58 protein-coding genes, 35 tRNA genes, 1 rRNA gene and 2 riboswitches (1 of these 96 running past the window's edge) are annotated in these 57,515 nt (G+C 31.2%); of the genes, 16 read left to right on the top strand and 78 right to left on the bottom strand.

The features are described from left to right. A protein-coding gene (locus tag BDW25_RS09885; RefSeq protein ID WP_049418251.1) for an MDR family MFS transporter crosses the window boundary here: on the bottom strand, window positions 1–480 show its 5' portion. The gene continues 705 nt to the left of window position 1, outside the view; 480 of the gene's 1,185 nt are visible here — the first part of the coding sequence; its start codon is at window positions 478–480; its stop codon lies off the left edge, out of view. 111 nt (window positions 481–591) lie between these two features. On the opposite strand from BDW25_RS09885, the gene mnmL reads away from it, so the two are divergent. Beyond that, the gene (mnmL, locus tag BDW25_RS09880; RefSeq protein ID WP_017176354.1) at window positions 592–1,551 is read left to right on the top strand and encodes a tRNA modification radical SAM protein MnmL/YtqA; all 960 of its coding nucleotides are present in this window, start codon (window positions 592–594) and stop codon (window positions 1,549–1,551) included. Next, window positions 1,548–2,108, top strand: coding sequence for a tRNA 5-(aminomethyl)-2-thiouridylate-methyltransferase MnmM (gene mnmM / locus BDW25_RS09875; protein WP_064207022.1), 561 nt, complete (start codon window positions 1,548–1,550; stop codon window positions 2,106–2,108). Before mnmL ends, mnmM begins: the two co-directional genes overlap by 4 nt. A gap of 59 nt (window positions 2,109–2,167) precedes the next feature. Here the strand turns inward: mnmM and BDW25_RS09870 are convergent, their stop codons facing one another. Both BDW25_RS09870 and BDW25_RS09865 read right to left on the bottom strand, forming a co-directional pair. Continuing rightward, complete coding sequence (locus BDW25_RS09870; protein ID WP_002449620.1) at window positions 2,168–2,569, bottom strand: transcriptional regulator, SarA/Rot family; 402 nt, start codon at window positions 2,567–2,569, stop codon at window positions 2,168–2,170. 320 nt (window positions 2,570–2,889) lie between these two features. After that, a complete protein-coding gene (locus BDW25_RS09865; protein WP_002449637.1) occupies window positions 2,890–3,717 on the bottom strand; it encodes an alpha/beta fold hydrolase in 828 nt (275 codons plus the stop codon). A 208-nt stretch (window positions 3,718–3,925) separates the two neighbouring features. On the opposite strand from BDW25_RS09865, the gene BDW25_RS09860 reads away from it, so the two are divergent. Further along, window positions 3,926–4,927 (top strand): proline dehydrogenase family protein, encoded by a 1,002-nt coding sequence (locus BDW25_RS09860; RefSeq protein WP_002455178.1) that lies wholly within the window; start codon window positions 3,926–3,928, stop codon window positions 4,925–4,927. A 51-nt stretch (window positions 4,928–4,978) separates the two neighbouring features. On the opposite strand, the gene ribH is transcribed toward BDW25_RS09860, so the two are convergent. From ribH to BDW25_RS09825, 7 genes are all read right to left on the bottom strand, one after another. Continuing rightward, the gene (gene ribH, locus BDW25_RS09855) at window positions 4,979–5,437 is read right to left on the bottom strand and encodes a 6,7-dimethyl-8-ribityllumazine synthase (RefSeq protein WP_002455177.1); all 459 of its coding nucleotides are present in this window, start codon (window positions 5,435–5,437) and stop codon (window positions 4,979–4,981) included. A gap of 12 nt (window positions 5,438–5,449) precedes the next feature. After that, on the bottom strand, window positions 5,450–6,634 hold the full coding sequence (gene ribB, locus BDW25_RS09850) for a 3,4-dihydroxy-2-butanone-4-phosphate synthase (protein ID WP_049430763.1): 1,185 nt from the start codon (window positions 6,632–6,634) through the stop codon (window positions 5,450–5,452). 11 nt (window positions 6,635–6,645) lie between these two features. After that, a complete protein-coding gene (gene ribE, locus BDW25_RS09845; protein WP_002455175.1) occupies window positions 6,646–7,278 on the bottom strand; it encodes a riboflavin synthase in 633 nt (210 codons plus the stop codon). 6 nt (window positions 7,279–7,284) lie between these two features. Then, on the bottom strand, window positions 7,285–8,328 hold the full coding sequence (gene ribD / locus BDW25_RS09840; protein ID WP_077700114.1) for a bifunctional diaminohydroxyphosphoribosylaminopyrimidine deaminase/5-amino-6-(5-phosphoribosylamino)uracil reductase RibD: 1,044 nt from the start codon (window positions 8,326–8,328) through the stop codon (window positions 7,285–7,287). Window positions 8,329–8,451: 123 nt separating this feature from the next. Next, a riboswitch (FMN riboswitch) is annotated at window positions 8,452–8,587 on the bottom strand. 150 nt (window positions 8,588–8,737) lie between these two features. Next, window positions 8,738–10,225, bottom strand: coding sequence for an FAD/NAD(P)-binding protein (locus BDW25_RS09835; RefSeq protein ID WP_133945487.1), 1,488 nt, complete (start codon window positions 10,223–10,225; stop codon window positions 8,738–8,740). Window positions 10,226–10,522: 297 nt separating this feature from the next. Then, window positions 10,523–11,371: a peptidoglycan release complex glucosaminidase SagB gene (sagB, locus tag BDW25_RS09830; RefSeq protein ID WP_037554400.1), complete on the bottom strand. Its 849-nt coding sequence runs from the start codon at window positions 11,369–11,371 to the stop codon at window positions 10,523–10,525. A gap of 246 nt (window positions 11,372–11,617) precedes the next feature. Continuing rightward, on the bottom strand, window positions 11,618–11,842 hold the full coding sequence (locus BDW25_RS09825; protein ID WP_002449634.1) for a hypothetical protein: 225 nt from the start codon (window positions 11,840–11,842) through the stop codon (window positions 11,618–11,620). A 208-nt stretch (window positions 11,843–12,050) separates the two neighbouring features. Here BDW25_RS09825 and BDW25_RS09820 point away from each other — a divergent pair, with 208 nt between their 5' ends. Continuing rightward, window positions 12,051–12,536 (top strand): sigma-70 family RNA polymerase sigma factor, encoded by a 486-nt coding sequence (locus BDW25_RS09820; RefSeq protein WP_255296323.1) that lies wholly within the window; start codon window positions 12,051–12,053, stop codon window positions 12,534–12,536. After that, window positions 12,523–12,969 (top strand): competence protein ComK, encoded by a 447-nt coding sequence (locus BDW25_RS09815; protein ID WP_002449640.1) that lies wholly within the window; start codon window positions 12,523–12,525, stop codon window positions 12,967–12,969. Before BDW25_RS09820 ends, BDW25_RS09815 begins: the two co-directional genes overlap by 14 nt. Here BDW25_RS09815 and BDW25_RS09810 read toward each other — a convergent pair. Beyond that, window positions 12,944–13,408, bottom strand: a complete 465-nt coding sequence (locus tag BDW25_RS09810) for a hypothetical protein (protein WP_133945485.1) — start codon at window positions 13,406–13,408, stop codon at window positions 12,944–12,946. The genes BDW25_RS09815 and BDW25_RS09810 overlap by 26 nt on opposite strands. Window positions 13,409–13,606: 198 nt before the next feature. Continuing rightward, a complete protein-coding gene (locus tag BDW25_RS09805) occupies window positions 13,607–14,320 on the bottom strand; it encodes a transaldolase (protein WP_002455171.1) in 714 nt (237 codons plus the stop codon). Window positions 14,321–14,565: 245 nt separating this feature from the next. Between BDW25_RS09805 and BDW25_RS09800 the strand changes: the two genes are divergently transcribed. Genes BDW25_RS09800 through BDW25_RS09790 form a run of 3 tightly spaced genes read left to right on the top strand, consistent with a single transcriptional unit; the run spans window position 14,566 to window position 15,629 of the window. Continuing rightward, complete coding sequence (locus tag BDW25_RS09800; protein WP_133945483.1) at window positions 14,566–14,874, top strand: hypothetical protein; 309 nt, start codon at window positions 14,566–14,568, stop codon at window positions 14,872–14,874. Window positions 14,875–14,913: 39 nt separating this feature from the next. Then, a complete protein-coding gene (crcB, locus tag BDW25_RS09795; protein WP_049430783.1) occupies window positions 14,914–15,279 on the top strand; it encodes a fluoride efflux transporter CrcB in 366 nt (121 codons plus the stop codon). Further along, window positions 15,276–15,629, top strand: coding sequence for a fluoride efflux transporter FluC (locus BDW25_RS09790; RefSeq protein WP_002455169.1), 354 nt, complete (start codon window positions 15,276–15,278; stop codon window positions 15,627–15,629). The genes crcB and BDW25_RS09790 overlap by 4 nt, the downstream gene beginning before the upstream one ends. A 60-nt stretch (window positions 15,630–15,689) precedes the next feature. On the opposite strand, the gene BDW25_RS09785 is transcribed toward BDW25_RS09790, so the two are convergent. The 3 genes from BDW25_RS09785 to metK all read right to left on the bottom strand — a co-directional run bounded on the left by BDW25_RS09785 (window position 15,690) and on the right by metK (window position 18,845). Then, window positions 15,690–16,523 carry an aldo/keto reductase gene (locus tag BDW25_RS09785; protein WP_002455168.1) on the bottom strand — a complete coding sequence of 278 codons (834 nt, stop codon included), beginning with the start codon at window positions 16,521–16,523 and terminating at the stop codon, window positions 15,690–15,692. Window positions 16,524–16,638: 115 nt separating this feature from the next. After that, window positions 16,639–17,550, bottom strand: a complete 912-nt coding sequence (locus BDW25_RS09780) for an NERD domain-containing protein (RefSeq protein ID WP_064207015.1) — start codon at window positions 17,548–17,550, stop codon at window positions 16,639–16,641. Between the two features lie 98 nt (window positions 17,551–17,648). Beyond that, the gene (gene metK, locus BDW25_RS09775; RefSeq protein WP_002449627.1) at window positions 17,649–18,845 is read right to left on the bottom strand and encodes a methionine adenosyltransferase; all 1,197 of its coding nucleotides are present in this window, start codon (window positions 18,843–18,845) and stop codon (window positions 17,649–17,651) included. Window positions 18,846–18,959: 114 nt separating this feature from the next. Continuing rightward, a riboswitch (SAM riboswitch) is annotated at window positions 18,960–19,072 on the bottom strand. A 158-nt stretch (window positions 19,073–19,230) separates the two neighbouring features. Between metK and pckA the strand changes: the two genes are divergently transcribed. Further along, window positions 19,231–20,823: a phosphoenolpyruvate carboxykinase (ATP) gene (gene pckA / locus BDW25_RS09770; RefSeq protein ID WP_071860065.1), complete on the top strand. Its 1,593-nt coding sequence runs from the start codon at window positions 19,231–19,233 to the stop codon at window positions 20,821–20,823. 46 nt (window positions 20,824–20,869) lie between these two features. Here the strand turns inward: pckA and BDW25_RS09765 are convergent, their stop codons facing one another. Together BDW25_RS09765 and ytkD are read right to left on the bottom strand one after the other, a co-directional pair. Then, the gene (locus BDW25_RS09765; RefSeq protein ID WP_002455164.1) at window positions 20,870–21,643 is read right to left on the bottom strand and encodes an alpha/beta hydrolase family protein; all 774 of its coding nucleotides are present in this window, start codon (window positions 21,641–21,643) and stop codon (window positions 20,870–20,872) included. Continuing rightward, complete coding sequence (gene ytkD / locus BDW25_RS09760; RefSeq protein ID WP_002449666.1) at window positions 21,624–22,097, bottom strand: RNA deprotection pyrophosphohydrolase; 474 nt, start codon at window positions 22,095–22,097, stop codon at window positions 21,624–21,626. Before ytkD ends, BDW25_RS09765 begins: the two co-directional genes overlap by 20 nt. A gap of 67 nt (window positions 22,098–22,164) precedes the next feature. Here ytkD and yidD point away from each other — a divergent pair, with 67 nt between their 5' ends. Continuing rightward, window positions 22,165–22,410, top strand: a complete 246-nt coding sequence (gene yidD / locus BDW25_RS09755; RefSeq protein WP_002449651.1) for a membrane protein insertion efficiency factor YidD — start codon at window positions 22,165–22,167, stop codon at window positions 22,408–22,410. Here yidD and menC read toward each other — a convergent pair. From menC to hemE, 14 genes are all read right to left on the bottom strand, one after another. Next, window positions 22,401–23,408 (bottom strand): o-succinylbenzoate synthase, encoded by a 1,008-nt coding sequence (menC, locus tag BDW25_RS09750; RefSeq protein ID WP_064207013.1) that lies wholly within the window; start codon window positions 23,406–23,408, stop codon window positions 22,401–22,403. The genes yidD and menC overlap by 10 nt on opposite strands. Next, window positions 23,409–24,803: an o-succinylbenzoate--CoA ligase gene (menE, locus tag BDW25_RS09745; RefSeq protein WP_049430795.1), complete on the bottom strand. Its 1,395-nt coding sequence runs from the start codon at window positions 24,801–24,803 to the stop codon at window positions 23,409–23,411. A gap of 299 nt (window positions 24,804–25,102) precedes the next feature. Beyond that, window positions 25,103–25,193, bottom strand: a tRNA-Ser gene (locus BDW25_RS09740). A gap of 50 nt (window positions 25,194–25,243) precedes the next feature. Continuing rightward, a tRNA-Glu gene (locus BDW25_RS09735) sits at window positions 25,244–25,315 on the bottom strand. Window position 25,316: 1 nt separating this feature from the next. After that, window positions 25,317–25,391 (bottom strand) — tRNA-Asn (locus BDW25_RS09730). A 12-nt stretch (window positions 25,392–25,403) separates the two neighbouring features. Then, window positions 25,404–25,477: transfer RNA gene (locus tag BDW25_RS09725), tRNA-Gly, on the bottom strand. A gap of 13 nt (window positions 25,478–25,490) precedes the next feature. Next, window positions 25,491–25,566 (bottom strand) — tRNA-His (locus BDW25_RS09720). 11 nt (window positions 25,567–25,577) lie between these two features. Continuing rightward, window positions 25,578–25,650 (bottom strand) — tRNA-Phe (locus tag BDW25_RS09715). 24 nt (window positions 25,651–25,674) lie between these two features. Next, window positions 25,675–25,747, bottom strand: a tRNA-Asp gene (locus BDW25_RS09710). A gap of 14 nt (window positions 25,748–25,761) precedes the next feature. After that, window positions 25,762–25,835: transfer RNA gene (locus BDW25_RS09705), tRNA-Met, on the bottom strand. Window positions 25,836–26,159: 324 nt separating this feature from the next. Next, complete coding sequence (locus tag BDW25_RS09700; protein WP_002455161.1) at window positions 26,160–26,720, bottom strand: RBBP9/YdeN family alpha/beta hydrolase; 561 nt, start codon at window positions 26,718–26,720, stop codon at window positions 26,160–26,162. Between the two features lie 103 nt (window positions 26,721–26,823). Continuing rightward, on the bottom strand, window positions 26,824–28,218 hold the full coding sequence (gene hemY / locus BDW25_RS09695) for a protoporphyrinogen oxidase (protein ID WP_133945480.1): 1,395 nt from the start codon (window positions 28,216–28,218) through the stop codon (window positions 26,824–26,826). 17 nt (window positions 28,219–28,235) lie between these two features. Further along, a complete protein-coding gene (gene hemH / locus BDW25_RS09690) occupies window positions 28,236–29,159 on the bottom strand; it encodes a ferrochelatase (RefSeq protein WP_002449636.1) in 924 nt (307 codons plus the stop codon). Window positions 29,160–29,204: 45 nt separating this feature from the next. Continuing rightward, window positions 29,205–30,242, bottom strand: a complete 1,038-nt coding sequence (gene hemE, locus BDW25_RS09685; protein ID WP_002449650.1) for a uroporphyrinogen decarboxylase — start codon at window positions 30,240–30,242, stop codon at window positions 29,205–29,207. Window positions 30,243–30,489: 247 nt separating this feature from the next. On the opposite strand from hemE, the gene BDW25_RS09680 reads away from it, so the two are divergent. Then, window positions 30,490–30,990 (top strand): hypothetical protein, encoded by a 501-nt coding sequence (locus BDW25_RS09680; RefSeq protein WP_002449647.1) that lies wholly within the window; start codon window positions 30,490–30,492, stop codon window positions 30,988–30,990. Window positions 30,991–31,045: 55 nt separating this feature from the next. Here the strand turns inward: BDW25_RS09680 and ecsB are convergent, their stop codons facing one another. Both ecsB and ecsA read right to left on the bottom strand, forming a co-directional pair. Then, entirely contained in the window at window positions 31,046–32,269 is a 1,224-nt protein-coding gene (ecsB, locus tag BDW25_RS09675; protein WP_049437167.1) for an ABC transporter permease EcsB, read from the bottom strand. Then, complete coding sequence (gene ecsA / locus BDW25_RS09670) at window positions 32,266–33,003, bottom strand: ABC transporter ATP-binding protein EcsA (RefSeq protein ID WP_002455156.1); 738 nt, start codon at window positions 33,001–33,003, stop codon at window positions 32,266–32,268. The genes ecsB and ecsA overlap by 4 nt, the downstream gene beginning before the upstream one ends. Before the next feature lie 134 nt (window positions 33,004–33,137). On the opposite strand from ecsA, the gene BDW25_RS09665 reads away from it, so the two are divergent. From BDW25_RS09665 to prsA, 4 genes are all read left to right on the top strand, one after another. After that, window positions 33,138–33,563 (top strand): HIT family protein, encoded by a 426-nt coding sequence (locus BDW25_RS09665; RefSeq protein WP_002449628.1) that lies wholly within the window; start codon window positions 33,138–33,140, stop codon window positions 33,561–33,563. A gap of 152 nt (window positions 33,564–33,715) precedes the next feature. Then, entirely contained in the window at window positions 33,716–34,099 is a 384-nt protein-coding gene (locus BDW25_RS09660; RefSeq protein WP_002449632.1) for a YtxH domain-containing protein, read from the top strand. A gap of 199 nt (window positions 34,100–34,298) precedes the next feature. After that, window positions 34,299–34,856 carry a DUF3267 domain-containing protein gene (locus BDW25_RS09655; RefSeq protein ID WP_002449649.1) on the top strand — a complete coding sequence of 186 codons (558 nt, stop codon included), beginning with the start codon at window positions 34,299–34,301 and terminating at the stop codon, window positions 34,854–34,856. Window positions 34,857–35,079: 223 nt separating this feature from the next. After that, on the top strand, window positions 35,080–36,039 hold the full coding sequence (gene prsA / locus BDW25_RS09650) for a peptidylprolyl isomerase PrsA (RefSeq protein ID WP_002449639.1): 960 nt from the start codon (window positions 35,080–35,082) through the stop codon (window positions 36,037–36,039). Window positions 36,040–36,097: 58 nt separating this feature from the next. Here prsA and yhaM read toward each other — a convergent pair whose 3' ends face one another. The 8 genes from yhaM to BDW25_RS09610 all read right to left on the bottom strand — a co-directional run bounded on the left by yhaM (window position 36,098) and on the right by BDW25_RS09610 (window position 45,537). After that, the gene (gene yhaM / locus BDW25_RS09645; RefSeq protein ID WP_017176389.1) at window positions 36,098–37,039 is read right to left on the bottom strand and encodes a 3'-5' exoribonuclease YhaM; all 942 of its coding nucleotides are present in this window, start codon (window positions 37,037–37,039) and stop codon (window positions 36,098–36,100) included. Then, window positions 37,036–39,972, bottom strand: a complete 2,937-nt coding sequence (locus tag BDW25_RS09640) for an AAA family ATPase (protein WP_049418307.1) — start codon at window positions 39,970–39,972, stop codon at window positions 37,036–37,038. The genes yhaM and BDW25_RS09640 overlap by 4 nt, the downstream gene beginning before the upstream one ends. Further along, window positions 39,962–41,158, bottom strand: a complete 1,197-nt coding sequence (locus BDW25_RS09635) for a metallophosphoesterase family protein (protein WP_002455151.1) — start codon at window positions 41,156–41,158, stop codon at window positions 39,962–39,964. Before BDW25_RS09635 ends, BDW25_RS09640 begins: the two co-directional genes overlap by 11 nt. A 150-nt stretch (window positions 41,159–41,308) precedes the next feature. After that, window positions 41,309–41,653 carry a YlbF/YmcA family competence regulator gene (locus BDW25_RS09630; protein ID WP_002449654.1) on the bottom strand — a complete coding sequence of 115 codons (345 nt, stop codon included), beginning with the start codon at window positions 41,651–41,653 and terminating at the stop codon, window positions 41,309–41,311. 71 nt (window positions 41,654–41,724) lie between these two features. Beyond that, window positions 41,725–42,855 (bottom strand): DUF445 domain-containing protein, encoded by a 1,131-nt coding sequence (locus tag BDW25_RS09625; protein WP_002455150.1) that lies wholly within the window; start codon window positions 42,853–42,855, stop codon window positions 41,725–41,727. A gap of 220 nt (window positions 42,856–43,075) precedes the next feature. Then, the gene (gene xdrA, locus BDW25_RS09620) at window positions 43,076–43,540 is read right to left on the bottom strand and encodes an XRE family transcriptional regulator XdrA (RefSeq protein ID WP_002449642.1); all 465 of its coding nucleotides are present in this window, start codon (window positions 43,538–43,540) and stop codon (window positions 43,076–43,078) included. A 249-nt stretch (window positions 43,541–43,789) separates the two neighbouring features. Then, window positions 43,790–44,413 carry a response regulator gene (locus BDW25_RS09615; protein WP_002449659.1) on the bottom strand — a complete coding sequence of 208 codons (624 nt, stop codon included), beginning with the start codon at window positions 44,411–44,413 and terminating at the stop codon, window positions 43,790–43,792. A gap of 14 nt (window positions 44,414–44,427) precedes the next feature. After that, entirely contained in the window at window positions 44,428–45,537 is a 1,110-nt protein-coding gene (locus BDW25_RS09610; RefSeq protein WP_002488425.1) for a GAF domain-containing sensor histidine kinase, read from the bottom strand. A gap of 137 nt (window positions 45,538–45,674) precedes the next feature. Here BDW25_RS09610 and BDW25_RS09605 point away from each other — a divergent pair, with 137 nt between their 5' ends. After that, window positions 45,675–46,499: an RluA family pseudouridine synthase gene (locus BDW25_RS09605; protein ID WP_049334940.1), complete on the top strand. Its 825-nt coding sequence runs from the start codon at window positions 45,675–45,677 to the stop codon at window positions 46,497–46,499. 78 nt (window positions 46,500–46,577) lie between these two features. Here the strand turns inward: BDW25_RS09605 and fumC are convergent, their stop codons facing one another. The 37 genes from fumC to rrf form a co-directional block, all read right to left on the bottom strand. Continuing rightward, the gene (gene fumC / locus BDW25_RS09600; protein WP_133945478.1) at window positions 46,578–47,963 is read right to left on the bottom strand and encodes a class II fumarate hydratase; all 1,386 of its coding nucleotides are present in this window, start codon (window positions 47,961–47,963) and stop codon (window positions 46,578–46,580) included. Window positions 47,964–48,102: 139 nt separating this feature from the next. Further along, entirely contained in the window at window positions 48,103–48,495 is a 393-nt protein-coding gene (locus BDW25_RS09595) for a hypothetical protein (RefSeq protein ID WP_133945476.1), read from the bottom strand. 110 nt (window positions 48,496–48,605) lie between these two features. After that, entirely contained in the window at window positions 48,606–48,779 is a 174-nt protein-coding gene (locus BDW25_RS09590) for an SAS053 family DNA gyrase inhibitor (RefSeq protein ID WP_254388735.1), read from the bottom strand. Between the two features lie 22 nt (window positions 48,780–48,801). Further along, window positions 48,802–49,401, bottom strand: a complete 600-nt coding sequence (locus BDW25_RS09585; protein ID WP_002455147.1) for a 6-phosphogluconolactonase — start codon at window positions 49,399–49,401, stop codon at window positions 48,802–48,804. Between the two features lie 159 nt (window positions 49,402–49,560). Continuing rightward, window positions 49,561–50,031, bottom strand: coding sequence for a tRNA (uridine(34)/cytosine(34)/5-carboxymethylaminomethyluridine(34)-2'-O)-methyltransferase TrmL (gene trmL / locus BDW25_RS09580; protein ID WP_002449676.1), 471 nt, complete (start codon window positions 50,029–50,031; stop codon window positions 49,561–49,563). A 1-nt stretch (window position 50,032) separates the two neighbouring features. Then, window positions 50,033–51,154, bottom strand: a complete 1,122-nt coding sequence (gene queG, locus BDW25_RS09575) for a tRNA epoxyqueuosine(34) reductase QueG (protein WP_049334938.1) — start codon at window positions 51,152–51,154, stop codon at window positions 50,033–50,035. A 261-nt stretch (window positions 51,155–51,415) separates the two neighbouring features. After that, on the bottom strand, window positions 51,416–52,138 hold the full coding sequence (locus BDW25_RS09570; protein ID WP_065581340.1) for an amino acid ABC transporter ATP-binding protein: 723 nt from the start codon (window positions 52,136–52,138) through the stop codon (window positions 51,416–51,418). Next, window positions 52,131–53,585, bottom strand: a complete 1,455-nt coding sequence (locus BDW25_RS09565; RefSeq protein ID WP_133945474.1) for an ABC transporter substrate-binding protein/permease — start codon at window positions 53,583–53,585, stop codon at window positions 52,131–52,133. The genes BDW25_RS09570 and BDW25_RS09565 overlap by 8 nt, the downstream gene beginning before the upstream one ends. A 120-nt stretch (window positions 53,586–53,705) precedes the next feature. Then, on the bottom strand, window positions 53,706–54,764 hold the full coding sequence (locus tag BDW25_RS09560) for a PTS sugar transporter subunit IIC (protein WP_050215204.1): 1,059 nt from the start codon (window positions 54,762–54,764) through the stop codon (window positions 53,706–53,708). Between the two features lie 139 nt (window positions 54,765–54,903). Beyond that, window positions 54,904–54,987: transfer RNA gene (locus BDW25_RS09555), tRNA-Leu, on the bottom strand. A 41-nt stretch (window positions 54,988–55,028) separates the two neighbouring features. Continuing rightward, window positions 55,029–55,103, bottom strand: a tRNA-Gly gene (locus tag BDW25_RS10925). A 14-nt stretch (window positions 55,104–55,117) separates the two neighbouring features. Then, window positions 55,118–55,192 (bottom strand) — tRNA-Gly (locus tag BDW25_RS10920). Window positions 55,193–55,206: 14 nt separating this feature from the next. Then, window positions 55,207–55,280, bottom strand: a tRNA-Gly gene (locus BDW25_RS09550). Between the two features lie 8 nt (window positions 55,281–55,288). Then, a tRNA-Cys gene (locus BDW25_RS09545) sits at window positions 55,289–55,362 on the bottom strand. A gap of 9 nt (window positions 55,363–55,371) precedes the next feature. Continuing rightward, a tRNA-Gln gene (locus BDW25_RS09540) sits at window positions 55,372–55,443 on the bottom strand. Between the two features lie 12 nt (window positions 55,444–55,455). Next, window positions 55,456–55,528: transfer RNA gene (locus tag BDW25_RS09535), tRNA-His, on the bottom strand. Window positions 55,529–55,530: 2 nt separating this feature from the next. Then, a tRNA-Trp gene (locus BDW25_RS09530) sits at window positions 55,531–55,604 on the bottom strand. A gap of 8 nt (window positions 55,605–55,612) precedes the next feature. After that, window positions 55,613–55,696 (bottom strand) — tRNA-Tyr (locus BDW25_RS09525). Window positions 55,697–55,703: 7 nt separating this feature from the next. Further along, a tRNA-Thr gene (locus BDW25_RS09520) sits at window positions 55,704–55,779 on the bottom strand. A gap of 6 nt (window positions 55,780–55,785) precedes the next feature. After that, window positions 55,786–55,858, bottom strand: a tRNA-Phe gene (locus BDW25_RS09515). Window positions 55,859–55,879: 21 nt separating this feature from the next. After that, window positions 55,880–55,955, bottom strand: a tRNA-Asp gene (locus tag BDW25_RS09510). A gap of 8 nt (window positions 55,956–55,963) precedes the next feature. Then, window positions 55,964–56,037 (bottom strand) — tRNA-Met (locus BDW25_RS09505). Between the two features lie 10 nt (window positions 56,038–56,047). Further along, window positions 56,048–56,140 (bottom strand) — tRNA-Ser (locus tag BDW25_RS09500). Window positions 56,141–56,175: 35 nt separating this feature from the next. Then, window positions 56,176–56,251, bottom strand: a tRNA-Asp gene (locus BDW25_RS09495). A gap of 5 nt (window positions 56,252–56,256) precedes the next feature. After that, window positions 56,257–56,346: transfer RNA gene (locus tag BDW25_RS09490), tRNA-Ser, on the bottom strand. A gap of 9 nt (window positions 56,347–56,355) precedes the next feature. Beyond that, window positions 56,356–56,429, bottom strand: a tRNA-Ile gene (locus tag BDW25_RS09485). Window positions 56,430–56,457: 28 nt separating this feature from the next. Further along, window positions 56,458–56,531 (bottom strand) — tRNA-Met (locus BDW25_RS09480). 26 nt (window positions 56,532–56,557) lie between these two features. After that, a tRNA-Ala gene (locus BDW25_RS09475) sits at window positions 56,558–56,633 on the bottom strand. Between the two features lie 23 nt (window positions 56,634–56,656). After that, window positions 56,657–56,730, bottom strand: a tRNA-Pro gene (locus BDW25_RS09470). A gap of 8 nt (window positions 56,731–56,738) precedes the next feature. After that, window positions 56,739–56,812: transfer RNA gene (locus BDW25_RS09465), tRNA-Arg, on the bottom strand. 13 nt (window positions 56,813–56,825) lie between these two features. Further along, window positions 56,826–56,911 (bottom strand) — tRNA-Leu (locus BDW25_RS09460). Window positions 56,912–56,918: 7 nt separating this feature from the next. Then, a tRNA-Gly gene (locus BDW25_RS09455) sits at window positions 56,919–56,993 on the bottom strand. Between the two features lie 3 nt (window positions 56,994–56,996). After that, a tRNA-Leu gene (locus tag BDW25_RS09450) sits at window positions 56,997–57,078 on the bottom strand. A 9-nt stretch (window positions 57,079–57,087) separates the two neighbouring features. Further along, window positions 57,088–57,160 (bottom strand) — tRNA-Lys (locus tag BDW25_RS09445). Window positions 57,161–57,165: 5 nt separating this feature from the next. After that, a tRNA-Thr gene (locus BDW25_RS09440) sits at window positions 57,166–57,241 on the bottom strand. 12 nt (window positions 57,242–57,253) lie between these two features. Further along, window positions 57,254–57,329: transfer RNA gene (locus BDW25_RS09435), tRNA-Val, on the bottom strand. A gap of 9 nt (window positions 57,330–57,338) precedes the next feature. After that, window positions 57,339–57,453, bottom strand: a 5S ribosomal RNA gene (gene rrf, locus BDW25_RS09430). Window positions 57,454–57,515 lie beyond the last annotated feature (62 nt).

The raw sequence follows: 57,515 nt of genomic DNA, 5'->3' as shown, positions 1-57,515 counted from the left end.
GATAAAATTAAAGCTAAATTCAGCAACGAAACCTCCCATTGCAGCTCCAGCAGCAACACCTATGTTTTGAGCTAAGTAGATAGCATTAAAAGTTGTTCTGCCACCATTAGGCCAAACGGCACCAGCCATTGCGTAGATTGCTGGAACAATCATTCCTCCACCAAAACCAAGTAGCACTAACCAAACTGCATACCACGGCCATCCATGAAAGAAATTAAGTAATGTTGTACTAAGCAAACAAGTAATAGTACCTATCATGATTGTACGGTAACCACCTAACTTATCGAACAACGTTCCACCTAGTAAGTTACCAACTACCATTCCAAAAGAATTAATCATTAGAACAATCCCAGAAACTGTCAAGCTTTTTCCTAATTCTTCTTTCATATAAATCGTATTTAAAGGCCATAAAAAGCTAGAACCAGTTATATTTAATGCCATTCCTATAACTAGCCACCATACTGATCTAGGTATATTCATAATTTTTAAGTCCTCTCTTTATATTTTTATCGAACTATAATAAACACTATAACATTAAAATATGTTAAAATCTTTACTTAGAACTAAGTTAGATAGAAAGGATAATGTGTTATGGGTAAGTATTTCCCGTATGCCTTTGAAAATAAACGATATCATACATGGAATTACCATTTAAAAAATAAATTCGGACAGAAAATTTTTAAAGTTGCTCTAGATGGCGGATTTGACTGTCCAAATAGAGACGGTACTGTCGCACATGGCGGTTGTACGTTTTGTTCAGCAGCTGGTAGTGGTGACTTTGCAGGAAATAGAGCCGATCCAATTGAAGTACAATTCCAACAAATTAAAGAACGAATGCATGAAAAATGGAGTGAAGGTAAATATATTGCTTACTTCCAAGCATTTACAAATACCCATGCACCTGTAGAAGTTTTAAAAGAAAAATATGAACCTGTGTTAAAAGAAGAAGGAGTTATTGGTTTATCTATCGCTACACGTCCAGATTGTCTGCCAGATGATGTGGTTGAATATTTAGCTGAACTAAATCAACGTACTTATTTATGGGTGGAACTTGGTCTTCAAACAGTTCATCAGAAAACCTCTGATTTAATTAATCGTGCGCACGATATGCAAACGTATTACGAAGGTGTAGCTAAATTGCGTAAACATAATATTAACGTATGTACACACATTATTAATGGCTTACCAGGTGAAGATTATCATATGATGATGGAAACAGCACGAGAAGTGGCACAAATGGATGTGCAAGGTATTAAAATCCATTTATTACATTTACTTAAAGGTACACCAATGGTCAAACAATACGAAAAAGGTATGCTTGAATTTATGACTCAAGAAGATTATACAAACTTAGTGTGTGATCAACTTGAAATCCTTCCGCCAGACATGATTATTCATCGTATTACTGGAGATGGACCGATTGATTTAATGGTAGGACCAATGTGGAGTGTTAACAAGTGGGAAGTTCTCAATGAAATAGATGATGAATTAGCACGTCGTGAATCTTATCAAGGTAAGTTTTACACATCTAATACTAAGGTGAATTCATGAAATTAGAACGTATTCTTCCTTTTGCTAAAACACTTATTAATCAACATATTCAAGATGATAGCATTGTTATTGATGCTACGTGTGGTAATGGAAATGACACCCTATTTTTAGCAGAACAGGTTCCAAATGGCAAAGTGTTTGGTTTCGATATACAAAAAGAAGCTATTGAACATACAAAAGAAAAAATAGCATCCTTTAAACATGTTACGTTGATACATGATGGACATGAAAATATCTTAAATGATATACCAAGTGATGTCATCGGAAACGTGAATGCAGCTATTTTCAATTTGGGATATCTGCCTAAAGGTGATAAAACTATTGTTACTAAACCTGAAACAACTATTCAAGCTATTGAAAGTATTTTTAAACTATTAAGTACAGAAGGTATTATTGTACTAGTAATTTATCATGGACATAAGGAAGGACAAATCGAAAGAGATGAATTATTAAAATATCTCGAAAACTTTGATCAAAGTAAAGCACACATATTAAAATATCAATTTATCAATCAAGTTAATCATGCACCTTTTATATGTGCGATTGAAAAACGCTAAATTTTAAAACCCATAAATTAAAACATCAAATCGTAGTTTTAATTTATGGGTTTTTTATATTAAACGCTCATCAATGAATTCAAACTATTTTCTAAAGATTCATATTTTCTTTTAATAATAGTAGTAATAAAATCTAATAATTCATTTCTATATTTATTTTTTTCTTCATTAAAATGGATAATAACCGTACGTTCGTCGTCAATGGGACGCTCTTTGTAAACCCAATCAGATTGAACTAAATTATTATACGTTCTTGTTCGTTTATATGACTTGATATTAACATATTGATCCATCTCTTTTAATGTCATAGGCCCCTTTTCCCATAACGTTAATAAAATAAGTACTTCTTCTTTATTTAAATGATACTTCTCATAAATAATTCTAAATATAGAATCTATATCCTTCAATAATTTCTCTAATTTCAATACCATGGATACCGTTTCTTTTTTTTGTAATTTCATAATTCATTCCCCTTGATCTCTCATATTATGTATAATAATTATAATTCAATTTATTATTAAGTTTATACGATTTGGCGTTTTTAAAAATTCAATACAATTTATTTTTCAATAATATATCAACTATATTTTTTAATTCAACATTTATATTATAAATCTAATACTAAATTCATCCAATTTATAAAAAGTAATTGGTAGTTATAATTCTACTTATATTGTAATTTTAACTCATTTATAATATTATCACCATATTTTTGATATAGAATAGGCTCGTAGATCCCTGTCTTCTACGAGCTATTTTTATAGGTTTTTAAAAAATTATCTTATATTTCCTCAATGTCTTCTTCTTGTACAATAAATCCCATTGTATTTACACTATTATTCAAGAAAGTTAATATATATCTCATGACTTGATCTCGTTCAGGTTCATTGTGAATCTCATGATAAAACCCTTTCCACGCTTTAAAATAAAATTCATCTGCAAGAAATTGTTGTTTTAAAATATCTATTGAAGACGTTTCTAAGATTTTATCTTCAGTACCATACATTAATAAAGTGGGTAACGGTTTGATATCTTTAATATGTTGTGATGTGTCTCTCATTGTTTCATTAATAATGTTAAACCATTTGTAAGATACTTTCTTTAACATCAATCCGTCATGATTTGTCTCATCAATCACTTCTGAATTACGAGTTAAATCTTCATAATCTATTCCTAATTTAAATTGTGTATCTTTTGAGCTCTTTCCAATATTAGATATAAACATATTTTTTCGTGTTTTATAATTTTTCTTTAATTCAAGCATTGGAGAGAGTAGTAATATGCCTTCAATAGGTAGTTCAGTCTTTTCAAGTAAATTGAGAATAATTAAACCACCTAATCCAACACCCATAACAAATGTTGGTAATTTGTATTCGTTTGCAATTTTTATCCATTCAACTAACTGTTCATGATAAATTTCAAATCGTTGCAGTTGACCTCTGTTAGCTCGTGAAGTTTGACCTTGTCCAGGTAAATCACCCATAATTACGTGATAACCATTACGTCTCAACATCGTAATCACATACGCATATCTACCAGTGTGTTCTAACATATTATGTACTATGATGATTACGCCTTTAGCGTCATGTTCTGTTTCCCACTTCCACATATTTTTGAATCCTCTCTAATTGAATGTTTATCAAATGTATTATATCAAATTATACCTTTAATTGTTGTTAAACAGTATTTAGATTTTCTTAATTTATGACTAATGAATTTAAACGGATGTTATCTTCGGTATGTAAACGCTTTCTTAAGCAATATATTCATGCTAAACTTGTTATAGAGATAGATAAGAGTGGGATGGAGGAATAGATATGTCTTTATTCAGAGATTTTTTCATAACATTATCAAATAGTACATATTTAAATGAAATGGCTAAAAAAATCGGACCGACTATGGGTGCTAATAGAGTTGTTGCGGGTAATACTATAGAACAACTCATTGATACGATTGAATGTTTAAACGCTAAACATATTGATGTTACTGTAGATAATCTTGGAGAATTTGTTAATAATAAAGCAGTAGCGACTCAAGCTAAAAATGAGATTCTTGAGATAATGGAAGCTATTAATAAATATCAAGTGAGTGCACATATGTCGGTGAAAGTGAGTTCATTAGGCGGTGAATTTGATACCGAGTTAGCCTACCAAAATTTAAGAGAAATTTTATTAAAGGCTAATACCTATGATGATATGCATATTAATATTGATATGGAAAAATATAATAGCTTATCACAAACATTACAAATTTTAGACAGATTAAAAGGGGAATTTAGAAATGTCGGTACAGTTATTCAAGGATACCTTTTTGAGGCAGAAAAATTAATTGATAAGTACCCAGAATTACGATTAAGACTGGTCAAAGGTGCTTATAAAGAAAATGATACGATTGCTTATCAAAGTAAAAAAGATATTGACAAAAATTATATAAATATTATTGAAAAACGTTTACTTAACGCCAAAAACTTTACGTCAATTGCCACACATGATGATAAAATCATTAACCATGTTAAACAATTTGTAAAAGATCATCATATTGAAAAAAACACTTTTGAATTTCAAATGTTGTATGGTTTTCGTAATGAATTAGCAGAAGAGATTGCTAGACAAGGATATCACTTTACCGTTTATGTTCCATATGGCAATGACTGGTTTGCTTATTTCATGCGTCGCCTGGCTGAGAGACCTCAAAACCTTTCCCTTGCCTATCAAGAATTTATTTCAACAGAAGCACTTAAAAAAATTGGCTTAGTTAGTGGACTAGCTTTAGGAACACTTACATTAGTATCTGGTGTTGTGAAATTACTACAACGTTGAAATACAGAGCGTCTCGATAATCCATAAAATTATCGAGACGCTCTACATTAATTAAAACTGTTTAAGTAAATTTGCCATTTCAATTGCACTTACTGCCGCTTCTGCACCTTTATTACCTGCTTTCGTACCCGCTCTTTCAACTGCTTGTTCAATACTTTCAGTTGTTAAAACACCGAAAATGACTGGTGTATTCGTAACATCATTTGCTTTTGATACGCCTTTAGCAACTTCATTACAAACATAGTCATAATGAGATGTTGCACCTCTAATGACACAGCCTAAAGTAATCACTGCATCATAATCATTTTTTTGCGCTAATTTTTTAGCAACAAGTGGAATTTCAAATGCACCTGGTACATATGCAACATCAATGTTATCTTCATCTACACCATGTCTTACTAATGTATCTTTCGCTCCATCTAATAAACGGTTGGTAATAAAATCATTAAATCTACTCACTACTATTGCAACTTTTAAATTTGTACCGACTAATTTACCTTCAAAATTCATTCTAGATTCCTCCTAAATAAGATGTCCCATTTTCGATTTTTTTGTTTCCATATAATGATGATTATGTTCCGTTTCTGGCACAATAATTTCTGTACGCTCTGCAACTTTTATACCATAATCTTCCAAGCCTTCAAATTTCTTAGGATTATTACTTAATAAATTAACTTGTTGAACGTTAAAATATTTAAGAATTTGAGCAGCTATATGATAATCTCTTAAGTCTTCATCAAAACCTAATGCTAAGTTTGCAGTAACCGTATCATGTCCTTGCTCAATTAATTCATAAGCTTTTAGTTTATTCATTAAACCAATGCCTCTACCTTCTTGTGGTAAATAAATAATTAATCCGCCATGATCATTTATATATTTCATTGATGCTTCTAATTGAGCGCCACAATCACATCGTTGACTGTGGAAAATATCACCTGTTAAACAAGCAGAATGTAGTCTTACATTTTCAGTTGTACGTGGTTCTCCTTTGCCAAGTACAACAATATCTTCATGTGTATATTGAGATTGGAAACCGTACATTTTAAAATTACCAATATCCGTTGGCATTTTTACAGTTGCTTTAAGTTCAATACCTTCGCTTTCTTGTTTACGACGATAATTAACTAAACTTTCAATTGTAATCATTTTTAATTGATGTCGCTCTTTAAATTGTTGTAATTCATTACCTTTTGCCATCGTACCATCGTCATTCATTATCTCACATATAACTCCAGCAGGTGCAGCACCTGTTAATTTAGCTAAATCTACAGCAGCCTCCGTATGTCCTGGTCTAACTAATACACCTTTTTCCTTAGACACTAAAGGAAATAAATGTCCGGGTTTATGGAAACTTTCTGGTTTAGAATCAGGATTAATTAACGCTTTCGCTGTTGCTGTACGGTCAAATGCACTAATTCCTGTAGTAGTAGAGATATGATCGATACTTACAGTGAAATTTGTACCGTAGTCATCTGTATTACCATCAACCATAGTTTTAAGATTTAGACGTTCAGCAATCTGCGAACTTATAGGAGCGCAAATTAATCCACGCGCTTCTTTGGCCATATAATTAATGGTATCGTCTTTCATCCATTGAGTGACCGCAATTAAGTCACCTTCATTTTCACGATTTTCATCATCTACTACAATAATACTATCGCCATTTCTTAATGCTTCTAACGCTTCTTCAATGCTATCGAATTTCATTTAAGCCCCTCCTAAAAACCATATGCTTTTAATTTATCAACTGACAAATCAGATTTATTTTTACCAACTATACTTTCAACATATTTAAATAATACATCTGTTTCAAGATGCACTTCATCGCCCATCTTTTTGTTAGAAAGAATCGTTGAACGTCTTGTTTCAGGAATAAGATGGATATCAAAACTATGTTGATGCAAGTCAAAAATTGTTAAACTTACGCCATCAACAGTAATAGAACCTTGCTTAACCATTTGTTTGATAACCGAGTCAGATGCCTTAATAGATACAATGCGTGAATTAGGCGTTTCTCTGATATTTATAATTGTTCCTTTTGCATCTACATGACCTAATACAAAATGTCCTCCGAAACGTCCACTACCTGACATTGCTCGTTCAAGATTGACTTCATCATTTTCTTTAATATTAGCTAAATATGTTTTATTTTCAGTACCTTTAATCACTTGGACAGAAAATTGATTTTGTTTAAAATCAATGACTGTTAAACACGCACCATTTACGCTTATAGAATCACCAATATGCATATCTTCTATGATTTTTTGACATGAAATATCTAATGTCCTTACGGATTGTTGAGTGCGAATACTTTTTACAGTACCTATTTCTTCAACGATACCTGTAAACATTTATCTTCACTTCTTTCGCAGTGTCATTTTAATATTTTGTTGAATAGACTCGGTAGAAATCACTTCAAATTGTGGCGCATCAGCTAAATCAATGACATTATCAGTTTGATAAAATTGATTTTTTCCAATACCGCCTATTATTTTCGGGGCATAATAAATAATAAGATGGTCTAAATAATTAGATTGGAGAAATTCTGAAGTTATTTGAGGTCCAGCTTCTACTAATAATCTGCCGACACCTCTTTGATATATATCAGATAAAATAGATTTTAAATTACATGTTTCTAAATATATTATTTTTATATGATGACTTGGACTTTTTAGTTCATGATTTTCAGTATAAATCCAAATTTCACTTAATTGATCGTGAAATATCTGTTTTGAATAATCAATTTGGCCTCGCTTAGATAGTATGATTCTTATTGGATGTTTACCCTCTTGAATACGTGTTGTATATTGTGGATTATCCGCTTCAATCGTTCCATTACCAGTTAATACTGCGTCATGAGTATGTCTTAAACGATATACATCTTGTTTTACAGCTTTATTCGTAATCCACTGACTTTGTCCACTATCAGTCGCTTGTTTACCATCTAACGAAGTCGAGACTTTTACTGTAATTTCAGGGATTTTCTGTTGTTTTGCTTTGAAGAAATCCTCATACAAAGCAAAGGCTTCTTCTGAATATTGATACTCAACTTCAATACCTGCTTTTTCAAGAATGATATCTCCCTCAGAAGATAACGTCGTATCTTTTACAGCATAAATCACTTTACTAAGCCCATGTTCAATAATTTTATTCACACAAGGTGGTGTTGATCCATAATGTGTACAAGGTTCAAGAGAAATATAAATTGTGCCGCCTTTTGCTTTATCTTGTGCCATATCTAAAGCCTGAACTTCCGCATGTTTCTCTCCTTGCTTTAAATGTGCACCTAGTCCCACAATACGCCCATCCTTCACAACAACTGAGCCAACAGGAGGATTAACTCCAGTTTGTCCTTCCACCATTTGTGCTAATTGAATTGCATATTTCATAAATTCACTCAATTTATCACCTCTAAAAAAACCCCATACCTGTTTCACAGGCATAGGGCATGTATATATACTTAAATAAGCGTACTACAATTTTTATATTGTGCATGCTTATACATCATTCAGTAATGATGTGATTGATTCTTCCTCCCATCCAGACTTTTACTGTCGGCTCTAGAGTCTCACTAGATCAGCCACTTAATAAATTAAGATTAAGTGGGTCGCAGGCTTAATCACTGCCGGTTGGGAATTACACCCTGCCCCGAAAGAATACGTATGAAATTGTGATTAAATTTGAGTCATTGTAGTTTAGTGCTACATATATCATCTTACATTTATTTTTGGAAAATTACAAATAAAGAATTTCAATTTGATTTTTAAATTTAACTCTTAAAGAGACATTTATTCATTATTGTGTAAAGCATTATGCTTTATGATCAAATTCTTTTCGAATTTCATATAAGTAATCCACTGCACTTACCGCTTGATTAACAATCATTTTTACTCCATTACGCAATTTATTTACTCCATTAGTGATTTGTCCAATAGCAATCATATTATTTAAAGTACCATATCTTGGACTAATCACCTGATTTGTTTCTGGGATAATTTGTATTCCACCCATAGGATGAGCTTGAATAATTTGTCGATTTTGAAGATTTAAGATAAATTGATCATCTTCATCTAAATCTTTTAAATGTGTTTTAGAACCTGTTGCATTAATAATAATATGATGTGGATACCATTGTTCATCATGTTTGAATTTTAAATTAAATATTCCATTTTTATGTACCACATCTTCTATATCCTTTCTAATCACTAATGAACCATCTTTTATTAATTGCTTGATGAGTTTTGCAGTTCTTGGAGGCATAGGATTTGAGTTAAGTTGAATAATTTTAGTGAAACGTTTATCGAATTCAATTTGATCTTGACGACTAAAACTATTCCAAATCCAATTTAAATTTTCTTTGACATTCTCTATTAATGTTTGGAATATACCTATCTCATTAGGATGTTCTAAATCATAATTTAAATCTTTAATCGTGTCCCCTGTTCGGCGATGAACCAATTTCTGTAAATCAATACCATTTAATTCACACTCTTCTTTAAATAAATCGAATGCTTTCTCTAATGGTACATTTCCAAAGTACTTATCTTTAATATCATTAAATTTAGATTTCGTTAAATATTGAAACTCAATTTTTTTCATGTTTCCTCTTACGCTAGGTAATTGAGCAGAACGACTCGTCATTGTGATAGGTAGTTTAGGGTGATGAAACGCTACATAACGCACTACATCTAAACTAGCTAATCCTGTTCCAATAATAGCAATATCATCAGATTCTTGTACATCATCTAAAGTATTATATGTAGGGTAAGGAGTTTGAATATAACCTTTTATGCCTTTTAAATGATAAGGGTCGTGATATGATAAAGTACCTATAGTTAAAAATATGTAATCATATACTTGACAATGCTTCATATCTTTAGACGTACAGACATAATATTTCAATGTGGTTTCATCTATATTTGAATTAATGAAGACTTCTTGTACTGGTTGTTTAATAACTGTAAGGTTATCATATAATGTCTCATAATTTGATAAGTATGATTTCATATAATGGCCAAAAACAAATCTTGGTAAATACTTTGGATTTTTAAACGTAAAATCAGATTGTGTTTGATACCATTTCCAAAACTCTTCATCATCATCTAGATTTAAACTCATATTTTTAGTGGGTAAGTTAATTAATAATTGACTACTATCATTTTGAAAAGGAACACCTTGCCCCATATTAAATTCATTATCGTAGACATCGACTTTTAATTGCTTAAAGTCTTTATGTTTAACGAGTTGTCTAAGTACACTCACACCTGCTGTACCCATACCTATAATTGCTACTCGCATATTTAACATCATCCTTTTATATATTTGTATTATGTTGAATATTATCATATTATACCAATACGATTCTCGACTTCAAAACGTTTCACTATTAACACGATTATCCATTTCAAAGCATAAATAACCATGTGTAACTATGTTAAAATTTAAATATTGAGGTGACTAAACAATGAAATTTTTATTAAAAACATTAATTGTTTTTATCATTGGATTTACTTGGGCTTCAAGAAAAAACAAAGCAGAATAAATAAAAAAACCAACATCATCTAATTAAAAAGATAATGTTGGTTTTTATTTTGATTATTGATGTTTTTGATCATCTTTATAAACATACAACTTGAAGTATTTACCTTCAGTTTTCATTTCTTTATAGAAATCAGCAATAATTTCCGCATTACTTTCAGCCCATTTAATATCAGTCGCATATTGATGTTCACCAGGATTCATAGGATTCCATCTCATGCTATATAATGTGTTTTGATCATCGTGAGATAGGAAGTGTTTATGAATAAAATCTGCGCCACCTTTAATTGCTTTCTCTGGTGTATCCCAACCATGTTTTTTCGCATATTCAGCACCTGTTTTGATTGGATCTTCATCTAAAGCTCCAACACCATAAAAATTATAATATTTTTTACCATCAATATTTACACCATTCGCCAGTTCACTTTTTACTGAACCTGTTTCTAATAATGCGTGAGAAATTAAATAGACTTCATTGACACGTTTTTCTTTTGCAGCATTTACAAAAGCATCAGTATGTTTCAATAGTGTAGGTCGATCGAACAACATACGTTTGATACGATTTTTATCAATACCTTGATATTTAGATAAATCTAAAAATTGATATCTTTGTTTATCATCATCGATAAATTTACTGCTGTCCATTGCAACTTTAATTTCACTTGCTGATGCATCTCTCCATGCATTATTATTTTTATTCGATACTTGTTGACTTGTATAGTTATCTATTTGTTTTGCAGCAGCTTTATCAAGCGTGACGTTCACATGCTGAACTTTCTCTACTTCATTTACTTTTTTGAAAAATATCTGATCAGAAATCATTGAGAAAAAAATGAAGCCAGCTGCTACTAAAATAATAAGTAACCCTATTAGGCCTATAATAGAACCTTTTCTGTGCTTTGTCATATTCACACCTCTTAGGTTAATGTTGTAATTTCATTTATAGAAAAGTCTTCCATGATAATAAATTTTAACATTTTTAATTCTCTTAAACAATTTTATAATTATAATGTTACATATTCATAAAATAAAAGTAACAAAATTGAAATTTAACAAAAAAATAAAAGTAATGAAATACTCAACATTTCATTACTCAATGATTTTTATCTATTAAATAAATATAGTTATTTGTAGTAAGGTTAACATATTTAATTATTCGTTATTTCTTTTATAATCCATCATAATAAAACTGACAGCTTGCGATCTATTTTTATAATAATATTGATTTAAATCAATCGTCCCTTCAATATCACCATCACGATACATCATTTCATTTGTAAAATTATTTATCATTACAAATTCAGAACGATCTCTAATAACGTCTAAATCATCATGTCTTGCAAAAAAGTGCTCAAGATTTAAATGTGCGTAATCCAACTTCATACCTCCTATATTTTATTGTACAAATGTCGAATATTAATCTTACAAACTTGTTAAAGCTATATATCATCCAATCCAACGATTCTATGTTTACTATTTAACACCTATTTATTAAATTAAGCAAATGAAAATTCACGATACCTCATGTAGAATTTATACATCCGGAAATATTGTTTATGTACATAACTAAGGAGAAAGAATAAATATTTCAGATTTTAGTTCATTACACATAAAATATCATAAGATGATTCATCATTTGTTAAGACAATACCGTATCACTTATAATTATGATGAATTTTATCAACTATTATTAATAAAATTGTGGGAAATCTCCAAAATTTATAACCCATCTTCCTCTGTATCTTTGTCCTCTTTTATCTATCAGCGATTAAAGTTTTATCTTATTGATCTTTTTAGAAAGGAGCAATTGAAGATTGATTGCCTAGATATTGCAGCGTTACCTCATTCTTTAACTTATACATTGAAAGATGAATCTTTTTTTAATGATTTCAAATATATTTTAAATTCAAATGAATATCAATGGCTGATATATTATCTTCATGGATACAAACAATATGAAATCGCTAAAAAGATGAATGTCTCAGACACTACAATTAAAAAATATAAATCTTCTGCCCGTATCAAACTTCAGCAATATTATTTAGAAGGTGATTGGCATGTTACCTCATAATACTTTCGATTTGTTATACATTCAAACTTTAGAAGGTTCAACAATTCAGACTAAATGTTGTTTTAAAACATATGAAATGATTCTACCATTTCATATTAAAAAGATAGTCATATACTATCTAGAACAATTTAATAAATCATATACGCAACAACTTAAATTAGCTAAACGCTTATTATCTATCAATAAACTAGTTCCTATTTATATTTCTAAAGACATCATTTTATTTCCAATCAAACATCAACGCGCACCCATACAAATATATTTTAATGCTCAACGTATTATTGGATTAACGTCTTCTCAAAATAAAACCATTATTATCTTTGATAATTCAGTTCAATGCATAGTCGATGAGCCTTACATTTTAGTTTATAAAAAATGGCAAGAAAGTATTCTATTAGCCTATTTAATTAATAAGACGACTTCTTTTCATTAAACTTATATTCAAGTAATCTTTTAGTAAACAAAGCAGTCACAAATCTTATGAGATACAAACTGAGAATCAAACTAATAATGGCAAAAACTAAGATTAATACACGATAGATTAAACTTAATTCTGCTTTAGGATTTATAAATTGATTGACTACTGCTAAACTTGCGATAAATCCAGCTAAAAACCATCCTAGTAATAGGATGTATGCGAGAACAAATAATATAATTAATAAGAACAAATATCCATTTGAAAAATGTTTATTTCGAAAGATATGAACCTGTAAAAATTGATTAGCAAAACGAGTAGGTTTCATAAATTTCTGTTCTGCATTATTAAATGAAGCATTATTTTGTTCAAAAGTATGTTCTAATAATTGCTTTTCTTTTTTATTTAAAAACCACAATTGTTTTCTTACTTTTTCTCTAAAAGCAGTTTCCTCCATAACTTAATTCCTTTCTATTTAATTATATTCATAAATTTTAACTGAACACCGATTTTAAAACAAACTCAATAAAAAAGAAAGATACAACTCAAGATACTTTATTACTCCTTCTCTTTGATATTCATATAACACTAAAACCGAGTCTAAGACATGTTTGTAGTCTTAGACTCGGTTGGTCATAATTTAGATATAGTGATTTTATAATATAGATAGTCCAGAACTTTTAATATCTTTTGCAAATCCTTGAACTGTATCTACTGGCAATTCATTAATATCGCGTCCAAGATTATTGTTAACTTTCTTAACAACATCTGATGGACAAGTGATAATATCGGCGCCAATTTCATTAGCTTGAATAACATTGAACACTTCACGGCAACTTGCCCATAATAATTTAACACCATGTTTACTATGTGCGACTTTTACAGATTCTTTCATTAAAGGAAGTGGATCTACACCCGTATCAGCAATACGCCCCGCAAAGACAGAGATATATGTAGGTACACTTTCGGTCACTGCTTCTGTAATAGCTTTAACTTGTTCAATTGTATAAACAGCAGTTACATTTAAACGAACATGATCAGCTGATAATTTTTTAATTAATTCAATTGTAGATTCACCTTTTGAGTTCACAATTGGAATTTTTACAAACACATTGTCACCATATTGCTTTAAAATTTCTGCTTCTTTCTCCATTGTGTCTAAATCATCTGAGAATACTTCAAATGATATAGAAGCATCAGGAATTTCACGTACTGCTTCTTCTGCAAAAGCTTTATAATCTGTTACACCTGCTTTTGCCATTAAGCTAGGATTTGTTGTAAAACCATCTACTTCTTTATTTTTGTATGCAGCTTTCATTTGTTCGATATCTGCACCATCAGCAAATACTTCTACATTTAATTGAGTCATAAAATCTTCCCTTCTCATTTATATTACGAATATAGCTTGCTTTATGAAAAGACACCATATGTATAATTATTTTTTATGTACAGTATGTTTTACTATTTCGTTATGTTATTTATATCATGCTTTTTTTGTGTATGCGAATGTTTTGCTTTGAATTTTCTGAAAATTAAAACCTTATGATAAAGGTACTATTAAAAATGAAATTAAATGTGGTAATATTATTTAATGATATAAATCGGAGGTATGTTATGTCTAAATCAAAAAAATATTTATATATATCAGTGATTCTTTTAATTATTAGCTTTTATTTTAATACATTTAATCCTTTATTAAGTATTCAATTTAAATCAATAAAAAATTTATTAATTGCATGTAGTATTGTAAATGTTATCATCCTTATTGCTTCAATTATATTTTCTGATAAAGCAATTAAACATTTAAATTATAAAAATAAAGATTGGATTAAGACTGCTTCTAAAATATTACCTTATGTCATATTAGTAGTAATTTTGTTCCATATTTTTGCTTCTGTTACAACATTTGGCATTTTTTCATAATCAAATACGCATAAAATGTTATATAAAGGTGAGTATACTATGCAATATTTAACCGTGTTTATAGGTGGTATGTTGGGCGCTTTATTAAGATTTTTGTTTTCCTTTATAAATCAGAGTAGCATCTTTCCAATTGGCACATTGATAGCTAACCTGTCAGGTGCTTTTCTTATGGGTTATCTATCTGTAGTAATGATTAAATTATTTAAAGATCATCCTAAAATTAAAAAAGGTATTACAACTGGTTTTTTAGGCGCTTTAACAACCTTTTCAACATTTCAATTTGAGTTAGTCACATTACTTTACAGCCATCATATTATCTTAGCTGTGGTTTATGCGTTTATGAGTTATTGCTTTGGTGTTATCTTGTGCTGGATAGGTATGAAATTAGGAGGTCTTACATCTTGATACAAGCTCTTTTAATTATGATTGGCGGTGGTTTTGGCGCTGTCGTTAGAGCATGGCTAACTGATGTCACTAAATCCAAATGGTCTACTTCAATACCTATTGCTACTTTAATCGTCAACTGGATGGGAAGTTTTCTCATTGGTTTAACGACTGGGCTCTCTATTCACTTAAACTGGATACATATGTTTTTTATTACCGGATTTTTAGGAGGTTTAACGACATTTTCAACCATGTCTTATGAGCTTGCGCAATGTCTAACACCGTCTTTCAAACTTTTTAAATTTATGATGTATTCTCTATTGCAATTTGTTATAGGATTTATTGCTTGTTGGATTGGTTTTATAATATAACAAAAAGGTGAACTGTGTAGTAAATTAACCTACAAGTTCACTCTTTTTTAATTAAATTGATTAACCTTCAAATGTATCTGGATCAGGTCCTATACGTTGATCTTTATTTAAATCATCAATTCGTTTCATTTGATCTGCTGATAATTCAAAATCAAATACATCTATATTTTCTTCAATTCTGCTTGATGTAACTGATTTGGGAATAACGACGACATTATGTTGCATATTCCATTTAATAATAACTTGTGCTGCTGTTTTATTAACTTCTTTACCAATTTCATTTAACGTTTCATCGTTTAAAATTTGAGCATTCATAAATGGTGACCAAGATTCCATATAAATATTTTGCGCTTCTAAATATTTTCTAAGTTTTTCTTGAGTAAAGTATGGATGAAATTCTACTTGGTTAATGACTGGTTTAATTGAAACTTGTGCTAATAATGCTTCAAAATGATCTGGATTGAAATTACTAACTCCAATGTTTTTAACTCTATTATCTTTATATAAATCTTCCATACCTTTCCATGTATCAATCATTACGGCTTCATTTGTCCCTGGCCAATGTACTAAATATAAATCTAAATAATCTAACCCAAGTTTTTGGATACTAGTTTCGTAGGCTTGAGCCACATTTTCACGTCCGAAATCTTCGAAAAATAATTTTGATGTTACGAAAATATCTTCTCTATTTAAACCTGTTGATTCTAATCCTTCTTTGATACCTTGGCCTACTTGTTCTTCATTTCCATATACTTTAGCAGTATCTATGCTACGATACCCAGATTCAATGGCATGTTTAACTGCTTCTTTACAAGTATCGTCGTTTTCTACTCGAAATGTTCCAAGTCCTAACATTGGCATGTGATTTCCATTATAGAATTCAATATAGTCCATTTTACTTCCTCCTTTAAAAATAACTATTCTGTATATACCCTAAAAGTATATTTATGAACATCGCTTGTAATAAAAAAAGTACCATCAAAATTTTAAATTTTGATGGTAGCCTCTCTTAGTTAAATGATTCAATTTTATCCATAATATTTTGTAATTCATCGACATTATATTGAATACGTCCATGGAATACAAATTTGTTAAAGAATTCGTCAAGTTGTTCAGGACCAACTAAAACCTTAACACTTGAGCTTTGTGAATAGTTTGAAATCGTTACGTCTTTATCATGTTTAGGATTAAAATATAAAATTGATGTTGGCTTATATTTAAGTCCTAATTCTGTTTGTAAATCTGTAGCTAAATTCTCAATTGCAGAAAGTTGATCAGAATAATTAATAAATGATAGTTTCGAATGATTATCTTCATGTTGATCAAGCACTAACGTTTGAGGCGCTTGTGTGTTTAAATCAAGTGTATCAAATACTTGCTTCAGCATTGGTAATTCTTGAAATTGTGCGCCGCTAATTCCATTATACACATGACCTTTTAATAATTGTGAATCAATGATATATAACCCAGTTCTAGTAAGCACAAGATGACTAATGCGTTGAATATTATTAAACTCATTACTTGGTAAAAATATATTAGCCATTATATGCATATCTTCACGTCTAATACGTTTTTCTTTAACTAAACGGTCTCTAATACCAATGAGTCTCATATCAGTCACGTATTCACTTTTATTTTTAGAAAATAATTTCAAAGCATCAATTTCACGTTCTTTTCCATTAACTGTAGCTTCAAATTCTTCTTTTTGTTTCGTTACTTGTTTTTTATTTTCAATACGTTCTTTTTCAAGTGCTTCCTCATGTGAAGATTTGAGTTGTTGTTCCTTGAGATTGTATTCTTCACTCGCTTTGTGTTTCATATTATTTTTACTTTTCAAGGCAACTAAAAATAGAATAAAACATATAATCGCTATGATTATCGCTACAATTAAACCAATCTCAATCGGTCCAAATGAATTCATTAGATAACGCTCCTTTTAAACTGTCAATATCTATCTATTATAATAGAAATAGACGATAATTTCGAGGTTTAACCTAATTGATTGATGTATATCCTACATTATTTTTGAACGGCATCTTTTAGGACATTCACTTTATCTAATTTTTCCCATGGTAACAATACATCAGTACGACCAAAGTGTCCGTATGCAGCTGTTTGTTTGTAAATAGGATGTTTTAAGTCAAGCATTTTAATGATACCTGCTGGTCTCAAATCAAAGTGTTTTCTTACCGCTTCAACTAATTGGCCTTCAGAAACTTTACCAGTTTTAAATGTATCAATAGCAATAGATACAGGTTCTGCTACACCAATTGCATAAGCTAATTGCACTTCACATTGCTCAGCTAATCCAGCTGCTACAATATTTTTTGCAACATATCTAGCTGCATATGCGGCAGAGCGGTCTACTTTTGTAGGATCTTTACCACTGAAACAACCGCCTCCATGACGAGCATAACCACCATATGTGTCTACGATAATTTTTCTTCCAGTTAAACCAGCGTCTCCTTGAGGACCCCCAATAACAAATCGACCAGTTGGATTAATAAAGAATTTAGTTTCATCATCAATTAAACCTTCAGGTACAGTTGGATAAATGACATGCGCTTTAATATCTTTTTGAATTTGTTCTAATTCAATGTCTTCAGCATGTTGAGAAGATACCACAATCGTATCAATACGTTTAGGTTTATCATTTTCATCGTATTCTACTGTTACTTGAACTTTACCATCTGGACGTAAATAATCTAAGGTACCGTCTTTACGCACATCTGATAAGCGTTTCGCTAGTTGATGTGATAAAAAGATTGGAAGCGGCATATATGTTTCTGTTTCATTTGTTGCATAACCAAACATTAATCCTTGGTCTCCGGCACCTGTTGCTTCAATTTCTTCTTCAGATATATCATTGCGATACTCAAGTGCTTTATCTACACCTTGGGCAATATCAGGTGATTGTTCATCAATAGCTGTTAAAACAGCCATTGTTTGATAATCGTAACCATATTTAGCTCTTGTATAACCAATATTTTTGATTGTTTCGCGTACTACTTTAGGAATATCTACATATGTAGACGTTGAAATTTCACCAGAAATTAAAGCCATACCTGTTGTTACTGTTGTTTCACAAGCGACACGTGCATTAGGATCGTCTTTTAAAATTTCATCTAAAATCGCATCAGATACTTGATCGGCGATTTTATCTGGATGCCCTTCTGTCACTGACTCTGATGTAAATAAACGTTTATTATAAGTCATGATTTGCTCCTTTTTTTAACTATATTTACGAAAATTCTCTTTTGACAATGAGCTTAAAATAAAAGAGCCTTCTCAACTACCTAGATAGAGAGAAGGCTCTTAAACGTCCATTCGCTCTTATCGTTCAGACAAATATTGCGTCTGCAAACGGTTTGGCACCTTTCTTTTAAAAAAAGAGGTTGCTGGGTTTCATTGGGTCCATGTCCCTCCACCACTCAGGATAAGAGAATCCGTTAAGACCTATACTACATAAATACATTAGAATTGTCAATTTTGAATTTTAAATGTTCTTTTATTTACAATGGAATAATTAAATCATTATGTTATACTATTTTAATGTAAGGGCTTACATTAATAAATGAATAGATATTTGGAGGGATGTTGTATGTCAATAGATACATACAGTGAAACACCTAAAATCAAACACTTATTAGAAAAGAAAACGACTTTATTTCAACTTTCTACTACTCAGCTTTATTACAAGATTTTAAATAATAATGAAGGTCAACTTACAGAACTTGGCGCAATTAATATGAGTACAGGTAAATATACTGGTCGTTCACCAAAAGATAAATTTATCGTTAACGAACCTTCATATCGAGACAATATTGCTTGGGGAGACATTAATCAACCTATAGATGAAGACGTGTTTTTAAATTTATACAACAAAGTATTAGATTATTTAGATCAAAAAGAGGAATTATACGTTTTTAACGGTTATGCCGGAAGTGATAAAGACTCACAATTAAAATTAAAAATCATCAATGAACTTGCATGGCATAATTTATTTGCACAAAACATGTTTATCCGACCTGAATCTATTGAGGAAGCAAGTCATATTAAGCCAAATTTTACTATCGTTTCTGCCCCTCATTTTAAAGCTAATCCAGACGTTGACGGTACTCATTCTGAAACATTTATTATTGTTTCATTTAAACATAAAGTGATTTTAATTGGTGGTACTGAATACGCTGGAGAAATGAAAAAAGGTATCTTTTCAGTGATGAACTACTTATTACCTATGCAAGATATTATGAGTATGCATTGTTCTGCCAATGTTGGAGAAAAAGGTGATGTTGCTCTATTCTTTGGATTATCTGGTACAGGAAAAACAACATTATCAGCGACTCCAAATCGTAAATTAATTGGCGATGATGAACATGGTTGGAATAAAAATGGTATTTTTAACATTGAAGGTGGTTGCTATGCAAAAGCCATTCACTTATCTAAAGAAAAAGAACCTCAAATTTATAATGCCATTCAATATGGTACTATTCTTGAAAATACAATTGTTAATGAACGTGGCCATGTTGATTTTGATGATAATACGAACACAGAAAACACACGTGCTGCTTATCCAATTCATCATATCGATAATATCGTATTACCTTCTAAAGCCGCACACCCTAATACAATTATTTTCTTAACTGCAGATGCATTTGGCGTACTTCCACCTATTTCTAAATTATCTAAATCTCAGGCCATGTATCATTTCTTAAGTGGTTTTACGTCAAAATTAGCTGGCACTGAACGTGGTGTGACAGAACCTGAACCATCATTTTCAACATGCTTTGGCGCTCCATTTTTACCTTTGCACCCTACTAAATATGCGAATTTACTTGGTAAGCTAATTGATGACCATGATGTTGATGTATATCTAGTAAATACAGGATGGACGGGTGGAAAATATGGTGTTGGACGTCGTATCAGCTTACATTATACACGTTATATGGTAGATCAAGCTATTTCTGGCAAACTAAAACAAGCTACATTTACTAAAGATGAAATATTTGGTTTAAGTATACCAATTGAAATGGAAGATGTGCCTAAAACGATTTTAAATCCAATCCATGCTTGGAATGATCCTGAGGCTTATCGTCATCAAGCTAATGACTTAAAACAACGTTTTGAAGAAAACTTCAAAAAATTTGGAGATGAAGTAAAAGATATTGCTAAAAATGGTGGATTTAGTCATTAATTATATATATACAAAAGACTTACAAAGATGACCGTTGTAGTCATCTTTATAAGTCTTGTTCTATATTATTCATCCATTGATGTATATAATCTAAAACTTCTTTCAATGCTTTCGGTCTTGGTACATGGCCTTCGTCAAGTTGATAAAATGTATCATGTTTGACCCCTTTAAGTTCTAGTTGTTCTTGAAGAAAATACGCTTGATGTATACCCACTTGCCAATCTTTACCACCATGTACAATTAAAATAGGTGGACTGTTTTGATTCAATGTACGTATCGCATTTCTTTGTTCATATGCCTCTTTATCTTTTTTCGGATGACCTACCATACGTCTTAGCATTCCCCTTAAATCTACACGTTCTTCATACATTAAATGAATATCTGAAACGCCACCCCAAATAATATAGCTATCAACTGGATCATCCTGAAATGATAATAGACCTTGAATTCCACCTCTTGAAAATCCAATCATATGGACGAAAGCTTGGGGATGCTTATTTTTTAATAGTCGAATAAGTACTGTTACATCATGTAAATCAGCATTACAAAATTCATCTTTTCCTTCACTACCATTACTTCCTCTATAATAGGGTCCTATAACTAATGTATATGGATCAGAAAATTGCATAAGTCTTGAAGCTCTTACTCTACCAACTTGCCCTTTTCCACCACGTAAATAAACTACAATACGTTTAACATTATGATACATTGGGACCATCTGTAACGCTTTTACCCTTAATTCGTCTACTGTATAAGTTAGTTCCTCAAATCGATGAGTGTTGGATTCAACAGGCATTGTTCTAATATTCGTAATACCCAAGATCTTTCACCCTTTCTAAACATTTTAAAATTGCTTCATCTTTAATTAAATAACTTTTTTGGTGCTCAGGAATCTCATTAACTAGATGAAATAATATAGGACCCTCTGTTTCCAAATAGTCATGTTTATGTTCAATGGATTTCACTTTAATCACATACACATCTTTTTTAAAAAGTGATTTATCAAAGGTATGAACTTGATATTGCGCGATATAATATAAGGCTTCTATCTTTCCACCTGTTTCTTCATAAAGTTCTCTAGCAATCGCTTGTTGACTCGTTTCATTAATTTCAACTTTACCTCCAGGGAACTCGATACCTCTTTTAGAGTGTTTAGTGAATAATAATTGATTTTGAAATATCGGAATAGCTAAAACATGGTTTCCGTTCGGTATATCATCATCAGTTTTATATTGCATCGTGACTCGTCTATCCTCTTGATCGATAAACTCCATATTACTCATCCCCCTCTTAAATGTGGTAAAATTATTTAATAATCAAATGTCTATAGGAGGTTTATTTATGCTTAAAAAATCATTTCTAAGCATCATTCGTTTTTATCAGCGTTTCATCTCCCCTATGACACCACCAACATGTCGATTCTATCCTACTTGTTCTGAATATACTAAAGAAGCTATAGAAGTATATGGCGCATTTAAAGGTGGCTACATGGGAGTAAAACGTATTTTAAAATGCCATCCATTTCATGAAGGTGGATTTGATCCGGTACCTTTAAAAAAAGACAAACATACACATCATCATTCATAAACAGATAATGCATTTATATTAATTTTAGGGGGATTGAAATATATCAATCCTTCTTTTAATTTGCCTATGCCTTGTGTAAAGTCTGTTTCAAAATAATATCCATCTGGAGTAATATCTCCTGGATAAGACCCCTCTTTTGCTAATAAAGCAGTAAAATATCGACTGAGTCCATATTCATACATCCCACCAACGATCACTTTAATATCTTTCTCTTTTAATAAGTGAATGAGTTCTAGCGCTCTATCTATTCCTCCCAGTCTAAATGGTTTAACCACAACTGCAGTGATAGGATATTGATGAATAATTTTCAAAATTGATTGTAAATCCGTTGCTTTTTCATCAATAGCAATAGCAGGATAATGCGTAACATCTATATAGTTTAAATCATTTAAATCTTTAAATGGTTCTTCAACGTATAGAATATCGTGTTGATCAATCTCTTTTAATAATTGAAATTGTGACATATCCAGTGTTTCATTTGCATCGAGTGTAAGATTAAATTCAAATGGAAGTTCATTGCGTAGCTTTTTTATGTCGTTAATGAGATGAGAACTCCATTTTAATTTAATACGTGCTGGCTTTGTGTCTTTAAGTGTTTGTAATTGTGAAGAAGATAAACCACTTACTGTTGCACCATATTCAACGTTAAAGCACGGTTGTGAATAAAACATCTGATAAACCGCCATCACAACAGTACATCTAGTAGCCGGATAACTATCTAATAAATCAAGATAAGGTAACCAGTCACTAAATGTATTGAATGATTGATTTAAAATCTTTTTTGACCATTGTTGTATTCGTATTTTTACTGTCTCAATTGTTTCAGTATCATACCAATCCGTTTCAAAGGCATTACATTCACCAAAATAATTTTCCCCTTCATCAGAAATAAATCGTACTATAAGTGCTTTGCGATGTGTCATTTCGATTTTAGGCGTCGTAATCGGAGAATGAAACGGCGCGGTATAGTAATAAAATTGTATATCAATAATTTTCATTTAATGATCCTCAGTTCCAACTTTATTACGTTGTAATTTTCCAGTAGAAGTATAAGGTAATGCATTGACGCGTTGATATATCTTAGGAACTTTATATTTTGCTAAATGTTCTTGTAAGAAATCTATAAGGTCTTTAACCTCAATTGTTTCACTTGCGACATAGTAAAGTACTGGAATCTGACCCCAAGTATCATCTTCTTTAGGTACACATACTGCATCTATAATTCCATTGAATGTTTTAGCCACTGTTTCAATTTCATAAGGATAGATATTTTCTCCACCACTAATAATAAGGTCTTTACGTCGATCATAAACCATTACAAAACCATCACTATCTATTTCTGCAATATCTCCGGTTTTAAAGAAACCATCTTCAAATGTGTTATCCAAATCTTTAGGATACAAATATCCATTCATTACATTGTCACCTTTGATAAGTAATTCACCATGACCCTCTTCATTAGGTTGTTTAATACATACTTCAACGTTATCACTTGGTTTACCTACTGTATCATATCGTTTAGCTAACATATCTGGTGAAGCGGTTAGGAACTGCGAACATGTTTCCGTCATTCCAAAAGAATTATAAATAGGTAATTGATAACTCAATGCCTGTTGTATGAGCGTGGATGATAATTTTGCACCCCCAAGTAATATTTTTTCAATTGAATATGGCTTATTTAAACCAGCATCCATTAGCCACTTTAACGTTTGTGGCACAAGTGACACATGTGTAGGATATTCATTTTTAATAATAGTCAGCATATCTTCAGTATTATATTTATTTAATAAACGTACAGTAAACCCTTCAATGGTAGCACGTAAAATCACACTAAGTCCTGAAATATGATAAATTGGAAGAACCGATAACCATGTCGTTTGTTGATCAAATCCTAGACTTTCTTTACAACCTAATGCACTTGCATAGTGATTTTTAAACGTTTGAGGTACTGCTTTTTGGGGTCCTGTCGTCCCTGATGTAAACATAATAGATGCAATACGATGAATATCAAATTGTTTATGATTAGGCGCATCAGGATAATCGCTCAGTTGATTAAATGAGAGAACTTGATGTGAATGTAAATCGAACTCTTTTGTAGTTAAAATAAGTTGAACATTCACTGAGTTCATTTGATTGGTCATTTCAGTTGTTGTTAATCGTGTATTGATCATTGCAATTTCAATTTGCGCTAACCAACATGCGTGCACTAAAATAATAGACTCAATGTCGTTTCCAATATATAGTCCTACCCTACTTTCATTTAAAGATAATAATTTCTTTGAAAGCTGATACGCTGCAGAATATAATTGATTATATGTTAATGTATACTTACCATCTGTAACCGCAATTTTGTTTTTGTTTTTTATACTTTGCTCTTTTAACCAAAATTCCACTATTCATTCCTCCAATAGTTATACATACTATATTATAACGATTTTTAAATGACTTAACAGGATTCATGTTTAAATTTATTTTGTGATTGTTTTATTTTTTAAAAGATATTACCCTTTTTAGATAAATATAGTTAAATACTTGTAGCTATAAAAAACCCAGAATGGAAAATAACCATTCTGAGCTACTGTACGGAGAGTAAGAACATAAAAAGAGCAAGGTCAACATGTCAGAGAATTATTTTCTTGACACATAATTGACACTTGCTAAGTCTAAACCCTATGATATAAAGCTTTTGATACGGAGAGTAAGGGATTCGAACCCTTGAGACGCGATAAAGCGCCTACACACTTTCCAGGCGTGCTCCTTCAGCCAGTCTCGGACAACTCTCCTCTATTCAATTAAATAAAAAAACAGAAGCGATGTTTCACTTCTGTTTATATGACTCCTACGGGACTCGAACCCGTGTTACCGCCGTGAAAGGGCGGTGTCTTAACCGCTTGACCAAGGAGCCATGGCTCCGCAGGTAGGATTCGAACCTACGACCGATCGGTTAACAGCCGATAGCTCTACCACTGAGCTACTGCGGAATAATTAAACTATGGAGCGGGTGATGGGAATCGAACCCACAACATCAGCTTGGAAGGCTGAGGTTTTGCCATTAAACTACACCCGCTTAATAACGATTATGGGGCGGTTGATGGGAATCGAACCCACGAGTGTCGGAACCACAATCCGATGCGTTAACCACTTCGCCACAACCGCCAAAGTGTAAATGGTTCAGGACAGAATCGAACTGCCGACACATGGAGCTTCAATCCATTGCTCTACCAACTGAGCTACTGAACCTTAATCATAAGTCAAAAGTAATGACGGTCTCGACGGGAATCGAACCCGCGATCTCCTGCGTGACAGGCAGGCGTGTTAACCGCTACACTACGAGACCTATAAAATTATGTATTGCGGGAGGCGGATTTGAACCACCGACCTTCGGGTTATGAGCCCGACGAGCTACCGAACTGCTCCATCCCGCGTTAATATTATTTAGTACTTCAAATGAATACTTAATTAATATATCATTTAAGTCACTGTAATGTCAACACTTTTTTAAAATAAATTTTACAATACTTTAATTATAAATTTAAATAATTATGAGATAATTATTTTTTAGTAGTGCTTTTTTTAATACTTTATTAGTATATATATTAATATCCATATAGTCAATAAAAACCATAAATTAATTTGTGTAAAAAAACGCTAAACTTAAAAAAATTTATTTTATGGGATAATTTGGTTATAAAATCTCATAATTATTTATTACTCTTTATATTACTATTTGATACTTTCCCACTCTAACATTATTGTGTCATATATTTTTGCATTTTTTCTTGTAGTTCACTGAAAGAAACGAAGCCTTCTTCTTCTAGGAAGTGACCTCCTTCTTCAACAATTCGAATTGATCCTCCTAAAGCTTGCAACAACTTTTCAGTTTCCTTATAAGATACATGTTCATCATCTTTTGAAGCAAGGCCGTGAAAGTGTTTAACCTTTTTCTTAATCTCATCATAATCAATGGTAATATGATCTAAATTAACAGATTCATCAATGTCTTGCGCATCTTCTTTAAATCCAGCAATACTAAAAAAGCCTTCTATTGGACGTTTTAAATCTACTTGTTCAATAAATTTCAAGGCAGCGATTGAACCATAGCCATGGGTTACAACATACGTATCAGGATGATTGATTTTAATTTGTTGTTTCATAGCCTTTATCCACGTATCTAATTTTTTGTTATCCTCTTTATCTAAATTAAACAATTGTACATTATATCCTTCAAGCGCTAGGTTATGTTTTAACCATTGATACCAATGATTATGTGCATTTCCTATTTGTGAGTGAACAATAATTACATCTGTCATTTCTTATTCTCCTTTTCTCCTTAATAATGACTATTTATTTTAAAATAAAGCACTTTAAAGAGAAAATATAACCTCTAAAAAGTGCTTATTTACTATGCTTTATTTATAATTCGTCTATTAATTCTTCAACAGCATTTTTACCCTGTTGAATACAATCAGGTAAGCCTACCGCTTCAAACGGTGCACCGGTAATGCGTAACCCGTTATATTGACGTTTTACAAGGGTTTGTATATTGCGAATTTGAGTCATATGACCAATATGATACTGTGGCATACTTTTTGGTAATCGATTTACTATCGTAAAATCTGGATCACCTTTAAACGTCATCATTTTACTTAAATCTCGACGTGCGATATTTACAATTTCTTCATCAGTATGGTCGTCTACAACCGTATCGCCAGGTTTTCCTACATACGCACGTAATAATACTTTACCTTTTGGTGTTGTAAATGGCCACTTTTTAGTCGTCCAAGTACATGCAGTAATATCTGTATGACTAGTTCTCGCAATGACAAATCCAGTACCATTATAAGTATTTTCAATATTTTTCTCATCAAATGCAAATACAACCGTTGCAACTGTAGTAGAATCCATAGTATTAAAGTATTCAAATGCTGAATCATGATTAAACCATTTCATAAACGTTTGATGTGGTGTCGTAACAAGTAAACCATCAAACGTCTCTCGACTATTATGTGTAACAATCTCATAATTATCATTATGAATATGAATATCTTCTACTGGTGTATTGTATTTGATGTGTACACCTTTTTGTTCAACATTTTTAGCTAGTGCTTCAATAAATGAACTTAGCCCATGTCTAAATTGTTTGAATTGTCCTTTAGGAGCGCCCGGATAAAGCTGACGTTTTCTTGTACGTTCGCGTTTTTCATATTTCATTCCTTTAATTAAACTACCATATGATTCTTCTTTATGCTTGAAATTAGGGAACGTACTCATCAAACTTAATTGATCAATATCTGTTCCATAAATTCCTCCCATAAGAGGCTCAATCAAATTTTCCAGCATTTCGTTTCCTAAACGTTTTCTGAAGAATTCACCAACCGAAATATCATTTTCTATTTTAATAGGCGGAATAACTAAATCTAATCCTGCTCTTAATTTTCCTAAAGGAGAAATTAAACGTGTTTTTAAGAAAGGTTTAATATCTGTTGGAATTCCCATAATTGATCCGCCAGGAATAGGATACAATTGGTTCTTAGCAAAAATATAGGATTGTCCTGTTTGATTCGTAATTAAATCATCTTCAAGACCTATATCTTTTGCTAAATCTGTCATGATCGTTTTTCGACCTAAGTAAGATTCTGGACCAAGTTCAATAGTATAACCATCGCGGCGATAAGTTTGAATTTTACCTCCAGGTCTTGAAGTTGCTTCAAAAATAGTTACATCTATGTCTTCATTATAATGTTTAAAATAATATGCACTGGCTAGACCTGTAATGCCAGCGCCTATAATTGCAACTTTTTTACTCACAACATGTCCCTTCCTTTTTAAAAAACTGTTTTAATTTCGTCGACAATTGCACCTATAAATAACGGATTTGTATTAGGCATTTCTGGTCGATAGTAATTAGCACCAATGTCATCGCAAACAACTTTACACTCATAATCATTATCGTAAAGTACTTCAAGATGTTCACAAACAAATCCAACGGGTGTATAAATAAAGTTTTTATAGTGATGTTCTTTGTATAATTCTCTTGTTAAATCTTGTACATCAGGTCCTAGCCAGGGCGTACCTGTATTACCTTCTGACTGCCACCCTTGCGCTACATGTTTAATATTTGTAGAAGCTTCTAAACGATCCATTGTATCTTTAATTTCATTAGGATAAGGATCATTATTACGTTCTATTAATCCTTTAGGTAAACTGTGCGCAGACACGATTAAAATTGTTTCATCATGTTCTTCTTCCGGAATTTTAGCTAGTGTTTCATTTACTTTATTTGTCCAGTATTTAATAAATTTAGGTTGTTGATAATAACGTTCAACATGATGTAGTTGTATACCATATTTATCCGCTTCTTCTTTAGCCCGTTTATTATATGAACCTACTGAAAAACTTGAATAATGAGGCGCTAATACGACTGTAACTGCCTCTGTAATACCATCATTATGCATTTTTTCAACTGCTTCTTCAATATAAGGAGAAATATGTTTCAATCCTAAATATAATTTAAATTCTACATCATCATATGTTTTATTAAGTGCATCTGTAAGTGCTTCAGCTTGACGATTTGTGGTACCTGCAAGTGGAGAAAGTCCACCTATAAATTCATAACGATTTTTTAAATCTTGAAGCTCTTCTTCAGTTGGTCTTTTACCATGTCGTATATCTGTATAATATGGTTCAATATCACTTTCTTTATATGGCGTACCATATGCCATTACTAATAAACCTACTGTTTTAGTCATTCTTAAAACCTTCCCTTTTAAAAATAAATTTTTATGATTCTAATTTTATTTTTGCGTATAATCATGAACCAGTTGTGTTACTTTTTTAAGTGTATCTGGTTGAACTTCTGGGAAAACGCCATGACCTAAGTTAAATATATGTTTACCTCTTTGCATTCCTTCATCAAGTATTGCTTTAACTCTTTGTTCTAATACATCCCATGGCGCTAGTAATAATGAAGGATCTAAATTACCTTGTAATGTTTTATTTACACCTAATTGATCTGCTTGCAAAATAGATGTACGCCAGTCTAAACCTAGAACATCTATTGGTAAATCATTCCATTCATTAATAAGATGACTAGCCCCTACACCAAATAATATAACAGGAATATTATGTTGTTCTTTAATTCCACAGACCAACCGATCCATAAATGGTTTTATATAATATCGATAATCTTGTACATTAAGTGCGCCTACCCATGAATCAAAAATTTGAATCAATTCTGCACCTGCTTCAACTTGAGCAGTTACATATTTAATTGAAACGTCTACAAGATGATTCATTAAAGCAAACCAAGTCTCTTCATCGCCATACATCATTGCCTTAGTAAATGTGTAGTTTTTAGACGGCCCGCCTTCAATCATATAAGATGCTAATGTAAAGGGAGCACCCGTAAATCCAATTAAAGGTACATTTAATTTTTCTTCAGTTAGAATTTTAATTGTTTCTAGCACATAAGGCACGTCTCTTTTGGGGTCGATTTGAGTTAATTTTTCCACATCTTTCACAGATTTAATGGGATTGTGAATTACAGGTCCTATACCAGATTGAATTTCAACATCTACTCCGATAGGTTTAAGTGGTGTCATAATATCTTTATATAACACAGCTGCATCAGTATTGTAATTATCAACAGGTAGATGTGTTACATATGCACAAAGTTCTGGTTGATGTGTAATATCAAAAAGTGAATACTTTTCTTTTAATTTGCGATATTCTGGTTGCGATCTGCCAGCTTGGCGCATAAACCACACAGGTGTGTGTGAGGTTAATTCCCCTTTAATTGTTTGTAAAATTGTATTATTTTTTTTATGCACCATTTTGTCCTCCTAAATTAAAATCATTCTTATTCATAATATCACAACATAAAAGATTTCGCGTTTCTTAAATATTAAATGTCATAAAAATGACAAAGCACTTCTATCTATTCTTTAATTTTAAATTTGTAATTATAAGTGAATTGATTTAAATAAATTATTCACAATTTATTTTCTTATTTTAATTATTTATAATAGCTAGTCTTATCATTTAATCGTATAATATACATAAATAAAGGAGGTATAGCTTATGAAAATATATACAACTTATGGAACTTATGACTATTTAAATCAAATTCGTTTAAATCATTCTGAGAATCATCTGTTTATTTATTCAACTAATGATTCTTCAGTCATTATCGAAGAATCCGAAGATAAATCTATACTTAAACATCCTACTACTTATGAAGTTATTAATGAAATAAATGAACTTAATAATCAACATTTCTATTCAGCTATCTTCATTCCAAGTTCAGATGATCATGTCAATCAACTAGAAAAACGTCTTTCAAATTTGAATTTAGATTTTAGTCAATTTGCTGGTTTTAAAAGTTATCGTTTCTTAAGACCTGAAGAAGGTACTACTTATAAAATTTACTTTGGCTTCGCTAGTCGTCAAACATACGAAGATTTTAAATCATCTGATATGTTTAATGATTATTTTTCTAAAGAAGCATTAAGACATTATTTTGGCTCAAGCAGTCAACATTCAAGTTATTTTGAAAGATATTTATATCCTATTAACGATTAACATAAAAAGAGGACGCTTAAGTATGTGTTTAATACATCTTAAGTTCCCTCTTTTTTTAATCTCTTAATAAAGTTTCCTGATATTGCAATTTTTTAATCGTACTTCTAATCGTCAACCATCCTACAATAAAGAATACAATTGCAAAAAAGAAGTATTTCATATAAAAAATGATAAAAATGATTGCGAAAATAATACCTATCATAATCATAAGGCGATATAAGAATTTTTCATATCCTTTGATTACTTCACTATCTGATACAGGCCAAACTTGAGGCCATAGTCCATACGCTTGCTGCGTATAAAACTGAGACATTTGCAATAAAATAATATACATAAATAAACTACCAATAATAATAGAAACAAGTGGATGAGACAGCCAAATCATAAGTACAAGTGCAATGATAACAAGTCGAAGAATAATACTTAATGCATCTTTCCCTCTTACAAAACTTCTCACAAATAAATAAAGATACATATTGTGCGAATTAAAACGGCGTCCTTTGGGTGTGGGTAAAAGAAAATCTAAATATTTGCGTCTTGCTGCATTTTCTTTTAAATGCTTAACATCAGTAAACATATTTACAAATTTATAATAATTTGTATGATGTCTTTCTTCTACTGAAATCAACTGTTCCCATGGAAATAATGTAAGACTCTTAAATTTAGGTATAAGATACACCATGCCAAAGAATATTATTGTTAATAAAATGGCAAAATATAATTGATTCCCTAAAACTAGATAATACGTTATAAAATTAAGTGAAAATATTAAGATATTTAATATCCATTGAGACAATCTCGCACGATACCATTGCCATTTTAAGCGTAATCCTAAAATAGGATGAATAAGCGCTAATACACTCATCACGATATAAGATACAACTAATTGTTGATTAAGCTTATAAAATAATGGAAACAATACAATTAATAACACTATTTGCAATATTATACGATTAAAATAACTATATCTTAGGCCTAATTTTATATAATCTTCCATATTCTTCTCAAAAGGAAGCAAAAATAACTTGTCAGCATCTTTTAAAAATGTTCGAAATGGAAAGATTGAAGTTAAAGCAATTACAATACTTGCTAAGAATGCATAATCTATATTTTTAGGAATATGTTGTAACCATTGACCATAACCTAATATAAAGGCTCCTAATAAAATAACTAAGAATACAGTAAAATGACCATTAAAAATAAATTTATTATAATAATGTTTTTCTTTCTTTATTGCATCATAACGTTGTTTAAATAATGCTATGGCTTCATTATTCATGTCGCTTGACCACCTTGCGTAACATGGATATAGATATCATCAAGAGTTTGATCTTTAAGACCCGTTTGTTCTCGTAGTTCCTCTAGATTTCCAAAAGCAACCACTTTTCCTCTATCTAAAATAATGAATCGATCACAATATCTTTCAGCAGTTGCAAGAATATGAGTACTCATTAGTACTGTACGCCCCTCATTTTTCTTTTCAACCATCAAATCAAGCATAGATTGTATACCTAATGGATCCAAACCAAGAAATGGTTCGTCAATAATATAAAGTTCAGGATTGACAATAAATGCGCATATAATCATTACTTTTTGTTTCATTCCTTTTGAAAAATGGCTAGGAAAAACATTAAGTTCATTTTCAAGTCTAAATGTTTTTAGTAGAGGACGCGCACGTTTCATTGCTTCTTCCTTACTTATTTGATAAGCCATAGCAGTCATGGCTATATGTTCTTCTAATGTTAATTCTTCATAAATGACTGGTGATTCAGGAATATAGGATAGTTTACGACGGTAGATTTCAATATCATCATTAATATTGGTATCTGAAATTGAAAGTGTTCCTTCCATTGGCGTTAATAATCCAAGCATGTGCTTAATGGTCGTACTTTTTCCAGCGCCATTGAGACCAATTAATCCTACTATTTCACCTTTTTTTAATTCAAAATTTATATTTTCAATAACAGGACGTTTACCATATCCTCCTGTTAAATGTTCAACTTTAACTGTCATAAGGCACCTCCATGAGTTATATTGTACCAAAATCATTATATAACTACTAAAGTTTGCTATAACTCATTAGCGAATTTTTAAAATAACAATGTTATAATAATGAGTAAAAATAGGTTAAAGGAGTGCATGTAATTATGTCAGAAACTGTTTTTGGTAAAATTCTTACTGGTGAAATTCCAAGCTATAAGGTTTATGAGAACGATTATGTTTATGCATTTTTAGATATTTCTCAAGTTACTAAAGGACACACACTTTTAATTCCGAAGAAAGCTTCTCCTAATATTTTTGAAACTGATGAAGAAACAATGAAACACATTGGAGTTGCTATTCCAAAAGTAGCAAATGCCATTAAAAAAGCATTTCAACCTGATGGATTAAATATTATTCAAAATAATGGTGAATATGCTGATCAGTCAGTATTTCATTTACATTTCCATTTCCTACCACGATATAAAGATGATATTGATGGTTTTGGTTATCAATGGGAAACTCATGAAAACGAAATTAGCGATGAACAGAAAAAAGATATTGCTGAACAAATTAAAGCTCAATTTGAATAATTCTGCATATTGAATATCATTTACGGGTAATATAAAATGAAATCAATATGTCGATGTAATAATTATAGTAAGTAACTTAAGTCAATCGTTACTTACTTCATAAAATGATATGATTTATTCTATAAACGACATAATAGTGAGGAGAATAAAAAATGAAGGTTACACGTGTATTATTTGGTATCGGTGTGGGACTTGCTTCTGGTATTGCCGTATCATGGATGAATCGTGATCAACAAAGATATAATGCTAATGCCTCTGGACAAAAAGTTCCTACTGGTGCTCGCTCAGAATTAGAACGAGAAATCGAAACAATTAAACGTAGTTTCTATAATATTATTGATTATAGTAAGCAAGTGAAAAATGACGGTGTACAACAAGGCAGCGACATTGCAAACGAATTTAAGACTTTAATCGGAGATTTTAAATCTGATATCAATCCTAATATTGAAAAATTAAAATCTCATATTGAAAATCTTCAAAATCGTGGCGAAGAAATTAGTAATACATTTTCAGAAGATAAGAATAATAACAAATAGAACTCTAACATTGAGCTCAATTTGGCTATAAAGAAATTTATATTAATAGATTTCTTTATGGCTTTTTTTATAAATATACAATCTAATATAAAAACATTGTTCTATATTACAATAGCTATTAAAAATTATCTTGACGATAACTCAACTTAGTTAGATAATACCTATCGTATATTAAACGACCTATTTTCGAGGTGTAGTCATGTTTTTATGTAAACGTCATATAGATATTCATGCGCGATTTGGTGTTCCAAGAATTGCTTTTTTGAGTATTGTAACAACTATTATTGCGTTTTTAGTTAGTTATGAGATTATGTATTATTTTGTAAAAACGCCTTTATCAGATAAATACTTTTTACTTCTAATATTATTTATTATTCTCATGTACCCTATTCACAAAACAATACATTTATTTTTCTTTTTACCTTATATTCATGCATTTAGATGGCACAAGTTGAATAAGAAAAAATGGCTTCCTTATTTTAATACGTATGTGAATACGCCTGTCCGCAAGTTTTATTTTTGCATTAATCTTATTTTGCCATTTTTAATAATTACAAGCATTTTAATTTTCCTAACTTATCATTTTCCAAGTTATGGACATTATTTTATGTTCTTACTTGCCTTAAATCTTGGTTTATCAGTTATGGATTTTTTATATTTAAAAATTATTCTTTTTTCAAAAGAAGGACAATTTGTTGAAGAACACCAAACAGGTATTAATTTACTGACAAAAGTGCCCTTCCATTCAAATATCTAAGATATAAAGATGGTAATTATAAACGTATTCAATCAAAATTAAAATACAGTCTAGTGGTTATTTTGAATATATTAAAAAGTCTATGATATTGAATGATATTGTAGACTTTTTTTAAATTATTTTTCATCTAATACTTTAGTTGTAAATCATCTTTTATTAATTGGTGGAATAATTATATTATGTTATAGTAACTTTGTTAACATACACAAAGGAGCTATCAACTATGAAAATTATGAATAAACTCATTGTCCCTGTTACAGCAGGTGTTTTATTACTAGGAGGATGTAGTTCTGATTCTACAGATTCTAAAGATAATACATTAATTTCTTCAAAAGCTGGTAATGTAACCGTTAAAGATGTTATGGATAAAATTGGTAAAGATCAAATTGCCAGCACATCATTTAGTATTGAGTTAAATAAAATATTAGCTGATAAATATAAAGACAAAGTAGATACTAAGCGTATCGATGATGATATTAAAAAAGAAGAAAAACAATATGGTGGTAAAGATCAATTTGAAAGTATGCTAAAACAACAAGGTATGACACTTGATGATTACAAAGAACAGAAAAGACTATCTGCTTACCAAAAACAATTACTTAATGATAAAATCAAAGTTTCTGACAAAGAAATAAAAGATGACACTAAGAAAGCATCACACATTTTAATTAAAGTTAAATCTGATAGTGATAAAGAAGGTTTATCAGATAAAAAAGCAAAAGCAAAAGCTGAAAAAATTCAAAAGGAAGTTGAAAAAAATCCAAATAAATTTGATGAACTTGCCAAAAAAGAATCAATGGATTCTGCTTCAGCTAAAAAAGGCGGATCATTAGGTTATGTTATTAAAGGACAAATGGTCGATAAATTTGATAAAGCTTTATTTAAACTAAAAGAAGGTCAAATTTCTGACATTGTTAAAACAGAATACGGCTATCACATTATCAAAGCTAATAAAGAAGATGACTTTAACAAACAAAAATCTCAATTAAAAACAAAAATTATTGAACAAAAAGTTCAAAAAAACCCAAAACTATTGACTAATGCTTATAAAGACTTATTAAAAGAATACAACGTAGATTATAAAGATAGTGATATTAAAAAATCTGTAGAAGATACTATACTTAATCCAGAAAAATTAAAAGAACAACAAAGTAGTGGTGCTTCATCAGGATTATCTTCATAATTTTCATAAATCAAAAAGGTCGGAACAAATTGTTCCGACCTTTTTTCGTCTATTAATATTAATCTAACTTCTCTGGATTATAAAATTGACGGTTATCCATACCGAAGATTCTTTCAGTAAATTGTCCCTTTTCTGTTTTCTTAAATGCTTTATCAAACATATTCATTTTTGCATCAATATTGTCAATAAAGAATAAAATTTCTGCTTCTTTTAGATGTGGCAATTTAGGAGAACCAAACTCCATTTTTCCATGGTGTGCTAAAATCATATGTCGCAATAACATGACTTCTTCACTATCAATGCCAAGTTCTTTTGCCGCCTCAGCAACTTCATCACTTGCTATTGAAATATGTCCAAGCAAATTACCTTCTACCGTATACGTTGTGGCAACTGGTCCACTTAATTCTCTTACTTTACCAATATCGTGTAAAATAATCGCGCTATATAACAAACTTCTATTTAATAATGGATAGATATCACACAATGATTTTGCAATTTTTAACATTGTTAATACATGATAACTTAATCCTCCTGCAAAGTTATGATGATGAGAACTTGCTGCAGGATAAGTAAAGAATTTATCTTGATATTTTTTTAATAAATGACGCGTAATACGTTGTAAATGTGCATTTTCAATTTCTAAGATAAAATGTGATAACTCATCTTGAATTTCGTTAGGTGAAAGTGGCGCACCATCTACAAAGTCTTGTGTTTTCACTCCATCTTCTGCTGTTGCTAATCGAAATTGGTTGACTTTCATTTGTTTACGGCCACGATAGTTAATAACATCCCCTTTTACCCATACAATTATTTCTGGTTTAAGGATTTTCATATCATCTTTTGTGACAGTCCATAGTTTAGCTTCAATATCTCCACTTTTATCTTGAAGATATAATGTCATATAGTCTTTACCTTGTGCTGTTACACCTTGTGTTGCTCTGTGGATTAAGAAAAAATTCTCAACCGAATCACCAGGATTTAATTTTTCTACGTTTCTCATCGTTTACCGCCTTCCTCTTTTTTATTTAATATCAGCATTTCTCGAGAAGGAATCGTAGTATCTTTTGTACAAGTAAAGTACAATACTTGATGTTCTTGAGATAATTCTCTTAAATAGTTTAACATCATTGATTTTCTTTGTTTATCAAAATGTACGAATGCATCATCAATGATAATTGGGAAAGGATAATATGGTTTCAACACCTTAATTAAACTAAGTCTTAATGAAATATATAGCAACTCTTTCGTTGATTGACTTAATTCAAGTGGATGATACATTTGTCCATTTCGATGTTTAACTTTAATTGAATCATTTTCATAAGTAATTAGATTATACTTACCATCAGTTAATGTTTTGAAAATATTAATGGCTTCATCTATCACATATGGTAGTCGTTTATCTTTAATTTGTTTAATGTGCTCATTAATTAGTGTCTCAAGATAACTTAAGCTTGCCCAATCTTTAGCAATATCATTCATTCTATTTTTTAAATTATAATATTGATGGCGCAATTGAGATAGTGTTTTATCTGTTTCCATTTGATGAATACGTGAAGAAAGTTCACTCACTTCAGTTTGTTTCTCCAAATATTTATCATTATAATCATCAACTTGTTGAGCTAACATTTGATCTTCTTCTTCTAATTGAGCAGTTGTTTTTTCACTTAAAACAGAACTATCTTCATAAGAGAATTCATGATTACTCAAATAGGTAGATAAATCATTGAATCGTGATAGTTTTTGTTGATAACGTTGATAAGCTTCGTAATGTTGATAATATTGTTCTTCATTTTGCACTTCGATATATTTAAACAACTCGTTTATAGTTGTTTTATTTTCATCCAAACGACTTTCTAACTGTTTTAATTCTTTACTTAATAAGGTTAATTGATTTCGTAATTGCGTTTTCTTTTCTTTTTTACTTTCATACTGAGAAATCCAACGTTTCAAATCATTAAATAATGAAATTTTATTAAACTCATCGAAACTATCTTTAGTAACATCCTGGGCATAATCATAGAAGTTAATTAAATTTTGGTTTAACTCTATGTTCTCTAATAATAATTTATTAAGTTGTTTATCATTAGCTTTAAGTTGATTCATTGTTTTCAAACTATCTACTAAACGTTCATCTGACATTTTATCTGATACTTTAATGTCTTGTTTGACTTCGGAAATATCCTGTGCTAATGCATCAATTGAAGACTGAATATCTGATAAAATTGAATGTTGATGGTTAAGTTTATTAGAAAGTACTGTTTTAGTATTATTAGCATTATTCCAACGTTCACGCAATTGGTACTGATCATCTAGATTGAAATCTAAATCGTATTTATCTTCGAGTGCTTTAAGTTGTTGTTCTAAATCACTAATTTCCTCACTAATTGTTTCACTATAATCAATATCTTTATTTTTACTAAAGAATAAACCTACTAAAAATATCACAGTAAGAATTGCAAAAATAATACTAAAAGTGATACTAGTTGTAATAAATGCAAAAATAGTCAAACCAACACTTATCAAAGCCAAAATGATAAAGCTGATTTTCAACCATCGATATTGTTTTTGTTTTCTTTCTTTTTCTGATTCAAAGGAGGCTTTTAATTTTGAGTATAAACTTTCTTTTTCATGTAATTCTATTTTTTGCTGATTATATTCTTTTTTCTTTTCAAGTGCTGTTTCAGAAACGAGTTCACTTTCCAATGACTTAATTTCCTTTTCAATTTCCTTTTTTTCAATATTATGCTCACCAATCATACGTTCAACTTGTTGCTTTTGATTTAATTGATGATTATAATTTTTAATTTTTTCACTTATATAATCCTTCATCGTTTCAGAAGTATCCGCTTCATGATAAACTTCATTCCAACCGATATCATCTTTTAATGTTTGCTGAGAACGTTCAAAAGTTTCTATTTCCTTTTTTAAAGCCTTAGCTTTTAATTCAGATTGTTTGATATCACTCTCTTGTTGATAAAGATGATACATATCACTTACAGTTCTATCCTCAGGCATCTGAATTAAATTAAATTCATTTTCTAGTTGTCTTATCTTCTCATCCCTTAATCCTATATCTCGATCAAGTGATTGTTTATATTTTAATGCAGTTTCATATCGTTCAATACCTTGTTCTGGGAACTTCAACGGTTCGATATTTAAATGATGCTCAAGTGATTTCCATTCTTGCGCATGAGCATGAAGTCCTAACTGCTTTTGCTTATTTTCATGCATTTTTGATAATTGCTTAAGATTTTCTTTTAAATGAGAAAGATGGCGTTCTGATTTATCTTTTTCATCTATAAGACGTTGATATTCGTCTAATTTGGTTTCTTCATCTCTTATTTGTGCTTCTAATTGTTTTAGTTCTTCAATTTGTTGGTTTAGAATTGGGTTCTTTCCAGCTTTTTTATAAAGCGTAGTCTTTTTCTGATTAACAATTTGCCCCATAGATGTAAATTCGGAAGATCCTAAAGCACCAGCTTCTAATAAATAGCTTTGTAATTGTTGTTCATCTAAATTTCGATGAATATCTTGTAAACCAAGTACATTAAATGAAAATATTCCTTGATATGTCTTTTTTGAAATATAGTTTAATTTCTTCTTAAGCCATGCTTCATCTCTTATCAATCCATTTTCTAAATAAACTTTTACATCACCTTGAGCACTACCTTTTACACGCTCAACTTTAATTTCAGATTTGTCGTCTAAAATAAGCGTTAGCTTGCCCCCATACTGATTTCCCAATCTAGGTTCTAAACGCGGTTCTTTTTCTTTCTTTGTGGGAAAACCAAATAAAATTGAATGAATAAATGATTGTATGGTTGATTTACCTGCTTCGTTTTCCCCATAAATTTCAGTAAAAGTCTGATTTAATTCAATCTTACGTTGTACGAATTGACCATAACCGTATATTTCAAGTGATTTAATAATCAATTTCTTCACCTCTCATATCTGCTTTTAATATTTTCTCAGCTCGATGAATGAGTTTTGCCTTATTGAAAGTGGTGTAGTCTTCTAAATATTTTGAAGCTCTTGGATTTAAATATAAATCTGTCATTGCCTCTTCAAACACTTTGTCATCGTTTATGAGTTCTTTAGAAAATTCATTTATAAGAGGTGTTTCTTCATTCTGTATATAATTAAGAATAATATCTTCAATGACAATAAAATCATGTTCATTTTCTTCATATTCACTAATCATTTCTCTTATTTGAAGAATATCTTGTGTTGATAAAATTTTGTCATTATCTATATTAATCGTCAATCTATAAAATGCTTTACCTTGTTCACGAACTTGTTTCTTAAACTTTTGAATTTCCTCATAGATACCTTGTTTTGAAATTTTATCAGTCTTAATTGTAGCTTCTTCAAAACGTATAAACTGAGTTGGTATAAAAGTTGTTTCAAGATGTAGATGATCCCCTTCTACAAGCAAACAACCTTTAGTTCCTATTTCACCAAAGTGGCGACCTTGAATGTTACCTGAATAATGAATAGGCGGCATATCACTTAGTTCTTGACGTTGATGAATATGACCGAGTGCCCAATAATGATACAGTTTATGATTAAGATCTTCTAACATAAATTCAGTATAACGCTGTTTTATTTTAGATTTACTATAAGTCCCATGAAGCATTCCTATATGTATACCATTACTTCCTTGACTAGATGGATATTCATCAATTTTATTTTCATAACTTGTATTGTTTTGATAACTAAAACCATGAATATAAATTTGTTCTCCAGCTTTAGTAATCGCTTGATAGGTTTCAACACGGTTTGAAAATACTGATACATTATTAGGCCAATTATCTGTAATTCTAGTTGTTAAAGGATCATGATTCCCATGACATATGTATACAAATATTTGTTCTTTTTCCAGACGTTTAAATTGCTCTTTTAAAAAAATTTCAGCACGTAATGTGCGATTTTCACTATCAAATAAATCTCCTACAATTAACATAAAATCAACATCTTCTTTTAATGCTACATCTACAATTTTTTTAAAGCTCTCATAGGCACTTTTTTGTACATCTTCGAAAATACTTGTCGATAATTGTTGTTTAGATTTAAAAGGGCTATCAAGATGCAAATCTGCACAGTGAATAAATTTAACCATTAATTTAAGCTCCTTAAATGTTTGATAAGGTATCTTTATATATTACTATATTTTACCATATCTTATGAATATGGGTCGATGAACTTTGACATAAAAAAACTACGCAATTTTATGAAAAAATCGCGTAGTATCCATTACTTAAATTATTAATTAGTCAACGTAAATTTCGTCTAAAGGTTTTACAATAATTTGATTAATTTCTTGGAAAACTTGACTCATTTTTTGTTCTGCTTGCATTAATTGTGAAATATTTTCATCTTTTTCAATAGCTTGAGCTTGTTCTTGAGCTTTAGCTAATTCTTCTTCAGGAATTTCTTGACCTTGCATTTGTTTTTGTTGGAAATTCATTTGAGTTTCACGGAACTCATCGAATAATTTTTTAGATTCTTCATTTTCTTTAACTTTAGCAAAAGCATCTTTAATAGCTTTGTATTCATCACTATCTCTTAATGCTTGTTCTAGTTGATTTGCATGATCATATAAATTTACTGCCATTTTAAATTGCACTCCTTCGTGTAATAATGATGTTTTGACAACTCTTTAATACCATAACATATTATGATTAGTTATACAAAAATTGCGATTAAACCTTGGAAAAGGCCAATAATACCACCTAATATAAATCCTAATAAGGTAATTAATTTTAATTCTTTATTAGCAATTTCAATAATCAACTTTTCAATGTAATCTAAATCAAATGTATTGATTTGATCTTCTACTAATTTACGTAGATTAATTTTTTGCATTATAGTTGAGAGATGTTTGGATGCTTGACTAATAATAAGTTGTGTAACTTTATCTGATAACGTTGTCTCTAAATATTGCATTAATCTTGGTGATAGTTGATTAAGTGGTTTATCTATTTTTTCATTTAAATTTAAATATGAAGTAATAAGTAATGTAACTGAGTCTGATAGTTTTGAAAATTGAGCCTCATCAATGATTTTCTTAAGTGGTTGTCGTTTTAGCGTCTCATATTCATTATCAATCACTTGGTTTACAATACGTTTTGCTTTAGGATGATTGGTTAAACGAATCAATTCATGTTGGATTCTATCTGCAATACTTTCTTTTGTCATAAACATTTGTAGTAATCCAACGATTTTACCTTTTTCATTAAAAAATGTATCAAGCATGTCATAAATATCACGAGCGCCTTTATCAGAGGACAAATAAACACGTGCTCTTTCGCATAATAAATCTCCTAATGGCTCGACTTTCTTATCAATCATTCGCTTAGTTTCTTTTGGTAGTAACTTAATCACTTCTTCATTTCGATGATCATTATAAAAAGCTAATAGCTTGTGTGAAATTGTATCTTCTAATTTCTCATTGACTAAGTAATCAATTTTAATATCAAATTTCTCAGCAAAGTAACGAATTGTAGCTTGATCACTTTTTAATTTCGTTATTTGCTCCTTAACTAATTTATTAATCGTTTCTTTAGTTTTTGTTTCATTTAGTTTGTTGTGAATCAATGTTTCTGTAATGAGATGTTCTTCAATCACTTGTCCTATCTTTGTAGCTATTTCATCTCTTCTTTTAGGTATTAAACCAGGTGTAAATGGGATTCGCATATTAAATATATAATGCGCTTTATAGGGGTGAAACAACATTCTAATAGCTATAACATTCGTGACACCGCCAATGATTGCTCCTATTACTATCATAAAGATGACTACTAATACTGCTTGCATTTAAATAACTCCTTAATTTTTATATAAGCAATAGCAAAATTATACCATGACAAATGTAAACTTCATAACTTAATTGTTCAACGTACATTTATATTTACAAATTTTTGAAATAAAAAAATAATGAATTCATCGCAAAATTACAGTGAATTCATTATTAATTGAAAATAGTGATTCAGTTGAAAGTCAACTCTTCTATCACTATATCTTATTTATATTAAAATTAAACGTGCATTAATTCTTCTTTAGCATTTCTATTAAAGTAAGTTTCTGCTTCTCTTAATTTAGATGTTCCAAAAATAGGTTGTTTTTCAGGATTAAGCACTCTATAGATATTACTTACTTTATTACTTTGTAAAATAAATCCATTGCGAGTTTCCATTGTATTCCAATAAATATCACTTGTTGTAGAATGATTAGGATATGCACAATGGTTTCTTGAAATTGTTTGTACAATTTCTAATGGATCACAACCAAATGTGTTATTTAAAACATCTGAATCTCTAAATAAAGCACAAATTGATACACAAGTTGTCCAGTTTGGTAATACCCGTTCTTTTTCGATTTGAACAAGTGTTTTTTTAGAAAGACCTATTGTTTGTGCCATAGTATCTTGTGTGTATCCTGCTTCAATACGCACCATTTTAAATTTTGTTTGAATTAAATCTGTAAAACTCTGTCTATCCATTACTCTTCTCTACCTTTCTAATAGGAGTTATTTTATCCGGACGCAAGAAATTGCAATAATACACATTTCTTGAAACACAAATTACATCTTAATATATTTTCAATAAAATGAAAAGAGAAATTTTTGTTTTTACGTATAATTTTATAAATGGCAAAATTATCAAAATAATTAAAATAATAATATAAGTCATTTATTTATTATTATCCTATTTTAAAAATACCGTTTTTATTTCTAATAGACCTATTCAATTTATATTAATTTATTTTCAATAGCATATATAGCAGCTTGTGTCCGATCTGAAACTTGCAATTTATTAAATATATGACTGACATGTGTCTTAACTGTTTTCTCAGATACAAATAAACTTTTTGCAATGTCTTTATTTGTCTTACCTTTCACCATTTCTTTTAATACTTCCATCTCTCTTTTAGATAATTTATTATTAAAGTGTGGTTTTTCATGCATTGCATCAATTACATTTTTAGCTTTTGGATGTATTATTTTCTCATTATTTAATACTTTAGTAATAGTAGCAATCAGCTTTTGTGGTTCAACATCTTTAATTTCATAACCATCAGCACCTTCATTAATGGCAGACATAACATATTCATCATCCACATAACTTGTAAGCACTAACACTTTTATGTAAGGGTAATATGTTTTTATATAATGCGTCACTTCGATACCATTCATATTAGGCATAACTAAATCTAATAATACTAAATCAGGAATATTATTCTCATTTAAATATTTAATAAATGCTTCACCATCTGAAAAACTTGCTTGTATATCTAAACCCTCAACTGTTGAAATTAGAAATTCTAGTCCTTGTCTAACGATGTGATGATCATCGATTAAAACGATACTTGCCAAATTTATCACCTACTTTAAATTGGAATATTAAGATAAATAGTTGTCCCCATTAGTTTATCTGATTGTATGTTAAATTCTCCATCTAAACTATGAATACGTTGTTTTATATTTTTTAGACCATGCGTCGTTTGATTTAAGTCATCACGCACATTAAATCCTTTTCCATCATCATAAATTTTAATATATAATTGATTTTCATTTTGTTGAATGTTAATAGATACATGATTCGTTTGTGCATGTTTCTTCGTATTATTTAGAGCTTCTTGAATCATTCGATACACATTTTCTTCAACTAAATTGGATAATTTAATCAATCCTCTTACTTCGATGTTTAATTTTAAATCTAACATATTCGCATAATGTTCAATCGCATTCACTAATCCATGTTCTAAACCAATTGGCTTAAGTTGCCAAATTAACGCACGCATTTCATTTACTGCGTTTTGACTTGTATCTTCAATCAACTTAAATGCTTTTTTAGCTGTTCTATCCTCTGTGATATCATGTGCAGCATGAGCTGTTAGTTTTAATGAAAAAAGCATTTGGTTAACTGAATCATGTAAATCACGTGCTAGTCGATTTCGTTCACTTGTGCGTGCTGCTTCTTTTTCTTGGTCTGTTAAGTATATACGTTTAATTGCAGAACCGATTTGTAAAGCTACTGATTCTAATAACTCTAAATCATCTTGACTATATACTACAGTATGAGGTGTCGCGACATTTAATAATCCATACTGTTCATCTCCTGATCTAAGTGGTACTGTCGCATGATGCGTAATAAGATAATCATCTTTTTGACTTTCTTGGTTAGCTAAATTGATTCTTGAACAATTTATAATATTAGATGCTTTTGTTAAATTTTTATGATGATAAGCATTGACACACCAACACGTACCATTGTTTAAATACTTACAATTATTATTTTTTAATGAATGAGGTAAGTCAGTGCTAGCTACAAGTTCTTGTTCACCTTTTTTATTGATAAAAAAAATCCAACCTGTTGTAAAATTACTGCCATTGATTAAATAATCCAATGCTTTATTCATCATATTATATAATTCAGTTTCTTCATTTAGATATTCAGCAATTTCTTTTAATAATGCTAAACGTGTCGGTTTCTCCATATTTTCGCCCCATTTTGTTATTTTGCATTTATTATTATATCGTTCATTTTTTAAATTTAAAAATAGACTAATGAAAACATTTATAATTATCATTGTAAATTATGATATGATTAAACAGAATATAATAGGAGGATATTATGAAATTCAATGTACCTGAAACTTTCAATAATGATACGTTACGTGAAATTTTTCAAAAGTTAAAACTACCAAAAAAAGATTTACACCAATTAAATATGTCTAAAGATATCACGATTAATCAACAATCTAGTAAATTGACAGATAAAGTTGTCACAAATGATGTTGTTTATATTCCTACCCCTAAAGAAAAAAGTAATTATTTACCAAGTTATCGTTACGCACAGATTGCATATGAAGATAACGATTTAGCGATTGTGGTAAAACCTAAAGGAGTTAAAACTCATCCAAATGATTTAAAAGAAAGCAATACACTAATGAACCATGTTATCTATACCATGGATAGCGACTACGTTGAACCGATTCATCGTCTAGACCAAGAAACTGTGGGGTTATTAATTGTTGCTAAAAATCCTTTAATGAAAAAAATACTAGATAGAATGCTTGAAGAGAATCAAATTACACGTATTTATCGTGCAAATGTAAAAGCATTACTACCTCTAAAACCACAAACAATTGATATGCCAATCGGTAAAGATAAATTTCATCCCAATAAGCGTCGTATTTCTAATACCGGGCAACGAGCTATCACTCATATCTTAACATCAAAAATGATTAAAGAAGGCATTTGTCAATTGGAAATAAAATTAGACACAGGACGTACTCATCAAATACGTGTACATTTAGCAGAAATTGGTCATCCTGTCATAGGTGATCCATTATATGGAGATGCTACCTTACGTCAATTAGAATTGAATAGTTATAAGATAGAATTCACTCATCCACTTACTCAAGAATTGATTTCTGTAAGTTTAGATGATGAATAAATTTTAAAAATGCTCCTTTTAGATAACGCAGATCAAAGCATTATCTTTAAAAGGAGCATTTCAATTGGTAATGTTATTTTAATGAGGATTGACCATATCTTCTGGTTTAATCCATTCCTCGAATTGTTCTTCTGTAACATAGCCAGAATTAATTGCTGATTCTTTAAGTGTTAAACCTTCCTTATGAGCTTTTTTAGCTATTTGAGCCGCTTTTTCATATCCAATATGAGGATTTAGTGCAGTTACAAGCATTAATGATTGATTTAAATAATGATTGATATTTTCTTCAATTGGTTCAATACCTATAGCACAATTTTCATTAAATGTTTCCATTCCATCAGCTAATAAGTAAATAGATTGCAATGTATTATGAAGAATCACAGGTTTAAATACATTAAGTTCAAAATTACCTTGAGAACTCGCTATACCTACTGTCGTATCATTTCCTATCACTTGTACTGCAACCATTGTTAGCATTTCACATTGTGTTGGATTAACTTTGCCTGGCATAATTGATGAACCTGGTTCATTTTCTGGAATCGAAATTTCTGCAAGTCCGGCTCTAGGTCCTGAAGCAAGCCATCTTATATCATTTGCTATTTTCATTAAGTCTGCTGCCAATGCTTTTAGTGTTCCATGAAGTTGCACCACTTCATCATGTGAAGTTAAAGCATGAAATTTATTTTCAGATGAAACAAATGCATAGCCAGTATGTTCTGAGATATATTTAGCTACTTTATCTCCAAATTCTAGATGTGCATTAATTCCTGTTCCAACTGCTGTTCCACCAATAGCTAAATTTAAAATATGTTGTTTAGATTCACCTAATAATTGTTCACATTTATCTAGCATATAACGCCATCCACTAATTTCTTGTCCTAATCGAATTGGAGTAGCATCTTGTAAGTGAGTTCTACCAATTTTAATAATTGATTGATATTGGTTTTCTTTTTCTTTAAACGTGTCTCGTAAATGTTTTAAAGCAGGTTCTAATTTCGTTTCAATTTCATGGTATAAAGCAACATGCATCGCTGTTGGGAAAGTATCATTCGAACTTTGAGATTTATTAACATCATCATTGGGATGAATTGATTCATCGCTATTATGTTCTTTTAAGTACTCATTAGCCACATAACTTACGACTTCGTTTACATTCATATTACTTTGAGTACCGCTTCCAGTTTGCCATACAACTAAAGGAAAATGACCATCAAGTTCTCCTTTTAAAATTAAGTCACAAGCATAAATGATAGCATCTTTCTTAGTATCACTTAATTTTCCTAATTCATGATTAGCAAGCGCAGCACCTCTTTTTAACTGAGCAAAACCATAAATCACTTCAATAGGTATATGTTCTTTACCTACTGGAAAGTTACGCTTACTTCTTTCAGTTTGTGCGCCCCAATATTTATCAGATGGTACTTCAATTTCACCAAACGTATCATGTTCAATTCTTACAGACATTCAATAATCCCCCTTATTTATGATTTAGTAATAGTATATCATTAACAAAATTAATGTAGCAATTCGAATATAAAGCGGTTTCATTTATAAAAATAAAACACATGAAATTGTATTACTTCACGTGTTTAAGAATTAAATCTTATTTATATTTATATTTTACTGCTTTTACAACTGAAATAGCACTTATTATATACAAAATAGCGCTTATGACCAGCGTAACAGGACTTATCTTTACTAATATACCTAAAACCCCACCTAAACTTCGATAAAAATCATTAAGTGTATATGCCAAGATTCCGGTTACAATTAATATACATATCACACTAATCATAATTCCTTTTTGATTACTCTTAATGAATGGATGAGCAGTTGCATTATCGATTAAATCTTTTGATAAATTCAATTGTAATTGAATCACTTTAAATAACACTGGTAGATAGAGTGCTCCTAGAGCAATGGGAAAACCTTTAATAGAAATTAAGCTAACAATGATTGTAATAATTGTTAAAGGTAGCCAATACTTATGTAACATATTTTTATCTCCTTCATTTTCATTAAAATATATTGTATCATAAGTTGTATTACATAAAAAAAGCATTTTAATTAATCTACCGAAGCAATTAATTAAAATGCTAAAATATATTAATTTAAATCTGAACGCGCTTCTGAATCATGTGTTTGATTATATTTATCTTCATCATTTTCTTCAGAAATCTGTTCCATTTCTTTTCCTAATGCTTCTAAATCATTCATATTTTGAACCATTGCATTTTCGTCTTCATGATAATTACGTTTACTATCTTTACTCATAAAAATAACCTCACAATAAAATTAAATATTATGCAAATCTCGCTGTGAAGTATTCTTTAACATCTTCTGGTAATCCATCAGCAGCAGCTCTGTCTAAAACAACTGTTACCATACGATGTACTTTTAAATCAGCTGGTAAAAAGTTTGATTTACCATTTTCTTCATATAATCGTTTGATAACTTCACTTTTTTTAGCACCAGTTACAACTAAGATAATTTCACGTGCTTTCATCAAACCTTGACGAATATTAACATCTAAATGTCCAGTGTTATCGATTGAAACAACTTGTAAAGTCAGTTTCCCTTTATTTTCCTTTGTTTTAATTCTATCATTGATTAATGATTCGGCATCATCATCAAGACTAATAGAATATACTTGCTCAGAAGGTACACCTAAAGCTTCATAGAACGAATGATTATCATCATAATCAAGAATATTAATTTGACTAAAATCTACAGCGTTACGATCAACTGACTTTTTTAGTTCATCTAATACAGGTGCAGAATCCTTGTTTAAATGGAATCCAGCAATGGTAGTTGGGTTATTGTTAAATTGTTTTCTAATAATATCTCCAGCATAATCTGCTGCATGTTGTTTATCTTCAAATACTTTAAAATTCATTGCCATAATAATTACACTCCTCTAAATGTAAAGTTCAACTAAAATAATTCATTTATTTACTAAGTTACCCTATTTAAGGGGGCATCAAACTATTTTAAAATTTTTATAATAATTCATTAATAAATATAACATTTTTTATTCTATTATAGTAATTAATTTTAAATTCTACTTTAATCCTGGGAAATTTTGTTGTCGCAATGCTTCATAAATCAATAAAGCAGCAGTATTAGATAAATTTAAAGAGCGAATATGATCACTCATAGGAATTCTTAAAGCAGTATCTGCATACTTCTCTTTCACCCAATCTGGTAAACCTGTCGTTTCTCTACCAAAAATAAAATAATTTTCTATTTCAGTATTTGAAAAATCAAAATCACTATAAGTTTGTTTACCAAATTTAGTAAGTAAATAATATTTACCATTTGTCACTTCGAAAAATGATTCAATATTTTCATGATAAGTGATATTAACATGTTCCCAATAATCTAATCCAGCTCGTTTTAGCATCTTGTCATCTGTACTAAAGCCTAATGGTTTAATTAAATGCAAGTGTGTATTAGTACCTGCGCATGTACGTGCGATATTTCCAGTGTTTGCAGGTATTTCTGGTTGGAATAACACAATATGATTCGTCATTTTATTTCCTCATTTCTAGTCCTTTTCTCATTTCAACTTGAACTTCTTCAATCTCATTATCATAGTGCTCATAAATAAAAGTTCTTGCATCATTGCCAAGTATTTGACCAATAGCCCAATATGCTGTTCCTCTTATCATGGGTCTTGGATCATTCAATGCTACTTCCTTTAATTCAGGAATAGCCGCTTCTTCACCAAAATGTGCAAGTGCAATAATTGCATTCCGCTGTATAGGTTTTTTACCTCTCCATGCTCCTGCCAAATGACCATAAGTATTTTTAAATTCTTTATTACTCATTTGTAACAATGGAACTAAACGTGGCTTTAATATTTCAGGTTCTAAAATAATATCTTCGTGGGTTGTATTAATACCTCTATTTTTCGGACAAACTTGTTGACAAGTATCACAACCATAAAGACGATTACCGATTTTATATCGATACTCATCTTTTAAATATCCTTTAGTTTGAGTTAAAAAGCTGATACATTTTTGAGAATTCAGTTGACCATTCCCTACTAAAGCGCCTGTTGGACATCTATCTACACAAATTGTACAATCTCCACAACTGTCTAATATAGGATCATCTGGTTCAAAAGGAATACTAACTAACATTTCTCCTAAATATGTCCAAGTTCCTAGTTTTGGATTAATAACAAATCCATTTCTACCAACGAATCCTAATCCTGCTCTTTCAGCTACAGCGCGATCTGAAAGTACCCCAGTGTCAACCATGCTTTTTATTTCGACATCAGGGACCTTGGATTGAATAAATTCACTTAATTTATCTAATCTTTTTTTCATAATTGAATGATAATCTTGACCCCAAGAGGCTCTCGCAAACATTCCTCTTCTATCGCCTTTTACACTTTTTGGCGCTCCCTTTAGCTTATTTGGATAACCAACAGCAATAGCTATGATAGAACGTGCTGTGGGTAAAGATAATTTAGGTTCTGTTCGCAGCGCAATATCTGATTCTTCAAAACCTGATGCATAACCTTTTTCATGATAATCTACTAACTTTTGTTTCAGTTCATCGAAAGGATCAGCGGTAGTAAAACCAATACTATCTATACCAATGGAATACGCATAGTCAATGATTTCCTGTTTAAGTTGATGGTTCATCAACACTCTTGCCTCCTATAAAAAAGTCCATAGAATATTTTAACATAATCTTAATTTTTTATGATATTAAATATTTTTATAAATAAAAAAGAATCTGAGATACACTTTGAAGTGTCTCAGATTCTTTAACTTTGAGAATTTCATAAAGAAAGTCTATGTTTATAATTCAGAATACATTCTATCTTCTTTTCTTAATTAACATTTATTACTTTTTAGATATAAAACCTTATAAATATTTTATTAGTCTTCACATACAACATGCTATAATACTTTCGCCAAAAAGTTTTTAGTTCTTTCATGTTTGGGATGATTAAATAATTGATCAGGTGTTTCACTTTCAACGACATATCCATCTGCCATAAATATTACTTTATCACCAACATCTTTAGCAAAACCCATTTCATGAGTTACAACCACCATTGTCATACCCTCTTTAGCTAAATCTTTCATAACTTTAAGTACTTCATAAACAACTTCAGGATCAAGTGCTGATGTTGGCTCATCAAATAATATGACATCTGGATGCATAGCTAAAGCTCTTGCTATTGCTACCCTTTGTTTTTGTCCACCAGAGAGTTGAGAAGGATATGCATTAGCTTTCTCTTCAAGCCCTACTTTTTTTAGAAGTGCTTTACCTTCAATTTCTAGCTTTTTTAAATCAACTTTTTTTAACAACTTAGGTGCTAAAATGACATTTTCTATTACTGTTTTGTGAGGAAATAAATTGAAATTTTGAAATACCATTCCCATTTTTTGACGTAATTCATTTAAATTTATATTTTTATGTGTTAATTCTTTTCCTTCAAAAATCACTTTCCCATTTGATGGTGTTTCTAATAAATTCATACATCTTAATAATGTACTTTTACCACTTCCTGATGGTCCTATTATTGCTACAACTTCCCCTTTATTAACCTCTAAATTAATATCTTTGAGTACTACATTTTTATTAAATGACTTATTTAAATTTTGAACTTTAATCACTGGCTTTCATTCTCCCTTCGATTAAACTCATACCTCTAGACAATGTAAATGTTAAAATAAAGTACATTATCGCAGCGATAATTAACGGTGTAAAAGGATCAAATGAAATACCTTGTACAACCTGAGCGTTAAACATAATTTCTCCTACTCCAATAGTAGAAACAATAGATGATTCTTTAATTAGTGTTACAAATTCATTACCTAGTGCTGGTAAAATATTTTTAATTGCTTGGGGTAAAATGATATATCTCATTGTTTTAGAATAATTTAATCCTAAACATTGAGCTGCCTCTGTTTGCCCTTTATCAACAGCATTAATTCCAGCTCTAAATATTTCTGCAATATAAGCAGAAGAATTAATAACTAGTGCGATAGTACCACATACTAATGCTGAAACATCTAAACCTAGAACAGCTGTAGTTCCAAAGAAAACTAAAAATACTTGAACTAACATCGGTGTTCCTCTTAAAAATTCTATGTAAATAGAGGCAATCCATGACAGCAATTTAAACTTACTCAATTTAGCTAAAGCAATTAAAGCTCCTAATACTGCTCCTAATACTACACCAATCATTGATATTAAAATTGTATTTTTAAGTCCTTTGATGAAAAATGCACCATACTTATCAAAAAAGCTACTATCGTCTTGCATATCTTTAGAAGCTTTGTCCATGTATTTGCTAATTAAATGTTGGTCATTGACTTCCTTAATAGATTTATTGACATTTGCTAAAAGAATAGGTGAATTTTTTGGCACAGCTATGACATTATCTTTCTTTTCTTCATTAAAATTCACATTGGCTATCATTAAGCTGTTATTTTGTTTTACATATGCTTCAGCAACGGGTTTTTCTATTACTAACCCTTCTACCTTATTACTTTTAACTGCAAGAATAGCATCTGGTAGACGATTTAATGAACTAATGTCTGCATTCTCTATTTCTTGTTGAGCAATTTTTTCTTGTTCAGTCCCTTTTTGTGTCGCAACTTTTTTATTAGAAAAGTCTTTTAATGTATGAAATTTATTTTTATCGCTTTTTCTAATAAGCATTACATTGCCCGTTTTAGTATAAGAATCCGAGAAATCAACTTCTTTCTTTCTTTCTGGTGTTGAAGTCATACCAGAAATAATAACATCAATTTTTCCCGTTTTTAATGCACCGAGTAAACTATCAAATTGCATATTCACAATTTTTAATTTTAAGTGATTATCTTTAGCAATTTTTTTAGCTAAATCAATATCTATACCTACGTATTCACTCTTACCTTTTACAGTCTTTTCAAATTCAAATGGTGCATAATCAGCTGATAATCCTACCCTTAATTCTCCACTTTCCTTAATTTTTTCCCATTTTGCATCTTGATCAGCATGAGCCATAGGTTCTATATTTATAAAGGTCAAACTAATTAAGATTGCTATGATAATTGTTTTAAACATATATTTCATATAGCAACCTCCTATAACTTTTTAATTATTATACATAATAAAGAATTAATATGCAATAAAAATTTTAAACAAAAAAAGCATCTATAGTAATATAGATGCTTAAATACCATTAAAATAATATTATTGATGTGTAATTTCAAATCTATAAATATTATCATTATAAGATGGTATAAACTTTTTGCATAATTCATGAATAATAAAAGCACTAATGAATGGAACAATAAAATAACCTAATGCTAATAGAATAATATTAAATGTCGAATCACCCGGCATTCTATTAAACGCATTAATTGGACCAACTAATCCTGTATAACCAAATCCAGCTGATAATGGTGTTCCTTTTATACCAATGAAGTATGTTAACAAACCTGAAATAATACCATTAATGGTTAATGGTATTGCAATGATTAAATGTTTTAAATAAACAGGAATCATCATCTTCGCAGCGCCAATAAATAAAACTAAATTGACACCAACTGAATTAACACGTAAAGAACCAAAGAAAAAAGTAACGCATGCAGCAACAATTCCCATGTTTGCTGCACCACTACCTAACCCATTTAAACTAATAGCTGTAGCAATAGCAACTAGAGAAATTGGCGTAACCATTAATAGTGAAAACGTCACACTTATCAAGATAGACATAATTAGAGGATTAAATTCAGTAAATGAATTAATCATATGTCCTAAACTTTTTGTAATAATTTGTATATATGGCAAAGTCGTTAATCCAACTAATCCGCTGACTACTGGAATAAATACAGGTAAAATAATCATTTCTAAAGAACCAAATTTTCCTTGTAATAATAAAAATAAAGCACATGCGATAATAATAACTAAAATCACGTTTATAATATCGCCAATTCCTTTTAATGCAATACCATTTGCATTCATTTGTATAGCTCCAGAGCCTAACATTGCTGATACACCTATCATACTAGCACCCGCACCACTAAATTTGAATTGATGTGCTGCCAGTATTCCAATAATAAATGCCATAAACGATTGAATAATTGTCACTAATTGAAAAACAAGCTCTAATATTGGATGGTGATCTTTAAATAATTTTAGTAGTTCTCCTAAAAGTGCATTGGGAAGTAATGCAATAACTACTCCTGCACCAACTGCATTAAGAATATTACTAAAAAAATATTTTAAGTTTATTCTAGTTCTACTCATAATAGCCTCCATTTTTAAATATTAGCTATATAATATTATATTATACCGTTTTATACAATATAAAATAAGTAGTTAAAAAATGATCAAATAAAAAAGGATTAAGTAGAGTGTTCTACTTAATCCTTTTAACTCCATTAAATACCGGCGGTCGGGGTCGAACCGACACTCCAATAAAGGAACGGGATTTTGAGTCCCGCGCGTCTGCCAATTCCGCCACGCCGGCTTAATATAGATAAATAAAAAACTTCCCTATGGAAGCAATTATGGAGCGGAAGATAGGACTTGCACCTATATCTTGTTCCGGGAAGGAACATATTCTAAAGATTGAACTACTCCCGCATTGTATCAAATTATGGAGCGGAAGATAGGACTTACACCTATATCTTGTTCCGGGAAGGAACATATTCTAAAAATTGAACTACTCCCGCATTATATTAAATTATGGAGCGGAAGATAGGACTTACACCTATATCTCATTCCGGGAAGGAATGTGTTCTAAAATTGAACTACTCCCGCATAGCACATGGAGGCGGCAACCGGATTTGAACCGGTGATAAAGGTTTTGCAGACCTCTGCCTTACCACTTGGCTATGCCGCCAATAAAAAACTGGGCTAGCTGGATTCGAACCAGCGCGTGACGGAGTCAAAGTCCGTTGCCTTACCGCTTGGCTATAGCCCATTAATAATAAAGGGCGGTTGATGGGAATCGAACCCACGAGTGTCGGAACCACAATCCGATGCGTTAACCACTTCGCCACAACCGCCATGGCAGGGACAGTAGGAATCGAACCCACATCAAAGGTTTTGGAGACCTCTATTCTACCGTTGAACTATGTCCCTATTTATAATGGTGGAGGGGGGCAGATTCGAACTGCCGAACCCGAAGGAGCGGATTTACAGTCCGCCGCGTTTAGCCACTTCGCTACCCCTCCATTAAGATGGTGCCGGCCAGAGGACTTGAACCCCCAACCTACTGATTACAAGTCAGTTGCTCTACCAATTGAGCTAGGCCGGCAAGAAATGGTTCAGGACAGAATCGAACTGCCGACACATGGAGCTTCAATCCATTGCTCTACCAACTGAGCTACTGAACCATATATATTAAAATGATTAAATGGCGGTCTCGACGGGAATCGAACCCGCGATCTCCTGCGTGACAGGCAGGCGTGTTAACCGCTACACTACGAGACCAAAACAAATTGCGGGAGGCGGATTTGAACCACCGACCTTCGGGTTATGAGCCCGACGAGCTACCGAACTGCTCCATCCCGCGATAATAAAAATGGCGGAGGAAGAGGGATTCGAACCCCCGCGGCCCGTTAAGGCCCTGTCGGTTTTCAAGACCGATCCCTTCAGCCGGACTTGGGTATTCCTCCACATTTTATAGGTAAATTGCTATTAAATTATTAGATGGCGGTCTCGACGGGAATCGAACCCGCGATCTCCTGCGTGACAGGCAGGCGTGTTAACCGCTACACTACGAGACCAAATACGGAGGAAGAGGGATTCGAACCCCCGCGAGCCGTTAAGCTCCTGTCGGTTTTCAAGACCGATCCCTTCAGCCGGACTTGGGTATTCCTCCAAAATTATATGGACCTTGCAGGACTCGAACCTGCGACCGAACGGTTATGAGCCGTTAGCTCTAACCAACTGAGCTAAAGGTCCAAATTTTAATTCTACAACTAATAATTAGTGGCGGTGGAGGGGATCGAACCCCCGACCTCACGGGTATGAACCGTACGCTCTAGCCAGCTGAGCTACACCGCCGTTATATAGTTTGTAAATGATTTAAATGGTGGAGACTAGCGGGATCGAACCGCTGACCTCCTGCGTGCAAAGCAGGCGCTCTCCCAGCTGAGCTAAGCCCCCATAATAAATTTTAAAATTTCCTATCGGGAAGACAGGATTCGAACCTGCGACCCCTTGGTCCCAAACCAAGTGCTCTACCAAGCTGAGCTACTTCCCGTAAGAGAACGCGCCCGATAGGAGTCGAACCCATAACCTTTTGATCCGTAGTCAAACGCTCTATCCAATTGAGCTACGGGCGCAAAATAATAATAATGCCGAGGACCGGAATCGAACCGGTACGGTGATCTCTCACCGCAGGATTTTAAGTCCTGTGCGTCTGCCAGTTCCGCCACCCCGGCAAAATAATGGAGCGGAAGACGGGATTCGAACCCGCGACCCCCACCTTGGCAAGGTGGTGTTCTACCACTGAACTACTTCCGCATATGCGGGTGAAGGGAGTCGAACCCCCACGCCGTAAGGCGCTAGATCCTAAGTCTAGTGCGTCTGCCAATTCCGCCACACCCGCGTATACATGTGAGCCATAGAGGATTCGAACCTCTGACCCTCTGATTAAAAGTCAGATGCTCTACCAACTGAGCTAATGGCTCTTAGATGGTGCCGGCCAGAGGACTTGAACCCCCAACCTACTGATTACAAGTCAGTTGCTCTACCAATTGAGCTAGGCCGGCTATTAAATTGAATGGTGGAGAATGACGGGATCGAACCGCCGACCCTCTGCTTGTAAGGCAGATGCTCTCCCAGCTGAGCTAATTCTCCAATATGTATGCCTGGCAACGTCCTACTCTAGCGGAACGTCAGTCCAACTACCATCGGCGCTAAGGAGCTTAACTTCTGTGTTCGGCATGGGAACAGGTGTGACCTCCTTGCCATTGTCACCAGACGAGTGAATGATTATACATTCAAAACTAGATAGTAAGTAAAGATTTGCGTCGCAAAACTTGA

Origin of the sequence: Staphylococcus sp. AtDRG32, assembly GCF_004365845.1 — a bacterium.
GTDB lineage: Bacteria > Bacillota > Bacilli > Staphylococcales > Staphylococcaceae > Staphylococcus > Staphylococcus hominis.
The sequence above is the reverse complement of the archived record's forward strand: the minus strand, read 5'-3'. Positions and strand labels throughout refer to the sequence as shown.

Bases quoted from the DNA above. Each gene is read 5' to 3' on its own strand.
- BDW25_RS09595 (WP_133945476.1), bottom strand. From the start codon at position 48,495: ATGTTACATAAGTATTGGCTACCTTTAACAATTATTACAATCATTGTT.
- BDW25_RS09630 (WP_002449654.1), bottom strand. From the start codon at position 41,653: ATGGCAGTAAATTTATATGATCATGCAAATCAACTAGAACAAGCATTA.
- menC (WP_064207013.1), bottom strand. From the start codon at position 23,408: ATGAAAATTATTGATATACAATTTTATTACTATACCGCGCCGTTTCAT.
- BDW25_RS09665 (WP_002449628.1), top strand. From the start codon at position 33,138: ATGTCAGAAACTGTTTTTGGTAAAATTCTTACTGGTGAAATTCCAAGC.
- BDW25_RS09700 (WP_002455161.1), bottom strand. From the start codon at position 26,720: ATGACAGATGTAATTATTGTTCACTCACAAATAGGAAATGCACATAAT.
- trmL (WP_002449676.1), bottom strand. From the start codon at position 50,031: ATGACGAATCATATTGTGTTATTCCAACCAGAAATACCTGCAAACACT.
- BDW25_RS09610 (WP_002488425.1), bottom strand. From the start codon at position 45,537: ATGGAGAAACCGACACGTTTAGCATTATTAAAAGAAATTGCTGAATAT.
- ecsA (WP_002455156.1), bottom strand. From the start codon at position 33,003: ATGACAGTTAAAGTTGAACATTTAACAGGAGGATATGGTAAACGTCCT.
- BDW25_RS09860 (WP_002455178.1), top strand. From the start codon at position 3,926: ATGTCTTTATTCAGAGATTTTTTCATAACATTATCAAATAGTACATAT.
- crcB (WP_049430783.1), top strand. From the start codon at position 14,914: ATGCAATATTTAACCGTGTTTATAGGTGGTATGTTGGGCGCTTTATTA.
- pckA (WP_071860065.1), top strand. From the start codon at position 19,231: ATGTCAATAGATACATACAGTGAAACACCTAAAATCAAACACTTATTA.
- mnmM (WP_064207022.1), top strand. From the start codon at position 1,548: ATGAAATTAGAACGTATTCTTCCTTTTGCTAAAACACTTATTAATCAA.
- BDW25_RS09810 (WP_133945485.1), bottom strand. From the start codon at position 13,408: ATGGAGGAAACTGCTTTTAGAGAAAAAGTAAGAAAACAATTGTGGTTT.
- BDW25_RS09780 (WP_064207015.1), bottom strand. From the start codon at position 17,550: ATGAATTCATTTGGACCGATTGAGATTGGTTTAATTGTAGCGATAATC.
- BDW25_RS09870 (WP_002449620.1), bottom strand. From the start codon at position 2,569: ATGAAATTACAAAAAAAAGAAACGGTATCCATGGTATTGAAATTAGAG.
- BDW25_RS09800 (WP_133945483.1), top strand. From the start codon at position 14,566: ATGTCTAAATCAAAAAAATATTTATATATATCAGTGATTCTTTTAATT.
- prsA (WP_002449639.1), top strand. From the start codon at position 35,080: ATGAAAATTATGAATAAACTCATTGTCCCTGTTACAGCAGGTGTTTTA.
- fumC (WP_133945478.1), bottom strand. From the start codon at position 47,963: ATGTCTGTAAGAATTGAACATGATACGTTTGGTGAAATTGAAGTACCA.
- metK (WP_002449627.1), bottom strand. From the start codon at position 18,845: ATGACTTATAATAAACGTTTATTTACATCAGAGTCAGTGACAGAAGGG.
- mnmL (WP_017176354.1), top strand. From the start codon at position 592: ATGGGTAAGTATTTCCCGTATGCCTTTGAAAATAAACGATATCATACA.
- BDW25_RS09565 (WP_133945474.1), bottom strand. From the start codon at position 53,585: ATGAAATATATGTTTAAAACAATTATCATAGCAATCTTAATTAGTTTG.
- ribB (WP_049430763.1), bottom strand. From the start codon at position 6,634: ATGAAATTCGATAGCATTGAAGAAGCGTTAGAAGCATTAAGAAATGGC.
- ribE (WP_002455175.1), bottom strand. From the start codon at position 7,278: ATGTTTACAGGTATCGTTGAAGAAATAGGTACTGTAAAAAGTATTCGC.
- ecsB (WP_049437167.1), bottom strand. From the start codon at position 32,269: ATGAATAATGAAGCCATAGCATTATTTAAACAACGTTATGATGCAATA.
- BDW25_RS09660 (WP_002449632.1), top strand. From the start codon at position 33,716: ATGAAGGTTACACGTGTATTATTTGGTATCGGTGTGGGACTTGCTTCT.
- BDW25_RS09835 (WP_133945487.1), bottom strand. From the start codon at position 10,225: ATGCGAGTAGCAATTATAGGTATGGGTACAGCAGGTGTGAGTGTACTT.
- hemE (WP_002449650.1), bottom strand. From the start codon at position 30,242: ATGGTGCATAAAAAAAATAATACAATTTTACAAACAATTAAAGGGGAA.
- yhaM (WP_017176389.1), bottom strand. From the start codon at position 37,039: ATGAGAAACGTAGAAAAATTAAATCCTGGTGATTCGGTTGAGAATTTT.
- BDW25_RS09560 (WP_050215204.1), bottom strand. From the start codon at position 54,764: ATGAGTAGAACTAGAATAAACTTAAAATATTTTTTTAGTAATATTCTT.
- BDW25_RS09655 (WP_002449649.1), top strand. From the start codon at position 34,299: ATGTTTTTATGTAAACGTCATATAGATATTCATGCGCGATTTGGTGTT.
- xdrA (WP_002449642.1), bottom strand. From the start codon at position 43,540: ATGGATAGACAGAGTTTTACAGATTTAATTCAAACAAAATTTAAAATG.
- ribH (WP_002455177.1), bottom strand. From the start codon at position 5,437: ATGAATTTTGAAGGTAAATTAGTCGGTACAAATTTAAAAGTTGCAATA.
- BDW25_RS09680 (WP_002449647.1), top strand. From the start codon at position 30,490: ATGAAAATATATACAACTTATGGAACTTATGACTATTTAAATCAAATT.
- BDW25_RS09625 (WP_002455150.1), bottom strand. From the start codon at position 42,855: ATGCAAGCAGTATTAGTAGTCATCTTTATGATAGTAATAGGAGCAATC.
- BDW25_RS09785 (WP_002455168.1), bottom strand. From the start codon at position 16,523: ATGGACTATATTGAATTCTATAATGGAAATCACATGCCAATGTTAGGA.
- sagB (WP_037554400.1), bottom strand. From the start codon at position 11,371: ATGACAAAGCACAGAAAAGGTTCTATTATAGGCCTAATAGGGTTACTT.
- BDW25_RS09815 (WP_002449640.1), top strand. From the start codon at position 12,523: ATGTTACCTCATAATACTTTCGATTTGTTATACATTCAAACTTTAGAA.
- BDW25_RS09585 (WP_002455147.1), bottom strand. From the start codon at position 49,401: ATGGCAATGAATTTTAAAGTATTTGAAGATAAACAACATGCAGCAGAT.
- BDW25_RS09635 (WP_002455151.1), bottom strand. From the start codon at position 41,158: ATGGTTAAATTTATTCACTGTGCAGATTTGCATCTTGATAGCCCTTTT.
- BDW25_RS09605 (WP_049334940.1), top strand. From the start codon at position 45,675: ATGAAATTCAATGTACCTGAAACTTTCAATAATGATACGTTACGTGAA.
- ytkD (WP_002449666.1), bottom strand. From the start codon at position 22,097: ATGGAGTTTATCGATCAAGAGGATAGACGAGTCACGATGCAATATAAA.
- hemH (WP_002449636.1), bottom strand. From the start codon at position 29,159: ATGACTAAAACAGTAGGTTTATTAGTAATGGCATATGGTACGCCATAT.
- BDW25_RS09865 (WP_002449637.1), bottom strand. From the start codon at position 3,717: ATGTGGAAGTGGGAAACAGAACATGACGCTAAAGGCGTAATCATCATA.
- yidD (WP_002449651.1), top strand. From the start codon at position 22,165: ATGCTTAAAAAATCATTTCTAAGCATCATTCGTTTTTATCAGCGTTTC.
- queG (WP_049334938.1), bottom strand. From the start codon at position 51,154: ATGAACCATCAACTTAAACAGGAAATCATTGACTATGCGTATTCCATT.
- BDW25_RS09805 (WP_002455171.1), bottom strand. From the start codon at position 14,320: ATGACTCAATTAAATGTAGAAGTATTTGCTGATGGTGCAGATATCGAA.